This is a genomic window from Bacillus sp. Medicinal_06 (assembly GCF_056711665.1).
Window position 1 is genome coordinate 461374 of record NZ_JBWYHD010000001.1, and the last position, 57671, is coordinate 519044.

The following is a 57671-nucleotide window of genomic DNA, read 5'->3' on the forward strand; positions in this document are numbered from 1 at the left end:
CGGTCCTACATAAGGTACTACGTTTACAATCATCGCTAAAATAGCAAGTAAGACCGCATATTTAATCCCAATAATGAAATAACCGATTAATAACATAATCCCAATAAACAAACTAACAATAATTTGCCCTCTAATATATGAGCTAATGGCGTAATGCATATCATCTAATATAAGCTTAGCTGAAGGCCTTCTTTGTTCTGAAATAATCCTTAAAAAGTACTTCGGTAATTGCTCTCCGTCTTTTAAAAGATAGAATAATATAAAAGGTACCATTACAAATGTAAGCACGACTTCTGTAAGTGTACTTAAGAATCCAGTTACATTCCCAGTCACTGATGATAGCGAATTTGTAAAGTTCATTGTAGAATCTTTCACGATACTACCTACATCAATATTTAAGCTATCTTGAATCTTTCCAATTATATTACTTTCCCCAAATTTACGTGCTGCCCTTTCAATTTCATGACCGAAATATGGCAAGTTATCTATTAACGCATTTACTTGATCTTTAATAATCGGAATCACTGTTACAACAAGAAAAACAAACAACCCCATTACAAGTATGTATATAGAAGCAATGGAAATGATTCTAGAAACACCTTTTCTTTCTAAAAGCGAAACCAATGGATGTAAAATATAAAATAGTACCCCAGCTAACAACACTGGAAAAAAGATTGTTTTTAAAAAGACAATGAAGGGTGTAAATACAAACGAAATTTTTGTTAGTAATAATATATTCACAAACAGTAAGGCAAATCCAAGTAGCACTGCTAAATAATTTTGTTCTTTAAAAAACTTTTTCAGCTTATCTCTTTTTCGTAAATTGACTTTCTCCAAATATACCACCTCTCTAAGTATGAAAAGCCCTTGAAAAGGGCTTTATGAAACAATCAGTAATATATTTCTATTCATTTGCAGCTTTAACTACAAACGATACAACTACACCTTGTAATGCTAGTCACCCTTCTCTAAATAATGTACCGAATAAGCTAAAAATAATATTACCAAACTTGGAAAGAGAAATTTCTTATCTGTTATAGCACGATCCATCTCATTTTTAGGTCTTCTCTTCTATTAAGATGTAAATTTATGATTCAATAGAAAAGTTATACACACCCTTAGTTCATTACTGGCACTTTATAATTTCTCATTGAATGACAACCACTCATAACAGGAGAGTTACTATCATATCACGAAATTTATGTACATACATTGTATCCAAGGGAGCTAAAATTTGTCAAATTTCAAAGCGATTAATGTTATATAAATATATTTTTTATCTCACCTTAAATAACAATTATATCAATATTTAATACATATTTTTTCTTATTTTAAGATAAAATTTAACATACAAAAAGGAGATTAGATAATGATTCGTAAAATTCCACCTACTTCTATTAAAGTAGCATCAGCTATTTTAGCGATTCAAATCCCTGCTTATCAAGTTGAAGCAAAGTACATGAACAGCACAGCAATCCCACGTTTATATGATACGATAGAAGACATCCAAAATTGTAATGAAACCTTTTATGGCTACTTCTTTGAAAATAAACTAATAGGCTTTATTTCTTTTATAAATAAAGGGGCTATTATTGATATCCATCGCCTAGTTATATCTCCTGACTATTTTCATAGAGGAATTGCAACAAAGTTACTCCTTCATTTATTTAGCATATCCCCTGATACAAAGAAATATATTGTACAAACAGGGAAAGCAAACATCCCTGCACTGTCTCTATATAAAAAACACGGATTCATTGAAGTAACAGATATTATTTTACCTGACGGACTCGTTCTTACACAGTTGAAAAGGACAGAAAACGCAAAATAATTTGACTTTTCTAACAAGTTATGTTATCTTATTTTTTATAAAACCTTTTGCTGAATCCAATTTTTTGGAACGGGGGAACCATTTACGTAGCCTACGCTACTTGGGGCGAATCTTTTTTAAGTAGGGAAACTCTCACTTCCCGAGTCCGACAGCTAACCTCGTAAGCGTAATGGGAGAGGGAAGGTGCTTTTTACCTATGATACACAGTATCCCTCCTTAACTATAAAGTATGTGGAATCGTTGTCATTAGAAACCTATATTTATAGAAAAGGAGACTCGTACAATGTTACGTTTATCAGATCATGAAATGAAAATGATGGAGCAACGTATTCGATTGGAACAACAACGTACGTATCAAGCAAACAAAATTGTAGATAGTTTACATCACAAATACTTTTTTCAACATATTTTTCAGCCGAAAAGATGAAGTGAAATTCTTACCTATGTAAGATCATTTATACGTACAGTATGACGGAACATGAAAAAAGCTTTGCTATTACTGCAAAGCTTTTTTCTGTTACACTTTCTCTTTTGCACAAAAACTTATTTTCTTGATTTAACAATTAAAGTCGTTGGCGCTCTTCTTACTTTATCCAAAGAACAACAACTCACATAAAGTGAAACTTTAATCAGCCCTCACCAATCGGGCCGTTAGTGCGAGATAAAATCCCATCTGTTGTTCATTACAATCACTAGATGGCTCCCCCTTCTGCTCTTTCAATTATAAATCCCGCTTGAATAAGTTCATTTATGTATATGCTTAATTTTCTTTTATACAGCACCGCTTGTACATCTTCCAACTTCTTTCTTACTCATCAAGTTAAACAACATTCCCTCAATTCACATTTCCCTCTAAAGTTTACATCGTGTAACTCGATCTTCCTTTTCTCTTCTCCCGGTAATTTTTCACTTTCGCAATCGTACCACAAGCTCTTCCCTCTTTACTCCCTGCATACATCCCACACCAGCGCTTACTTCCGTTACGAGAATGATCATAAAAGACCCAGCGGCAATCTGGACATGCTTTCAACCGATTCCACCTCTTTTGTTCAATCGCAGTCAAAATAATTTGTAACATCATCGTATAGAAATTCCGTCCCCCAATTGGTTCATATGTAATAAACTCCATATTTTCCGTCACACATACGCCAAATGGATATTTTTCAAACCATTTCTGTAGTGTTCCTTTCTCCTCAATCACGAAACGAACGTCATCTCTAAATTGCTTCAGCTCATCCAACGTACCAAAAGAAAATTCCTCACTAAAATGGTTTCTCATAAATCGAAGTACATCATCTATTGTATTAAGCTCATCTACCTGCTTTCTTGTGTCATTTGGAATTCTCCATGTATTTAAAAACTCTCTTACGATTTCTAATTGTCCCGGCGCCCCTTGACTCTGACTCAAATCCATTCACCATCTTTCTAAAATTTACTTTTTTCTGACTTTATGTATAATAATAATATAAAAGAGTTAACCATTAAAAACTTTTACTGGTTACATTATAGAAAGGAGAATCTATGAAAAACTTTTCAATATCGATACGCGTTATACTCAGTTCGTCATTTTTCATGGCATTTGGATACTTTGCTGTATACGCTTTCCTCGCCATCTATTTATCGAGTTTTTTACACTTTTCCGCTGTGCAAGTAGGGACCATTTTAACCATTATGACGATTACATCACGAGTAATCCCTTTATTTTCTGGTATCATTGCCGATAAATTTGGATACATGATTATGATGATATCTGGTTTATTATTAAGAGGCATTGGCTTTATTTGTTTAGGAATATTTTCAGAGTTTCATACGATTTCAATTTCCGCTTCATTTATTGGATTTGGTACTGCGTTTTATGAACCAGCTGCTCGTGCTATCTTCGGTTCGCAGCCTGCTCACATCCGAAAAGATTTATTTACATACTTAAATCTTGCTTTTAACAGCGGTGCGATTATCGGCCCAATTGCTGGCAGCTTATTACTCATGTGGAATCCTTTGTATCCATTTATACTGACTGGACTTCTTATGCTATTCTTTGCAATTATTTTTTATCTTCTTAGATCCCACTTCCAAGTTTCTACTGAAAATGTACAGCTCTTATCTGGGTTAAAAGTCGTGTTTAAAAACAAACAATTTCTTTCATTTTCATTTATCATGATTTTCTTTTACATCATGTTTACTCAGCTCACTGTCGCTCTCCCCCTTCACATGACCAACATAAGTCATAGTGAAAAGGTAGGTGGTCTCGTTATTACAGTGAATGCAATTACAGGCGTTTTATTTATGATTGTATTTCGAAAAATATTTCATAAATACAACACACTTTCGATTGTAAAATGTGGTGTGCTATTCATGGGGCTTTCTTTTTTGATGATTCCTTTGTTCCCACACCCATATTGGCTGTTTGGTTGTGTCATTTTATTTACAATTGGTGAAACACTTGTATTACCTAATGCTGACATTGCAATTGCAAATTATAGTCATGAATCTTATACGGCCACATATTTTGGAGTTTATCAGCTTTCACTCGCTATTGGATTTACAATCGGTAACTACACTGGAACATGGTTTACATCACAGTTGCAAGAGACATATACACCTTGGTTAATTTTAGGCGCAATGGGTGTTACAGGATTTATTTTGCTTCATATGTTAAAAAATATGGAACAAAAACAAGAAAAAGAAATTATGAATACAGGATTATAAGCATATATAATACGATGAAAAGCACCGTCCAGTTTATAGGACGGTGCTTTTGATTCAATAATACAAATTTATACATTTACATAGTTTTTTAGTTTTAAACAGTAAACAAATTCTGGATGATGTCCCTCTTCAATCTCTCCTGTTGGCCTAAAACCCACTTTTTCATAGATCCGCTTTGCGCGTTCATTATCGTGAATAACCGATAAGAATATTTCTTCACATTTATATGTCTGAACCATACTATCTATTACTGCTTTTAAAATAGGAACCCCATACCCTAATCCTTGATATTGATGGCCAAGCATCATACTAATTAACTCATATTGCTTCGTTTCATTTCTAAACCCATACGTAGCAAAACCTATTAAAACGTCATTATCATATATAGCTTTCGGAGTAAACCCAAACGTTTGGCAAGCTGCAAGAAAGAAAGCATTGGAACCAACCCATCTTTCATATATTTGAATGTATTTCTCTTGGATTTCATCTGATTTTAAATTAATAATTTCAAAGAAATTTTCTTCCGTTACATCTACTAATTTTAAATTCATCTTTTCCCCTCTTTCTATTTTTTGCATTATCTACTCTAATTCTTCATCGTATTTTTTAATCCTCTATCTTCTTAACGGATAAAACTATTCAATTTTAAAAGCTAGATAAACGAAACAACACCATTTTAGTTATAGATGGTGTTTTTTTATGTTTCTCAAGCAATTATTTATTACAAAATGCAAATAATTATTTACATTTTGTAAACAATAATTTACAATATTAGTAATGAGGGAAGGGAAATTATAATGCTTGGAAACAGAGTTAGAGAATTACGGGCACGATTTAGGTGGACTCAGCAAGATTTAGCCGATGCCGTTGGCGTGACAAGACAGACAATTGGGTTAATTGAAAAAGGTGATTATTCCCCATCTGTTACGATGGCGTTAAAAATAGCTACTGCGTTTCAAGTTACTGTAGAAGATATTTTTTATTTAACAGGAAAGGAATGAATATTTTTGATGAAACATATTTTGAGGTCTCCACTTATAGGTACGAGCTTATTTGTATTGATCATTGCATTTTTACTATTTTCTCTTATGGATACACAAGTCGTTATAGCTAGATTGTGTTTTGGGATTTTGGTAATGTTTACTTTTTTGTGGTTCGTTCTTACAAAGCATTATAATCGGAAGAATCCTGATGATAAAATTAAATTATTTGGATTTATCCCATCCGAATTTCGTGAAATAGATGAAGGTCAACAATGGGTGACCTATAAGGCTTGTAGGAATGTGTATATTTACTATAGCTTTGCACTTCCAATAACAGCAGGAGTTTGCTTCCTCTTTTCTCATAATATTCTTATTCCTTTAATATGCATAGGATTACTAGGATTAGGTCAATACATTGTCTATTGGTTAACTACTATTCTGATTTTCCATCGTATTTAATCTGAACAAAACAGGGGGAACAATATGTTAGAATGGGCTCAAAATGCAGGTGAATTATGGCAATATGTGGTCTTATTTTTACTAGCCTTTGCTCCATGGATGGATGTATCAATCGTTGTACCACTCGGTATTGCATGGGGATTACAGCCATTTGCAGTAGGAGTGACAGCATTTGCAGGGAATCTTATCTTGGTTTTATTACTCGGCTTCTTCTTTAAGCAGTACACAAAATGGCAAGCAGCAAGAAAATTAAAAAAAGGTATAACAACACCTTCTAAAAAAGAAACTCGATCAAGGCGAATATGGGAACGATATGGTATTCCAGGGTTGGCTCTGTTAGCTCCAATTCTTGTAGGAACTGATATTGCAGCCGTATTAGCCTTAACATTTGGATCGAACCGGACACACGTCATAAGTTGGATGACGATCAGTCTAGCAGTATGGACAATCATTTTTACAGTTGCTGCGATGTATGGATTTAGCTTTTTAAATATTATTTAGAATCATATGAAGAGGCTGCCCCAAAAAATCGCTAAAAACGATCTTTTGGAGACAGCCTCTTTTGTATAGTTGATTTTCTTTTTTATTGAACTGTTTAATGGCCTTACATAGCTTTGTTTCTATACCCCAATAATTTAACTATAAGCCAGTTCTTTTTTACTTAAACCAAGCGTTTCCCCTGTTAAAGCATGAATTTCTTGGAAAAACTCTGGGTTTTCCGCTAGTGACACGCCATAAGAAGGGATCATTTCTTTTATTTTCAGTTCCCACTCTGTCATATGCTCTGGGAAGCATTTTTCTAATACTTCAAGCATAACATGAACGGCAGTAGAAGCCCCCGGAGAAGCACCAAGCAATGCAGCGATTGAGCCATCAGCAGCACTAACAACTTCCGTACCAAATTGAAGTGTTCCTTTACCGCCGGCATCAGTATCTTTAATTACTTGCACGCGTTGACCCGCTACCACTATATCCCAATCCTCGCTTTTAGCATTCGGAATAAATTCACGTAATTCTTCCATACGCTTTTCATTCGATAACATCACTTGCTGGATCAGATATTTTGTCAACGCCATCTCTTTTACGCCTGCCGCCAACATAGTGAGGACATTATTCGGTTTTACGGAACCTATCAAATCCAAATTTGAACCTGTTTTTAAGAACTTTGGTGAGAAGCCAGCAAACGGTCCAAACAACAATGTTTTTTTGTTGTTCATATATCTTGTATCAAGATGCGGAACAGACATTGGAGGAGCGCCAACTTTAGCTTTACCGTATACTTTTGCATGATGCCGCTCTGCAACTTCAGGATTATTACATACCATAAATAATCCGCTTACCGGGAACCCTCCAATATGTTTCGACTCAGGAATACCGGTTTTTTGTAGTAAAGGCAGACTTCCGCCCCCACCGCCGATAAAGACGAATTTTGCAGTATGGTATTCGATTTTACCACTATTGATATCATGCACTTTCACTTCCCAAGATCCGTCGCTAGTACGTTTAATATCCTGGACGCTATGCTTGTAGTTTATTTCGACGTTTTTACTCTGTAAGTGGTCAAACAACATGCGTGTTAAAGCTCCAAAGTTGACATCCGTTCCAGAGTCAATTTTTGTTGCCGCTATCGCCTCATTTGATGTACGGCCTTCCATGATAAGTGGAATCCACTCCTTCAGTTTTTCAGGGTCATCTGAAAATTCCATCCCCTGAAACAGCGGATTATTTGAAAGCGCTTCAAAACGTTTTTTCAAAAACGTAACATTTTTTTCCCCTTGTACCATACTCATATGAGGTATTGGCATAATAAAGTCCTGCGGATTACGAATCAGATTGCTGTTTACAAGATAAGACCAAAATTGTCTTGAAAGCTGGAACTGTTCATTAATTTTTATAGCTTTGCTAACATCTATAGATCCGTCAGATTTTTCAGATGTATAGTTAAGCTCACACAGTGCAGCATGACCTGTACCTGCATTATTCCATTCGTTTGAGCTTTCTTCTCCTGCATCTGCCAGTTTCTCAAACACCTTGATTTCCCATTCAGGTGCTAACTCTTTCAATAATGACCCCAAAGTCGCACTCATAACTCCGGCACCAATTAAGATAACGTCTGTTTTCTTCTGCATGTTGCTCATGATAATCTCTCCATCCCCTATATTGGCAAAAAAGACTAGGCACTTTTGGCTTCTATGCCACAAAAAGAACTGCGCCACCTAGGCCCCACCTAGGAATACATCTTTTCTGTCTCAATTATAACCCATCTCATAATCTATTATAATAATTAATAGACTAAAATATCTAGTATTATCTGATAATTTTAAACTATTTATGATAATAAAATAGTAAAAAACCCCTTTACAAAGCTCTAGGAACACACAATCATCAAGTCCTTAAGCTCAACTTTTAGCCGTTACTTATAATATGTTTCTCTGCACTTAACAGGGGAAAAACATTTTTCCAGAAATATTTAGTTCATTTACAATATATCATATGTCACATTTTCTCAGAGGCATCTATAAAGTTTGCCGTTTTAATCAAACAACAGAGTATACTTATAACATTACAAACGATGTAATCCATGATAAAATAAGGAAAATTTTCCAAAGGGGTGGATGTATGGATTTTTCAAATGTAATTGCTTTTGTCTTTGCGGCTATGCTCTTAACATTAATACCAGGGCCTGACATTTTATTTGTTCTTGCCCAAAGCATGAGCCAAGGTAAAAAAGCTGGTATTATGACCGCACTGGGACTATGCACTGGTATAACGGTACACACATTAGCTGCTGCTCTTGGGATTTCCGCAATTTTGTATCATTCTACAATTGCCTTTCAAATTTTAAAATATGCAGGAGCAATCTATTTACTATATCTTGCTTGGCAAGCATTTAAAGAACGTAATGAAGGAATTGGAGAACACGCTGCTGTTTCATTAAATTACGGCGCTCTCTATCGTAAAGGGATTTTGATGAATATATTAAATCCTAAAGTCTCTCTTTTCTTTTTAGCCTTCTTACCTCAATTCATAACCCCGAGTGCCGGGGAAGTACCAATGCAAATGATCACTCTAGGCATATTATTTATGCTACAAGCAATCATTGTATTTTCAATGATTTCATTCCTCTCTGGCACCATTGCAAATAAGTTCTTAAAGAATCCTAAAATCGCAAAAGGAGTGAACCTATCTAAAATAGGAATCTTTGCTATTTTAGGAATTCGACTCGCCTTAACGGAAAAATAAAGTGCTACACATTATATTTTGGTACATCATTTCTCTAGAGTGATGTACTTTTTTCTTTTATAAACACCTTTATTTAAAACATTTTTATCATACTATGAGAGAAAAGGCTTTTTCTAATTCTTCCAAAACCTCTGTGTAGTGTCGGCTTCCAGGATATTTTTGTGGAGATAGTGCTTTTGACGTTACCGGAAAATCATAAATGAAATTCAAGTCTTTATACTCCTTTAGATCCAATTGATTTAATGCATCTAAAACATCATTTTTGTTTTCACTCCATACTTGAAAGGTTTTAAAGTTTGTCACAAAAATCTCATTATAGGATGTACCATCTTCGACCGCGATTCCAAATTGAAGAAATCCATCATTTATCAGTTCAAATTTATATTCCTCAAAGAGATTCATGATTCGGTCAGATTTGGTAAAAGAACTGAAAGATGGCTCTTCACCTTTCATTCCTACAAATCCATAGGCTATCCCTTCTTTAAACATTATATTGACTAATGTCTCAAACAAGCGCCAAACTTTATCAGCATCAATATTGATTTCTGTAAAATACTGAAATTTTTCGCCTTCAATTGCTCTCATCTTGTAGCCTTCTACAATGTTCGCCTGCGCACGATTTTGTTGTATAGTGTCGTAATCATACCCCTTTGGGTAATCAATTTGACCTGGTATTTGTATGCCTAACGGTAATTTATACACGTTTTTCCTCCTCATATTCAAAATCTATCAATATGTGCAAATAAAGTAATTTACAGATTTCAGAAATATCCTCCCATTCATTTTTCATATTTATACACTTCTGTATATGCAATTCCCAGCTATTTCTGAAATAGTGTGAAACAACTATCATATTTATACCATTATATCAACAAATCACCTTTTCCTACTACACACTATTGCAGTTATAACGCACAAAAAAAGGATAGATCACTCAGATTCACTCTGCTTGCATCTATCCTTTTCTTTTTTATAAAATGTATAACATTATATAGATATGATTCTCAAAATGAGAATTCATTCGCTTCTTTCTTATGAAGCATGATCGTTCTTCTTCATTAATGCTCGTTTTTTCATCGCTTTTGTTAAATAGCCGCCTTTGAAAGAACGAATTTCATAAGAAGACATAAATGCTTTCGGTGCAATGCGATTAATAATTTCCAAAAGCTCTTTCTCACGAGAGCGCTTCGCAACGATATCTAAACGGTAACGAATCGAATTAATCCCTTCTCCCTCAAATACAGTTACACCAAACCCAGAGTGTCTTAATTCATCTACTAACTCATTACAACGATCTAGTAAACTAACTTGGTATGTAATATACCCAATTGCCAATTTATTTTCTATATAACCACCTAATAAAAGTCCGGCACTAAAGCCAATAACATAGGCTACAATATTCATCCAATTTGATAAATCTTGAAACACAATTCCTAAACTTACAATATAGATTGCACCCTCTAGTAATCCGACACCAGCAGCGGATCTTGTTTGGTTCTTTACAAGCAAAATCGTCCGGATTGTTAACACGGGAACATAAATAATTTGAAGTACAAAAATAAGTAGCGCTTGTAACATTTGCATCCACCTCTTTCAAAAAGTCTTTTGTCATAATAACATATATAACCTTGAGAAAGCGATGGGTTTTCTAATTTTTTTTATTTTTTCATGAAAAATAAAAAATAAGAAGATAAAAAAGAACCGTTTTCGGTTCCCTTTTATCTTCTTATTTTGAGTCCTGTGCACTCTTTTTCCTTTTTTCCTCTTCTTCTCTTGCTAACTGCATATTCGCATACGCTAAATTTGCAATCATTAAAAAGTGCCCACCTAAAATGCCTGTACCAAATGCCCACATTTCCATTTCATGTTCAATTTCATACATAATGATTGCACCCAATATCGCAGCTGCAAAACGATTTAAAATCCCAAGTCCTGGCGCACGTTGTTTTAATACAATACTTCTTCCGATCTTTTCAACTCGCCTTGCTAATAGCCAAAGGCAGTATGCACTGACTGCTAATCCGATTCCAAATCCAGTCACTTGCTTTGAAAAAGGCGTTATCGTCCATAAAAGTAGTAAACCACTAAAAATCATATATAACTGTAGTTTGTATACTCGTAACGCAACTTCAATCAAAATATCCGCTCCTTATTTCAAGTTTTCCTATAGCTAAAGAGAAAGCAGCAACTTACACAGTTGCTGCTTTTTCTTGTTGATGATCAATCTTCCGAATTTCAACGCGTTTAATTTGGTATGCATCTTTTTCAAGAACTTTAAATTCATATCCCTCGGCTTCCACACATTGTCCTTCTTCAATTTCATGGTTCTGCATCATAATCCATCCGCCAATTGTATCCACATCTTCTTCCTCGATGTGTAAACCAAATAAATCTTTTACTTCTGTAATCAACACTTTCCCATCAACAATTTTGTGATGTTCATTTACATGTTGGATTGGTGGATGTTCATCTTCATCGTATTCATCACGAATCTCGCCAACGATTTCTTCTAATATATCTTCAAGCGTTACAATTCCGGCTGTCCCTCCGTACTCATCATATAAAACAGCCATTGGAATTCGTTTTTTCTGCATTTGTAGAAGTAAATCATGGATTGGAGTTGTTTCCATCACTTCAATAATTGGACGCATATACGTGCGAATAGATGATAAATCTTTTGTATCGCCTTTCATATATCGAATAAAGAAGTCTTTTACGTTGACCATACCGATAATATCATCTTTATCTTCTCCAAAGATTGGATAACGTGTGTATCGTTCACTTTGGATAATTTTCATGTGTTCTTCTACTGAATCTTCGAGATAAAAACCAACGATTTCTGTTCGTGGTACCATAATCTCTTTCGCAATGCGGTTATCAAATTCAAAGATATTATTCACATACTTATATTCAGCTTGATTAATTTCTCCACTTTCATAGCTTTCTGAAAGAATAAGGCGTAATTCTTCTTCAGAGTGGGCCACTTCATGTTCAGAAGCTGGTTTCAAACCGAATAAGCCAGTTATGACACGCGCCGAACCATTTAGTATCCAAATAAACGGATACATCACTTTATAGAACATCATTAAAGGTCCAGCAAATAATAAAGTTACTCTTTCAGCCTTTTGAATTGCCATTGTTTTCGGTGCTAATTCTCCTACTACAACGTGCAAATACGTCATTGTCATAAATGCAAGGCCAAAAGTCAATACTTGTGAAATAGAAGGGTTTAAGTTCCATTTCTCAAATAATGGATGCAATAGCTTTTCTATTGTCGGTTCACCTAACCAACCAAGTCCCATTGCTGTAACTGTAATTCCTAACTGACAAGCAGATAAATATTCATCTAAATTTGTTGTTACCTTTTTTGCTGCTAACGCACCGCGTTTTCCTTCCGAAACAAGCTGATCTATGCGACTTGAACGTACCTTAACAATCGCAAACTCTGCTGCTACGAAAAATCCAGTAAATGCGATTAAAATCGCAACCATGACTAAATTAAATATTTCCAATGAATCCCCTTAGTTAAAAAACTAAGGTGTTCACCTCCTGTATACTTATAATGTTTTCTTATTCTCTGTTTCTCTAGAAAACATAGCGCTATACAGAAATTAAAAGAGTCGGATCCAACTTTAACTATAACAATAGTACTAGAGTTTGTATTAAAGCTGTCGTTTGACCAGATAAAGATTTCGATATTTTCTCACGTTGTGAATCTGTTAACCCATCTAACAGAGGTTTCAACTGTGTTAACTCTGCTTCTAATTGATGGATATGGTTTGTCACTTCATTCACTTGTTTCGAAACGTGTTCATTGATACCGAGCAGCTTCTTTCTCTCCTCGATCCTCTCTTTAATCTCACAAAGCGGCATATGCATTTCCTTGCATTTCTCAATAAATTGTAATGTTTCAAATGCTGTTTCGTCGTAATAGCGATAATTAGATTGAGATCGCTCCGCTTTTAAGATACCTAGATTCGTATAATAATCAATCGTTCGTTTCGATACGTGAGCCAAGTGAGCCAACTGTCCGATTCGATACACCTTCCCAACGATTTTTCCCTCCCCATTTATGTTAAGAACATCATACAATACATAAACTGTACAGTCAAACGTGATGGTTCGTTATTCACAATATATACAAAAAGATCTGCTATATGTGTTGCAGATCCCCTTACTTTTTATATTGATTTTCCTTTATTGTATGTAGATTCTACACATTCTGCTAAATGCTCAAGTTGTTCCGCATATACCGCACGTGACATCCAGCCTGTTAACTTATATAAAATGCGATAAAATAGATTACTAGGTGCATACTCCAAAATTAATGTAAGAAGTGTCCCTTCTTCCTCTTCTTCTAATACATATGTTGTCGTAGAATATCCTTGCTTCGTCTCACCACCGAGAGTAATGATATACGGAGGTTCATACTCTAGAAATTCCACTTCCGCTTCATATACTTTCTTTCCTAGTTTCTGTATAGAAATAAATGTATCTCCTACACGTGGATTTTCTTTCACTCGCTCGGACGGATAATGATTTTCGATTAAAAATGCATTCCATTCTTTTACTTTTTCATCATCTTTTACATAATCAAAAACAACTTCAATTGGTGCTTCAATCATTACTTCAATAGCAAAACTCATTCATTTTCTCCTTTTATATACCCTTACTTTTCTATCTATTTTGCGACAAAATGATTATGCCATATTTTATTTGGTGAAATACAAGTGTTATTTTACTATTATTTCTCTTATTTAGAGTTTCATGATGTTGAATTTAAAATTTCAACATCAGAGTAAAAAGAATTGATAGATACCCTTTAATAATCTGAAAATTAAGTTATAATTTTAATATAAAACTGATTCATGGGAAACAAATACACATATTGAGAGGAGAATTTCTAATGTACTACAACAACCTATTCGAAAACGATCAACCTGTAATCCGTCTATAATCTAAGGCGGGCATACGTATATTTTATCAAAAATATGCCTCGTCTTAGGATTTCTAATCACAATCCTACAAATAGACGGAGGTATTTCACAGTGAAACAAACCATTTTAGGGGCTATATGTTTATCACTTGCAGCAAGTATTTGGGGTGGTATGTACGTTGTCAGTAAATATGTATTAGATTTTGTTCCCCCACTTACACTTGTCTGGCTTCGCTTTATTATTGCCTTTGTAGTTTTGTACATGATTTTAAAAACGACAGAGCGAAAACAAAAAACAACGATACAAATAAACAAAAAAGATTGGCTACTCTTTGCTTGGATTGGTTTCATCGGCTACTTCGTTTCAATTACATGTCAATTCATTGGAACAAAACTATCTGATGCGCACACAGGCTCTTTAGTTACATCAGCTACGCCAGCATTTATGGTCGTATTCGCTACTTTGATTTTGAAAGAAAAATTAACGACTCGCAGAATACTCTCTACTCTCTTAGCCACAATAGGTGTCATAATTGTTATTGGTTGGGATATAGAAGTAGGATCTTATTTTATCGGCACAATCATTTTAGTTGGGGCCGCTATTACGTGGGCTTTACTATCTATTTATGTAAAAATTGCATCTAGTCGTTTTTCATCCTTAATCATTACAACGTACGCAATTTTCTTTTCATTATTTTTCATCACACCTTGCATGATTTGGGAGTTACAATCCAATCCAGTTGGAAACTTAAACGCCACTATCATTTTAGGCATTCTCTATTTAGGAATCATCTCTACTGCCGGTGCTTTTTTTCTTTGGAATAAAGGACTTGAGTTAATGGATGCTAGCATTGGCTCACTCTTTTTCTTTTTTCAACCTATTGTTGGTTCATTGCTAGGGTGGCTACTTTTAAATGAAACGTTAAATCGTAACTTTTTTATTGGGGGTGTTCTTATTATATTTAGTGTCGTGATAACTACACTTGAAAAGAAAAAATAATAAAAACACAGGCTATAAAAAATATAGCCTGTGTTTTTACATTATCTATTAAGATAAAATTTATATTTTTCTCACGCAGACCAATGCGCTGGACGAGAAAGTAAACTTGGTAATTTCGTGTTTACATCTCCTTTCGCTGCATTAACCTGAACTTGAGTCAGAAAAATACTCTCCGTAAGGTTCGCTCCCCTAAGATCAGCATCCCGTAAATCAGCACCAATAAAATCAGCCATTCTTAAATCAGCTTCTCGCAGATCAGCTGCAATGAGGTATGCTCCTCGTAAATTCGCCCCCTTAAAGTCTGCTCTTCTCAGCTTTGCCCCCATAAGGTTTGCTCCTCGGTGATTCATCCTTTTATTTTTTTTCGCACTCTTATACTTGTGACGTGATTCCGCCCATACTAGTTCGCTTGTTTTTAATAGAAGTTCATTTACATACGCTCTGTGTGATGAAACATTTACATCAATCAGCAAATCTGGGCTAAGATAAGAAAGTCGTTCCGTCTCTTCAATCGCAGTACGAATCTCTCTATGAATCGGTCGTGTTGCTTTTAACGCGAAAGCTTCATTCAAATACCAAAGCATCTCATGAAGCTGATGCATGATTGGAAAAACAGCGTACATTTTCTGCGCATGCTTAGAATCTTTACGCCAGTCAACTCCTTCGAAAGTAACCTGTGAAACCTTTTGTCCCGCACCGAAGCACTCAAATACAGTACACCCTTTAAAACCTTTCTGCCTAAGATTTTTATGAATGCTACAACGAAAGTCTGACTGTAAATTTGCGCAAGGCTTACCAGCATCTTTATTAACTGCAAAATCAGCTGAAGCTGCGAAAGGTAATGCAACGCAGCACAAACCGAAACAATTCTCACAATCAGCTCGTAAACTGTTAAAACTCATATCATTTTTCAAATTCAATTTTTGATAATTTTCCACTAAAACATATCCCCCTGTTACTGTATTACTTATTCAATTTTATATAAATAAGTATGAAAAAGAAATAATTTAGTATAAAAGAATAACTTCTAAACAATTACAAAGAAGTTCCTGTAAATACCTTAAAGAGTACTTTGCCAATCTTTTCATTTCTTGCAATCAAATATATGGTTCTTTGTTTTTGAAAATCCCGAATGGGTAAAGAGCGCAGCGGCAAATGTTCAATACGCTCTGAAATCGTTCGTGGAACAATTGTAATTCCAGCTCCTGCGGCAACCATGCCAAGAATAAAGTCTCGGAACGATACCTCAGAACAAATATCAGGGTCCGCATTCAATCTTTCAAACTCTTCTATAATCGCTCTTCGAATATCGCAACCGACTGGATACATAACTAATTTCTCTAATAATAGTTCTTTTATATTTACATTTTCTTTTTTACTAAACGGATGTGTCTTTTGAAAAACTACATCATACGGTTCTACAAATAACTTCCTATTCCAAAGATTTTTTGGTACCCACTTTTCATCTACTAAACCTGCCTCTAACTTTCCTGATAAAATATCTTCCATAATCTCTTTAGACATATCATATACCTTCGTTTCTAAATTCATATTCTCAATCTGGCTTCCAACAAGTTTTTCAGGAAGATAAAATGCCGCAAGACTAGGAAGTAATCCTAACGTTACGTGTATGGATTCTCCCATGTCTTTCATTTCTTGTCTAATACCATCCCATTCCTTAACAAATGGAAGGATTCTTTTTTGAAAATACATTCCTGCTTCTGTTAATTCTATACCTTGTGGAGATCTACTCACTAATTCCACTTCTAATTCAGCTTCTAATTTCTTTATTTGTTTACTTACTGCTGGTTGTGTCATATGAAGATGCTCTGCTACTTTTGAAAAGCTTTTGTATTGTGAGCAAAGTAAAAAGCACCGAAACCACTCTATCTCCATCCTCTTTATCTCCTTGTCCAAACTTTTCGTTATACCCTTCAAAAAAACTGGAAATTCTCAACATTTACAACAATTGATATCATTACCCTATAGAAAATATTTTTTGAAAAGGAGCATAACAAATGAATCACTTACCTAAAAATACTGCACTTATTTTAGTTGATATCCAAAAAGAATTCGATGATCCTCGCTGGGGAGAACGTAATAATATTGATGCTGAAACAAACATGAAACTCATACTACAAACATGGAGAAAAACAAATCGTCCTGTAATCCATGTGCAGCACATTTCCAATAAAGAAAATCATCCATTAAGAAAAGAAAATAGCGGAAGTAAATTTAAAGACTTTGCCATTCCGCTTCCAAACGAACCAGTATTTCAAAAAAGTGTAAATAGCGCTTTTATCGGAACAAATTTAGAATTTTATTTACGAGAACACAATTATAAAACTATCGTCATTATCGGCTTAACAACAGACTATTGTGTATCGACATCAGTACGCATGGCTGGTAATTTAGGATTTTCAACTTATGTCGTTTCAGATGCAACTGCTACATTTGGCCGCATTGCTTACGACGGAAATTACTATGCTGCAGAAGACATTCATAATATAGCATTAGTAAGCCTTCATAAAATGTTTGCTACAGTTTTAACAACTGAAAAACTACTAAATTTAATTTAAATCTAGCATCATGAATTGATTTAAAATTACTTTTTATAATAAAAATTTTATATTTCATTTCAAACGTTATATAAACTTCCAAATATACTTTCATTTGAAAAGGACATATTCTCCAACTTATATTATCATTAAATTACAAACATTCAAACACTCAGGAGGAAATCACATGTCATTGGAAATGAAAACAAACTGCCAAACTTGCAGCACTTCACTTCAAACGGATTCGGAAGCTTATATTTGTACGTACGAATGCACATTTTGTGCACCGTGCACAGAAAAAACGCATTATGTTTGTCCAAACTGTGGTGGTGAATTAGTACGTAGGCCGAAAAAGAAACTATAAAAGCAAAGCTACTCATAGCTTTGCTTTTCCTGTGCGACATCTATTTAAAGATCTCTTTTAATTTACTCCCCATCAACTCAGCTAAATATTCATAACCAACAACGCTAAAATGCAGTCCATCACGCTCTTCATTTTCTACAAACTTCTTATAATCTGATTCATGGGTCATATGAGAATGCAAATCAAGAAAGTGACTTCCTGTTTGTTTTGCCACTTCTTCCACTACTCTTGCATACTGTGATAAAACTTCATTTGTTCTTGCCTGCTGTCTTTCCTCATCCACTGGTGCCGGGCTAATTAACAGCACCTTTTCTGGTGAAATTTTTTTCACGATCTCAATTAGATTTTCTTCATATTCTTGTAGTGATACTTGCTTATGAAATGCTGCATCATTTGCGCCAAAAAAGACTGTTACAAATGTCGGATCATAAGATAACACATCTTCTTCTATTCTTCTTAAAGCATCGAACGTATCATCACCCGGAACACCTGCATTTTCTACTTTCCAATCTGGAAAATGCTCTTGTAAACGTGGTGTTAATCTCGGTGTTCCATTCCAAAATGTTTCATCAGCTGTAATACTATCACCAAAACATATTAATGTATTCATTTTTACTTCTCCTCTTTATGTATGAAACAATTTACCTTCTAACGCGGAAATATATCTCCGTGCAGACCGTCCTACAGCTTCATTCGCATTCTCTTTCACTACTCGGTGAAAAGCATTATACAAACGATTAAAAGATAGTGTTTTTACCCTTTTCGCCATCTCTTCTACTTTATTTGCTGGTAACGGAATTAAGTTTGGATAGCTATACATAAAGCTCACCCACTCTTGATCAGCTACAACTTGAATAATATCGCCTGTTAATAAAATACCTTTTCCATCATTCCCCTGTGACCAATGTAAAACAGAACCACCTTTAAAATGTCCACCTAGACGATGCACCGTAAGTCCATCAGCTAATTGCAATGATTCCCCTGACCAAAAAACAATATGTTTACTCGGACGCATTACCCACTGTTTATCATCTTCATGAATATAAATTGGCACATCGAATCTTTCTGCCCATTCGACTTGAGTAGAATAATAGTGCGGATGGGATAATGCAATTGCATCTAACCCTCCTAATTCTTTTACTCTCTCAATTGTAGTTTCGTCGAGATATGTAATACAATCCCATAGCAAATGATACGATTCTGTTTTTAACAAATAAGCAGTTTGACCAATCGCAAATTCCGGTTTTGTTGTAAAGCTATAAAGTCCTGTTTCTTCTTCAATCATTTCATTTTGATATTTGTTGCTCTCTTGTAAATCATCAAGCGTTATCCAAGATTGCCCCTTTGGATTCACATATTGTCGTTCTTCATTACAAATCATACAATTTGTTGGTTCTTCCACACTAGCTGCATATTGCACGCCACATGTTGTACAAACAAAATTTTTCATAACATTTCTCCTATCCCCATTTTATTTTCTATTTAACTTTCACTGTTCATGAATCAGATTCATCCAATAACGCCAAGCTTGTAAGTAAGCTTCTAAATTTTCTGGATGATGTCTCAAACAAGTGTCTAACCTGCAATATAAAACGATTACAACTTCTTCATATAAAGCTTCCCTCGCTCTATTATGAAATACACTCTTTTCTACTACCTCGTCTATTGTTTCCCTCGTTAACTCTTTCGGCGTCGAACAAAATGCATAAATTAAATCGTATATAGGATCTCCCAAAACTGGATAAGGGTCAATTACACCATATAATGTATGCTCATTAAATATAAAATTATGAAACCCACAATCTCCATGCAATAAAAATGGTTGATCACTATATGCCGTTCTATTTGGACTATGTACCAATTGAACAACGGTATGAAAATCTTCTTCTGTTATATAGGAAGTTACAGTTTCATTCGCCTCCCTCACCCTTTCTAAAAGAAAATCCTGCCAAGAGTCTACCGGATCTTCTTTCCATCCCCACTGATCCATTTTCACAGCTGGTTTATATGTATGAATGACTTTCTGAACAAGCGTACAAAGAATATCTTTTTTATTCCCAGCATCACAACTTACAGAACCAGGAATAAATGAATACACCATATATCTATATAATGGGTCAACATACAAAAGCTTAGGAAATATACTTTTATTCTCATAAAAGTTAAGAAAATATGCTTCTTCTTCAATAACCCTCGCTTCATTCAACTTTACAACACACTGTTCATTTCCTACTAAAAGATACAGTCTACTTGTCGTACCACCAGTTAACTTCTTGTAGCCTTTCGGATAATCAGCAATTCCTTCATTAACAACTAATTGTTCGATAATTTCTGAAATGTCCACCTTTTCCATTCCCATTCTTCAAGTATATTTAACCATAGAGAAAACAACTTTATTATTCGACAAACATAAGAAAAATCCTCTACTCCAAATGCTATCGTGGCAACCCGTCAATCTCATTTCACATTATCTTTTCTTTTATTAGTGCTAACTTTTAATTTTTATAAATATGGGCATGCTAGAAAACATATCTGTACATATTAGGAGGACATATATGAAACCCGATTTTTTACAAGCTGTAAATCAGGCTATCGGTAATATTGAACATATCCACATTGAAGAAAGCGGTGCAGATAGTCTGCTAATTCATCATGATGATGCCCAGCAATTGAAACAAGTTGCAGAAACGTTAGAACGTAGCAATTTCCATTCTGTAATGAGACAAAATGGAGATACTTCTTTTATTGAAGTATTAAATAGATAAAAAGTTCGGTCGTGTACCGAGCTTTTTTCAAATCGAAATTTGAAACTTATCTACATATACAGCCGTTCCCGAAATCTCGATTTGCAGTGAATGATCTTCCTGATTCTTTGTTACATAAACAGCCACACGACCGTCCTTATTCATTTCTTGTCCTTGTTCAACAATTAATTTCATTTCACTATCAAAATCTTGCTTCAAAAACGTAGCATAATATGCACCCATGACACCCGAAGCAGTTCCTGTCACCGGATCTTCAATTGTTCCGGAATAAGGTGATGAAAAATGACGACCATGCATATGTGCTGCTTCATCATACGTTTCTAAACAAAAAGGATGAATCGATGCCTTCGGTATTTCTTTTAAAATAGATGGAAACTCTTTATTATTTGGTTTCATTCTTTGACAAGCGTCTAACGTTTTAATTGGAACGAGTAAAGTCCAAATTCCAGTACTTCCATATACAATCGGCAATGTTTCATCTAAATCCGTTTCATGAAGTCCAATGCTGTGAGCCACATCTTCTCTCGAACCATTAAAGCTTTGAAACTGTGGTGCTGTTTGTCTCATCCTAATAAATGTTTCTCTCTTTTCATCTACATTTATACGTACTGGTAATACTCCCGCTTTCGTTTCTATTGCGAGGTTTTCCTTCCCCTTTAATAATCCTTTTTCATGAAGCGCATAAATCGTTCCCACTGTCGCATGTCCACAAAGATTCATTTCATGTCCTGGTGTAAAATAACGAATTCTCACATCCGCAACATTCGAAGGAAGTACAAATGACGTTTCGTTAAACCCTACCTTTTTTGCTATAAGCTGCATTTCATCACCTGTTAACCCTTGCGTATTTATTACAAGCCCAGCTGGATTTCCCATATTTGGCTTACTACTGAATGCATCATAATGGAAAACTTTTACTTCCTTCACTTTCTCATCCCCTAACTTTTATTTGAAAGTTTTGCAACATAGTTCCGTCTCTGCCCTTATAGAACAGCCGTTTTTCCAAAAAACCTTTTGCATCTTTTCATTTGTCAAATGGGTACTTCCTATATAATAGGTAGCTCCCATTTGTTTTAATAAATGTAAAGATTGGAGATGGATTTGAGCACTGATTCCTTTTCCACGTTCCTCTGGCAGTAATCCGAAATAAAACAATCGTCCTTCATCCTTTGTTCCAGGTTCAATATGAGGAATAGATATTCCAATCGGCTTATCCTTTTCATAAAAAACAATACACGATTTTTCCCAGCCCTGATCTAATTCTGCTTGTATAGCGTAAAAATGTTCATTAATATGAAGAGTTGATAATTGATTATCTGACCCTGACATACATCGCTCCCAAAGCGACTTAAATTCTTCTTCAGACAACATCCCTTCGTCTATAGAGCGAAATTTATACGGTTTTTCTGGAGCTTCCATATCCGCAAGCTTGCGAAACACTTCTATTTTCGCTGCGTAAAGTTGAAAGTTAAATTCACGTAACACTTTTGCACTGGGAGTATAGCTATTGAAACTTTTGTTTAGTAAAATATTCGCTCTTTTTACATTCCAATTTGCACAAACCTCTACAAATCTTTTTATCTTGTCTTTATAATTTTGAGGATCATACAGCAAATCTTCTTTAATTTCTTCAATTGTTATTGCATTCGGTAAACCATTTAATACTTTTTTGGAAGGTCCAAATATGTTTTGAACGATTGTAACATTGTACATTTTGTTCACCCTTCTATACAAAAATTAAAACTACCAGCCTAATTCTCCTAAAGATGGATCAATGAACTTACCTGAAACTTCATGATTTGTACTCATTACCCAATTGTACATGTTGTATGCCCCTTCACTTGAAGTCATATCCGCATCATACGCCCCCATCTCTGTTTTTAATTTTCCAGGATGAATTGCGGTCACCACGATGCCTGTTTCCTCAAATTCTTGTTGTAAACATAATGTCAGCATATTTTGTGCTGCCTTTGCAATGCGATATGAATAGGAAAACTGCCCTTGTGGAAATTCTTGAGCTGCCATTTTAGATAAAGAACCTAAACGCGAAGAGATATTAATGATTCTAGGATTTTTTGACTTGATTAAGCTACAATATGAACCTTTAACAGCTCGAATTACTCCCAAACAATGAATATTAAATACAGCCATTAATTCCTCCGAAGTAGTATGTAAAATCTCTGTTTCTTTTCCTGGTATTCCAGCATTATTGATAATAAGATCAACCACTTCTGTATACTGTTTAAGTTGCTCTTTTATCAGGTCAATGCTATCATCAGATGATAAATCTGCTAATATAGGAAAACATCGAGATGGAAATACACGATGTAACGTATCAATTTCTCCCTCTCTCCGAACTAGCGGAAAAACAACATGTCCATTTTCATGAAATACTTTGACTAGTTCGAATCCTAAGCCTCTGTTTCCACCTGTAATCAGTACTTTCATATGCAGTTCCTCCTAAAAGGATTTGTTTACATACTGTCGCAAAACTTCCCTAAGACTATTTTCTTTCTGCAACCAAATATAATGTTCAGCTTCTGCTATTTCAATAGCTTGGGCTCCGTTTATAATGGATGCAATTTGTAAAATAGGCCAAGATGGTCGTATATCTCTTTGGCCATGTATAAATAGAGACGGTATGTCAATTCGTGAAATCTCTTTTAATAAATTTGGTTGTTTAATAAAATTTCTCCAAGAATTTATTAAAGAGCGGTGTACATCCTTATTATAGGAATAAACCGAATTTGGACATATCTCTCCTCGTTCTTCCAATCCTTTTTTATATGCTGTTTTCCAATCCCAATCATTTTGAATTCCAGTTCCTGAAATTGAGACAAATCCTAACAGTGAATTAGGCTGTAATATTGCATACGCAAGAGCTAAATCAGCTCCCCACGAATGCCCCATAACGATCCACTTTTCAATTTTGTAATATTCTCGTATTCTTTCTATATCTTCTATACATTCTTTTACACCGTATCCTATACCATCGAACTCAGAACGCCCACATCCTCTAGGATCGAACCGAATTACTTCACATATATCGTCTATCAAACTAGCGACTGGTTCTAAATAATCGGCACAACCTGGTCCACCGCTTATGAGTAAGACCGGAATTCCTTGTCCTTGTTTTACTGTCCATAAGTGGCATTCACTTGTCTCTATAAACTGTTCTTCCAAATTTATCTCCCCATTCTATATGACTTTACAAATTCCTTTATCCACCCATCTGATTTTTATAATAAATAAGAAAATCAGTCCACTCATCATTTTCAAAAGAAAATGCTTTTCTCGTGCATTCAAAATCAAATCCTGCTCTTTCCGCCAGACGAATCGATGGCTCATTATCAATGTTTATGTGTAGTTCAATGCGGTGGAATTTAAGATGATCAAAGAATAGGTCCATAGCGGCCTGTACACTTTCTACCCCATAACCCATTTTCCAGTACTGATTATGAATCGAATATCCCATCATCGCCCATTGATAATCCATTCTTAAAATTGTAATCAATTCAATCTTACCAACATTTGCACCATCTTCTTTACGAAAAATTCCTAACACATACATTTCATCTCGTTCCGCTGCTTCCAGAAACCCTTGTATCCATTCGACAAACCATTCTTTTGTTGCATACGCCATATCTTGATAACCATCATCATACTTATACTGAGATGCCGACCGATTATGAAATCCTTCATACCAGCTTATATAATCCTCTTCTCGAAAAGGACGAAGGATAAGTCGTTCCGTCTCTACTTGTAACAATGACTTTCTTAATGTTTATCTCTTCTTTCATATTCAATTCTCTAAATTCTATTTCCGAAGAAATATTTTTTATCATTAGAATTTTCTTTATTATTTTAATAGAATTACAAAATTTAGTAAACCAATACGATATCGAAATAAACAAAAGTCCAGTTATGCACAAAACATAACTGGACTTTTTATTTTCAGCTTATTAAAACATCACTTTTCAACTCTCTCTTCAATACTTTACCTAACGCATTTTTCGGTAAACTTTTAACAAACACTACTTGCGGTATTTTGTAGCTTGCTAATTTTTGTTTACAGTACTGAATAACCTCTTCTGCTGTTAAAGATGTGTGAATATCTGTGACGATATAAGCTTTTGGAATTTCTCCCCAAAAGTCATCTGGAATTCCAACTACAGCAACTTCCAATACACCATTTATTTCATGGATTACTTCTTCTACTTGATCCGGATATACATTATCGCCGCCGTGTACAATAACATCTTTATATCGTCCCATTATATATAAGAAACCCTCTTCATCTATCATGCCGGCATCTCCCATATAAAACCAGCTATCTTTTAAAACTTTTTTGGTCGCCTTTTCATTATTCCAATAGCCTTTAAACATATATGGACTTCTTACAAGAATTTCCCCAACTTCTTTCTTTGGTAATTCTTCACCTGTATCAGGATGAATAATTTTCACTTCCACGTTTTTAATTGGCTTTCCTACTGAAGACATTTTCTCTTTCCCCATGTCTGGCCGCCAAGAGCTAACAACCCATCCTTCTGTACTTCCGTATCCTTGGACCATATAAATTCCTTTTTCCGCATAGCGCTGTATAATGCTCTCAGATACTTTTGTTCCACCACTTTGCGCTATCTTGAAAGAAGAGATATCACGTTCTTTTTTATTTAATTCATCCAGCATATAACTATATACAGCTGGGAATGCGAGCATCGTTGTAATATTCTCTTTCTCAATTGTATCCCAAATAAGTGCAGGATCTGAATCAGAAAGGAAAACCATCGTAACACCATGATAAATACAATTTAATACAGAAAGAACGCCACTCATATGAAAAAGCGGATGTACAGAAAGGAAACGCTGTCCTGCTGGAATTTCGCTTTGACCTGCTACTTCAGTAAAATAATTATATAAATTTCTGTGACCAATTACACATGCTTTCGCATTCCCTGTTGTTCCAGAAGTGAATAAGAAGATGGCATCATCATCTTCATGAACAGTTACAGCTGGTTCATTTTTGGATTGTTTTTGTAACAATCGTTCAAATGACGGTGCCACATCCATCTGGTGTCCAGTCTCTATTGTCATTAGAATCTCTTTTACTGCATCAATTTTAGATAATACTGCTTTAAACTCAGTATCATAGAATAACATTTTTAATTTTGCTTCTTGTATAATCGTTTCTAATTCATAAGAAGTAAGCTGATGATTAAATGGGATCAGTATCGCACCAATTTTCAAACTTGCCATCATAATTGTTGGAAATGGATGATTATTCTTACACAAAATTCCTATACGGTCTCCCTTTTGAATACCTAATTCTAATAAGAAGTGTGCCAATTGATTTACTCGTTCATTATACTCTTTAAATGAATACCTTTTTCCTCCTCCAACAAGCGCCTCTACATCGGCTGATTGTTTTGCTCTTTTTTGTAAAAGTTGTTGCATCGTACTCAAGAAAAACGCCCCTTTTTCATTTTTTAGATTTTTATTTTACTACATTAACTATTAATTTACTAAAGATTAAACTTGATAAATTTTATTTATAATGTAGCTTTGAAATACAGTCACGATTTTTTAGAACATTGACGTACATAAAAAATGACTCGTGAAAACTGAGGTCTTTTTTATGCCTATTGATAGAGATTTTTATTAGAAAGTTATTTGAAAATTTTTAAGAATTTATGCAAGTAAAGCCTGTATCCACTTATAAGAGGACTAGGAAATAATTCTAGCTCCAGTCCGATTATGGCTGGAAACACCTTAAATGGTCACTGCTCGTATTTATAAAAAAACAGGGATAGCCCGCCATGCCCATTAAGCTAAAATTTTGAAGTATCGCCAAAATGAAATTTTTATCTCTCTAAAGTTACTTATATAAATATAGCTCTTTATTTCCCTTCTAACAGGATTCAAAGACTTGATATGGTTGATTTGAATAGGCTACACTGAATTGGACAGTTATTAAATTCTAGTAGCTTAATAACAAATCTTTAGAGAACGTCATGGAAAAACGTGAGTTTGAGGCGATAGCCGCAGAATGGAGGATGTTATGATAAAAATCGGTATAGATGGTGAAGCCTACTGGAGTGAAACAGTTGATTTAGGCGTTTTAAGTAAGTTCGATAGCATTTTTATAGATCTAGATGAATGTGACATAACAGGGGCGACAGATGATATGTCTCAAGAAGAGAAGATAGAAAAAGCTACAAAATATTATGGTAATAGATTTAAGGAGCTAGAAGCAAATGTAGGTTTTATAAATGAGCAATTTCTGATGTGGATTATAACGCACTTATGTGACATAGAATATCCATTTTGGGAATTTGGTGATGAAGATGAAGGCAGTGAAGATTATCCAAATTATATAGTTAAAGAAGAAATAAAAAAATTCGAAGATGAAAATGGACAATTAAAACATGATCCGTATAGTCTAAGTCCAATTTACAAAGAAATTCAGGAATATAATGCAGATAATAATGCAGATAATTTATCAAGCTATGAAATGATAGCGAAATATTTACCAGTTCTTGATTTTAAAAAACTTGTAGATACAATTAGAGCTGATAGCATAGATACATATGAAGATAACATAAACTTTCAAGTAAGTAGCGAGATTTGTGATGGTATGTTACTTTGTGCTACTTACGGAACAATATATGCCAATAATGAGCTAGAAGTTACGCATAATTGTTAATACAAAAGTGACTAGTTGTAGCTTTGGAATAAAGTTTAATTAAATTAACTCTATAAACCTTGATAAAATAGTAAATAGAAAAAGCGTGTTTTGAAAAAAAGATTGATCAAAACACGCTTTACATATATTCAATTAAACCATTCGTTTATAAATAAGTTTGATCATTTCTTGATCCTTGTGCCATTAAAGCGCCCGATTGTGAAATTGACAAAGGCAGTCTAATTATCGAATAGCCCTCTTCCTCTCAGATTTGCGGAAACAGGCTCTTTTCCTATTTCACGTGCCCATATAGATAACTGGCCGATATGGTGGATTTCGTGGACAATGACATGACGTATGATCTCTCCGTGTGTACATTCAATGACTCGGCGCCTGATTGGTGCGTCTCTAGAGCTAATCGGTTCTTCATTGAAATCAGTTTCTGAAAGTTTCCGAGAATCCATTTCATTTGTCCAAGATGTCACAAAGGGCTTCACTTTCTCGTGGTATTGAGCTGAAAGATTTTTCACTTTTTGTAAGCTAGCATAATCTTCAAACAATGGCTCCTCAGGCACTGGTTCACCTCGCAAACCTAAGATCCACATATATTCCACATCTACAATGTGAAATAAGGTATGTAGGATACTACCAAACCCACCGACCCGTTTCTTTAATAGTTCATCATCCGGTATGTCTTCGCACAATGTAAACCAATCATCACGAACTTGCCAGTTATATTGAAACAGTTTCAACATCACAACAACCTCCATCTTTTAGATTAACATTTAATATTCACCAAAAGACTTCACAATCCTTATTTAAATAATACCTCTAAACAAAACTGTTAAAATCCTCTACAAACTGGTGTATAGAGAGAATAAAGGTGTTTAATTTTGAATAGAAAAATAAGAACTTTATTACAATTCACATGTAGCAAGACTCTTTAAGTTTCTTTAAATGTAAATCAATCTATTTAAGTTTCCCCTCAAAAATAGATAATAAAGATGTTTAATTATGAAATCTTTATGTAAAAACTTTTATTTTACAAGTGTTAACACATCATCTTTATATTCGAATGAATAATCACTTGCTTTTTCTAATAGAACCGGTAAATATTCCTTTACCATTTCAGCAATCCCTAAATTAGAGGGATTCAGTATCCAACCAATGTGCTTCCAATCGAGAATACCTTCTCTTGTTTTTTTCATAGATTCACTATCTAATACTGTATCTATTTCAAATAAATACACATATAATCCATCTTTTTTACGATCACTAGTATCCCATGTAATGATACCCTTTGAATAATACTGATTTACCTTGAATCCTGTTTCCTCAAACACTTCACGAATTGCACCCTCATCAGCAGTTTCACCTACTTCATTTTTACCACCAACACCGTTCCACACTCCCATAATCGGTGCCTTTTCACGATTCAACATCAAGACTTTATCCTTATTTTTTAAGAAACATACGTTATATTTAAACACTTAATCAGCCCCACACTTAAATTTATTCTTTATTTATAGAAGTATACGATACAAATACCCCAAGTACCATTTCTATACTTTATAACACCTTTATTTGTTTTTAAATAATTTTATTATTTTTTAAACAACTTTATTATCTCATTATAACTGGCCTTTTAATTGAACATTCCAACAGGAGATTATTATGCATGCGATTATGAAGAATATATATTTAAAACAGATAGGAGTATCTATTTTTTCAGTATGTGAGTACACGATTTAAAATATAATATACATTACATAAAAGCGAGGCTTCTACTTACGTTTTAAGCAAACTTTTTTATAAAGTGAAATGTTCATCCAGACAAACAAAATCCATTTTGCTCAAACTTTATTTCAAACTAATACATTACATAAAAAATATCCCAATACCTTAAAAGGAATCGGGATATTTTCAAATCATATATAAAGATTACTTTTATTCATAATATATTTAACATAATCAGCTGCACTTCTTTCGATATCTTCATCCTTTAGTTCGTACTCAGCTCCATACAACGTAAATGTTGGTATGAATTTCATCCCTGTATATAGACAAGTTGCCTGGAATGGTTTTGTTAGTTCTTTCATTGTAAACCCATCCTTATACTGCGTTTCTAATCCCCCTATAGAAATCGCCAATCCAAATTCTTTATTACGCACTTTATCTCCTGTAGAACCATACGCGAAACCGTATGTGAGTACATCATCAAACCATTTTTTTAATAATGGTGGTGAACTATACCAATAGAATGGAAACTGAAATATGTAGCGATCGTGTTCTAATAATAGCCTTTGTTCATGCTCAATATCGAATTCCCAATTAGGAGCCGTTTTATACAATTGATGAACCGTTATCTCATCAGAATATTTCTCCAGTTCTTTTATCCATCTTTTATTAATTCTTGATTTTTCAATATCTGGATGTGCTACAATTACAAGTGTTTTCATCAATTATTTTCCCCCTTATAAATAAATGAAATCCTTTAGTATTAGTATGTATTAGTTACATATAATTGAAAAGTACGTACTTTCAGGTGCTATAGGAACCTCAAAGTACCTATGGAGGTGTAATATGAAGATAAATCAGAATCAAAACTTCCCTATCGCTACTACCCTTGAAGTCATCGGAGGAAAATGGAAGAGTAGTATTTTATGCATTCTAATGAATGGAGAGAAGCGGACACACGAACTGAAACGTGCTATCCCAGAGATTACACAAAAAGTTCTGACGCAACAATTACGGCAACTTGAAGCTGATGGGATTATCCATCGAACTGTATATCAAGAAGTTCCACCAAGGGTCGAGTACACAATAAGTGAATACGGAAAATCTTTAATTCAAATTATGAATGAAATGTGTGAATGGGGAAAAGATCATCAAATCAAGAAAACAACTAATTGAGTTAGCACAGCAAATGTTATAAATCTAATTTAAATACAAGAAAGAACTTGGCATATCACCAAGTTCTTTTAACTTTTACTCTCCAAAAATAAATTGCTTGAAACTCCCTACACTCTCAATAATTTATGTTTTTCTAAAAATTAAATGGAAAACAAAGAATATTCCGTTTTTTTATTTATAAAACTTCAGAATATTTACAATACTACAAAAACGATATACATTTTAGTTGCAAGAAAAATCTAAGCAAAAAGGGGATGTTGGTATGTTTAAGAAGTTAGCAGTAGGAGTATTAGCAGCAAGTTTTGCATTAACTGGAGGGCTGGGAACAGTATCAGCAAATGCAGAAAAAGATTATACGATTAAATCGTTCGACTATGTAACTGTAGATGGAGAGAATGTAGATTCTCTAGCAACAGTGAATACCCCATCTAACGAAGACATAAAAATAACGATGGTTCTACCTAAACAAAATAAAAACGGAGATTGGTTAGCATATGGTTTTACAAGCAAAGAAACCTTGGATGCTTTCATTGAAAAAGATAAACAAAGACTAAAAAACAAAATACAGCCCCTAGGTAGTGGTGCTGGTAGTACTGATTTCTATGAACATAAAAATAAAGGTGGACAATATATTTATTGGAGTAGCGGGTTTAAAAACTTACCTTCTAGCTGGAATGACAGAATTTCCTCCGTAAGTACGGCGTCACCTTCTGCAAGCTATTCAACGACACTGTGGGAGCATACTTCAACTCAAGGATATGGCAAAGGCGTCTTATTTAGACACTCTGATTGGTATGGTAAAACTGCGAATCTAGCTGCGGATTGGAACGATAAGGCTTCAGCAATTGAAATCAAGAAGTAATGGTAGATTTCAATTGACTAGGTGAAGAAATTGAAAAATCACTATTCTCTCATCGATTTAGAAGAAATGAGAGAATAGTGATTTTTTTAGAATGTTTTTGCACTGAGAAACAGAGCGATTATCCCACTTTTTTAGCCCCATACCATCCACATTCTCTCCAAATACCTTTTAAGAAAAAACATGGATAAAGTAATAAATACAGATTAGGAATCCACCAGGAAATATCGAAATCTAAACGGATTGTCCAAAATGCTAGAGCTTGTAAACCTGAACAAAAAGTTAAAATTAATGATAAGAACGCAAAATGACTCCAAGTATGCTTTTGTTTAGCATACAAATATAAACTTAATAATCCCGTCAGCGAGATGAATAAATCCAATGGTAGAAATGACCAGTTCCATGCTACTAAAATAGGATTTTGATAATCTTTAAACAAATATTCTTGTGGAATCATATGAAAAATTGTTATGAACCAATATATAATAAATCCAATATCAGTAATAAGGAAAAAATATTTTAAACGATTCAACGTATACGTTCCTCCACTACTTCTTTTTTCTTCTCTTCATGTGCCGTACTACTAAAATTTAAGATCACGACTCCAATTAAAATAAAAAACATCGCTAGTATTTTAATCACATTGATACTTTCTCCAAAATAAAAGAAACCAATAATTGTAATCGTTACAATTCCCATACCTGACCAAATTGCATATGCAACTGATACCTCCAGTCCCTTTAATGCAAATGACAAAAATGAAAAGCTTACTACATAAAATACAAAAATAAGAATACTTGGGATAAGTTTCGTTAATCCATCAGATAGTTTCATCGCAGTTGTACCCGCTACTTCAAATAAAATTGCTAAGCATAAATAAATCCACTGCATTACTCTCCCACCTTCTATTTTGAATTAGAAATTCCGTATAGCAACATGTCCATAATAGATTCAAGCATACTCCCCAATGTATAATCACTCTTTTCCATAAACATAGGATCATATATGCGATTCAGTGCTCCTAAATATAATTCAATAAAAAATGGAATTTGAATTTGTCTAATACTCCCTTCTCTCATTCCCTCTTCTATTAACCGAATTACAGTAGACCAACCTTCACGTAAAAACTGATCTAATTTCCGCCATTGATTATAATGATATTTTTTTAGTTCTACTAATAACCGTGCATCCATGAGTTTAAATTGTTGTGGAATACAAATTAAAATGCGTCTTATTTTTTCAACTGTTTGTAACGTTTCATCATCTGCGATATCTTTTTCCTTTTCTTGAATACTTTCTATTACACTACGAATAACTTCATCTACGATTTCATCCTTTGAAGAGAAGTGCTCATAGATTGTCCTCTTACTCACAGCTAGCTGTTTTGCTAAGTCACTAATTGTAAATGTAAACCCCTTCGTTTGAATTTGATACATTGTTTCTGTTATGATTCTTTGTTTCATAATCCCCCTCCTAAACCTTTGGTACTTATCTGTTTTTATTAGTACCAATATCATCTTACAATATTTAACACATATGAACAACTATCATTTCACAAGCTCTTTTCCATCTAATGAATGAAAACGCTCAAGGCATAAGCCTTGAGCGTTTTTAACTTTTATATAAAAATTATTGCTTACCACTCTCGATCCATTTTCACGCCACAATTGTCACACGTATAGTTTTTTCTGACAACTTCAATTTTACTGAAGATTAAACTTGATAAAATTTATTTCCAAATAAAGTGAAACTTTAATCAGTGAGGGTTTTCTTCATTCCCCACTGATTATTAGCCCTCACCAATCGGGCCTTTACGGGCAGTAATACTCCCACCTAACTTCTTTAGAAAAGCGGAAGCGGCTCGCTCAGAATCGCAGGACGTTGGAACCCCCGACAGAGAGGCGCTTTTTGCCTCGTCCGAGGGAGTGAAACGACCGGAGATTCTAGCTGCTAGAGCTGGACTTTACTCCCGCCGAATTTTGAAGTGGGAGTATTACTGCCCTAAAGTAGCGGGATAAAAATATCCCGATTCCAATAAAAGAATTGAGATATTTTCAAATCATATATGTAACATACTCAGCTACACTTCTTTCGATATCTTTAGCCTTTCATTTATATTCTGCCCCGTATAACGTATTAGAATCTACTTCATACCATACTTTTCAAATTCTTCTACAGTACCACGAAACACATTTAAATCAATAAACTTTTCTTTTCCACTATATCCTTTTAGCCTACCTCTATTACTATATTGCCAAAACGTCCATGTTCTATCATCTGACAAGCTCGGCTTTGTCAAAACACTCCGTATCCATATATCACATTCAAGATAATTATCCTTTATATATAAATCATATGCCTCTGGCGTGGCATACAATATAACCCGTTTTTGATAATGCTTTTCTAATATTTGTATCATCATCGTTAGTTCTCTTGCAACATCTTCACGCTTAGGAGGATTTGCTTTTTTATTACCGTAAAATTCTACATCAATTACTGGTGGTAATGCTTGTTCAGTTTTTGGTACAGTTCGTATATAATGCTCAGCTTGCGAGCCACCTTTACTATCAAAACTAAAAAAGTGATACGCACCAATACGCATATTTGTCCTACTAGCATGATTCCAGTTTTCTGAAAAATATTGATCTACAAAAGAGCTTCCTTCTGTTGCCTTTATAAAAGCAAACTTGATTCCTTGTTCTTCTACTTCTCTCCAATCTACTTCCCCTTGATATGACGCTACATCTACACCTTTCACTGAAAATTTATTTGCATTGAAATAATTCGGTATCCATATTCCTTGAAGTATTAACATAGCAACTATAGCTACTACACCAATTATTGAACTGAAAACAATCAAAATTAACTTTCTTTTCGAACCTCTATATGAATCTTTTATATATAATCCCTCCCATACTTATTTGACTTTACACAAAATACCATCCACATTCTTTGTTAATCTTCCTTTAACCATACTCTCTCTCTATTGATTTCCATCTTTTCCTGAAACGCTTCCTCCAAATCAATTTCTAATTTATTCGCTAAATCACATACATTCCAAATGACATCGAACATTTCTAAACCTATTTCTCTTTTGGTATCCTTATCATCACTTCGCTTTATAATCGCCTCTGTTAGTTCCCCTAACTCCGCCATTAAATACATTGTACGTATTTCAATTGTTGTATTCTGAAATCCTTTTTCTTTACTGAAGCTTGATACATATTGCTGAAATTCGGAAAGATTCACTTTATATCCCCTCTTTTTTTATAAATTTCCTCTATCAATCTCTTATCTTTTTTATATTTACAACAATTCGGCTGCCCTTCTGCACGATGTATTTTCAAGCTATTTAACTCATATACAACTGAATATAATGTCCCAAAATTATATTTTTTCAGATTCAAACAGATATGCTCTTTACTATTCGACAAAATATCCTGTGCACTTTCTCGATTTAACTGCGAATTTTTTCTTAACTGTTCTTCCATAACCTTTTTTCAATTTTTCCCACCTAACTCATATTTTACTATAAAAATCATTTATTTTAGACAAATGAAAAAACGAGTTTACATACAACTCGTTTTCCACAAAAATGATTTTAAATGTTCGTACGCGGTTCCTCCAATCTCTCCTTATTCCTCCTCTTAAACAAACTTTCAGGCCTAGTTTGCTGCCCTGGTTTTACAAACCACATCGCTCCCATTGCTATAGCGGCCAATACTGCAGCTACAATAAACATAGAAGGATAGCCGTAGCTTACAACTAAGTATCCCGTTAAAGTCGGGGCTAAGATTGTCGCGATATTCGCGATGAAATGCATAATTCCGCTATACGTTCCGGCTTGAACAGGAGCTGTGTCAACAATGATTGCCCAAAATAATGAACTTGGCAAGAAAGCAAATGCATTTCCAAGTGACATGAGTGCTAATACTGCAACATAATTATTCATCATTGGAATGAAACTGAAGCAAACCGCTGTAAGGAACAAAGCAATAATCGGCAATCCTGTTCGAGCTAAACGGAGGTTTCCTGTTTTATGTAGAATACGATCAGATAACTTCGCACCTAGCGGTAAAGTAATACAAGCGCCAAGCCAAGGAACCATTCCAAGATACCAAAGAGAAGATAATTGAAAATGGAATACATCTTGTAGATATTTCGGTGTCCAAGTTAAGATTAAGAAATTAATATACTGGAAACAAAAATATGCTAATGTAACCAAAACAAATGTTGGCACTTTAAAAAAGGAATACCATGGCTCTTTTTTGATTCCTTTCTCTACTTTTACCGATTGAAGTACGCCTTCAGCACTTCGTATTTCAGCTAGTTCTTCTTTCGTTACTCGCGGGTGATCCTCAGGCATATTGGTAAAAGTAAAATACCAAATAATCGCCCATACAATTCCAATTACACCAAGGATAAAAAACATCATTTTCCAGCTTGTAAAAGAGAGTAACAGAACCGCCACAGGTGCAGTTAATACTGCGCCTAACGGAACACCAACAAAACCAAGGGATGTTAGAAAAGCTCTTTCTTTTGGCGCTGCCCAGTTTGCTGCTGTCTTATTCGAAACCGCGAAAGATGGCCCTTCTGTGAATCCAAATAAAACGCGGAACAGTGCAAATCCCGCTAAAGCAGATCCTCCAAAAATAGCCATTCCTATTTCTCCAGCAAAAGCGGTCGCAATTTCAAAAATAGACCAAGTCGTTGCTGCTACAATCCATACAAATTTTGGTCCTTTTTTATCCGAAAAAATCCCTCCTAATAAAGAACCAATCATGTAACCGTAACCAAAATACCCTAATATCGCTCCCCATTCTTTCGGATCAAACCCATATTCTTTTATAATGAAAGACTGTGCATAAGCGATAGCTCCGCGATCAATATAATTCACCATCGTAATTAACGTGAGCATCGCAAAAACATAATAGCGGAATTTGTTCTTCATCAAAATCCCCACTCCCCCTCGTATACTACTATTTTCTCTCTAATCTTTTAATAAAATGACATGAACCTTACCAGGGCCATGAACTCCAAAAGCTAATTCCATTTCAATATCACCCGTCCTACTTGGTCCAGTGATAAAGTTAATACAAGCAGGGAGTCCATTTGGAACATGTTCATGTACTGCAGCCACTCCTTCTGTTAAACGCCTATAAATTGTTTGTTCTGAAAGAATTGCCACATAAACTGGCGGCAAAACACTAACTAAACGGCCACGCCCACCGCCATTCCATAAAACAACCGTTCCAGTCTCAGCTAACCCCATTTCTGCATATGTAATTCCCATATCAGCCTGAGCTACATAGTCTCGTAGTTCCCGTTCATCTTCTTTACTCTGCCAAATTCGATGAGAAACGAAATTTCTCGTTAAATGCTCTACTATTTCAAGCTGATGTAATCTGTCATCATCCCAATACACCGCCGATTGAACATCAAATTTTCCCACAACATACTGAAGTGCCTTCTCTATTTCTGAACGGTATATGTGACTTACTTCTGTATGCAATGCATTCAAGTTTGTAATAAACTGCTCTACTAAACTTTCGTGATCTATCTCTTTAGGAAAGTGCCTAAGTGGATCTTTATTCCACTTGGGAGGAATTACCCCGGAGCGACGGTTTCGCCCTAGTTTACGTGCAATATTGTATAAAAAAGATTCTTGTACATTTGTCATGTTATGAATCCCTCTTTTCTTTTTTCCACCAATCCCGGAATGATTGCTTCGCAGGGGTTGGAAAATCTCTACTTTCTGTCCACCCTTTTAATGGACCTGGACCATTCGCGATATAACCATCTTTTGCAAATATCGATAATCCGGCGTGAGCCATTTTAACAGCTTTATTATAAACAAATGGATGACTCGCCATAAACGCGAAACTTTTAAAAGCCAGTTGCTCAGTTTTTGTTATAAATCCTTGTTCCACCTCATCTTTACGATGCTCAATGAGAAGGTCGTGTAATGGGATTTTCACCGGACAAACATCCGTACATGCCCCGCACAAACTCGATGCAAACGGCAATTCTTTTAATTCTTCATATCCTTCTAATAAAGGCGCTAATACTGCCCCAATTGGTCCGCTATACACACTTCCGTACGCATGTCCCCCGATATTGCGGTATACAGGACAAACATTTACACACGCTCCGCAGCGAATACACTTGAGTACTTCTTGGTAAGCGGTTCCTAAAATATCAGAACGGCCATTATCTAGAATAATTAAATGAAATTCTTCAGGGCCATCGATATCTTCATGTAAACGCGGTCCATTAATTCCAGTCACATACGATGTGATTTTTTGACCCGTTGCACTTCTTGTTAACATAGAAACGACAATATCAAGGTCTTTCCATGTCGGGACAAGACGCTCCATCCCCATAATTGCGATATGAACTTTTGGCAATGTAGTCGTAAGGCGAGCATTTCCTTCATTACTGACGAGAACAACAGATCCAGATTCCGCAACAGCAAAGTTACAACCAGAAATACCAATATCAGCTTCTAAAAACTCTTTACGCAACTTATTCCTAGCAAATTGTAGTAGTTGATCTGTATCAACTGGAATTTCCCTACCAGCTTCCTTAGAAAAAAGCTCCGCTACTTGTTCTTTCGTCTTATGAATAACTGGAGCAATTAAATGTGATGGAGCTTCTCCAGCTAATTGAATGATATATTCTCCAAGATCGGACTCTACCACTTTTAATCCTATCTTTTCTAAATTTTTATTGAGATGTATTTCTTCCGAAACCATGGACTTCGATTTAATCACCGATTTTGCCCCTCTTTTTCTTGCAATTTCAGAAACATACGATACTACATCTTCTGCTTTCAAAGCAAAATGAACATGTCCCCCATTTTTCCGAACATTCGTAGCTAACTGTTCTAAATAACTATCTAAATTTTCGATCGTATGCATCCGGATTTCAGATGCTGCTTCACGCCATTCGTCAATATTCCCTAATTCAGATGTAGCTTGTTCTCTCCCTACCCGAAGCCTGTCTTGTGTAAACGGAACTGCACTTCTCATTTGCGAATCGTGCAATGCTTTATCTACTCTTCCCAAAAATTCTAGCCCCTGCACTACATTCATTTCTCCAGCCCCTTCGCCAGTACTTCTGCTATATGTAACACTTGAATCTCTTTATTTTCCCTCCTAAGTCGCCCGCCAATATTCATAAGACACCCCATATCAGCTCCAATTAAGAGATCAGCTTCTGCCTCCTCAATATATTTTATTTTTTCATCAACCATCGTTTCGGAAATCGAACTCATTTTCACCGCAAAAGTTCCACCAAACCCGCAGCAATCTTGACAGTATCGTAATTCTTTTACATCTAGCCCTTTTACTTGTGAAAGCAGCTCTAGCGGTTCGTCTTTTATCCCAAGTCCGCGGCTCATATGACAAGATTGGTGGAAAACTGCTGTCCTATCTAGACTAGAATTCAAATCATTTTTTCCAAGTACGTTCATTAAGAAATCCGTTAATTCATACGTCCTATTTGCTAAATGCACTGCTTTTTCATACCATTCACGATCCTCCTTTAACAGCTCTTTATAATAATGATGAACCATGCTAGCACAAGATCCAGAAGGAGTGACAATATATTCACTATGCGCAAATGCTTGTATCATTTGCTTTGCTGCTAGCTTTGCTTCTTTTTGGTATCCACTATTATAAGCAGGTTGACCGCAGCAAGTCTGACCTTCAGGAAAATCTACTTCTACTCCACATTGCTCCATAATTTCCACAACACTCTTACCTACTTGAGGAAAAAAAATATCTGATAAACACGTAATAAATAACGAAACTTTCATAAACAATTTCCTCCTCGAAACGTGATCATATACTTTTCAGTTATGAATCTACCAAAAATCACTTTTATATTTTAAATTTTTAGAATTTTCTATATTTAAAACCTTTCATTTATGATATCATGTGACTTATTATATAAAAACTATTTATAAGGTTGTTTTTGTATACAAAAAAGGTATAGAAAGAGGATTAAAGATGGATATAAGACAACTTCGATATTTTATTGCAATTGCGGAAGAAAGGCAGCTTACGCGTGCCGCTCATCGACTGCATATGGCACAACCACCTTTAAGCAGACAACTATCATTACTAGAACAAGAATTATCAGTAAACCTATTTGAAAGAAGCGGCCGAAACATGCATTTAACGGAAGAAGGTAAAATCTTATATATAAAAGCGAAAAGTATTATCGGACAATTAGAGGAAACCATTACAGAGATTAAAGATACTGGTGAGGGGTTAAGGGGCAATCTATCTATTGGAGCATTTCATTCTTGCATTCCTTTTCTATCTGAAAAAATCCGTTATTTTCAAAAAAACTATCCGAATGTGAACTTAAAAATATGGGAAGGAGGCCCTTTATACTTAACAGAACATCTAACAAATCGGAATATCGAGTTCGCGGTCTTGCGTACCCCTTTTAATAAGGAGATTTTTTCAAGCATTCGCTTATCAAAAGAGCCGTTCGTATTAGTCGCGCCCGCTAAATGGGAACTACATCACTCACAACTTCCAATCTCCGTAGACAAACTTCATCATATCCCTCTTTTACTAGTACATAAAGATAAAGAAGATAGCTATCATCAACTCGTCATTGATGAATGCAATCGCCGTGGTATAAAATTAAATATAGCGTGTGAATGTCCTGATTCTGCATTCGTACTTATGCTTGTCATGGCGGGAATCGGAGCCTCGATTCTACCAAAAAGTGCCGTATCTTATATCCCGCAAGAATTTATCAGGATAGTAGATTTAATAGATTTTCCGTTTCAATCTGAATCATCGATAATTTGGTTGAAAGATCGGAAACTCTCTAACAGTGCTAGACGATTTATAGAATGTACCTAAGAATAATTTTGGAGGTGAAACCATGGCCCTCTTTGCTTCTCCATCATTATGTATCATTGCTATGATCTCTTTCGCATTATCTTACTTTATAGGCGTTAAACAGTATACATGGCTCTTATCTGGGTTTAACGAAAAGCGTGTACAAGATAAACATAAACTAGCAAACATAGTTGGACTTTACAATTTAAGTGCAGGCGTCGTTGCAACAATTGGTAGCGTCTTCACTACACCAAATACACAAATTATTGTTCCTATTATTATCGTTGGACATGTTGTATTGGCCGCTTACGTAAATACGAGAATGGTTCACTAATGCTTCTAAAAAGAAAAAAGATAAGCAAATTTGCATATGCTTATCTTTTTTCTGATTCCCATTCACTTAAGTATAATGGCATATTAAGTTATGACTCTGTTTATACGGTTATAAAGCATCCACATATTCCTTCGCTTCAAGCAATGAATAACCAAATGCTTCTCGCGCTTTCTTAATCGCTGCGATTGTTTTTCCATCTCTCACAAGCTGCCTTAGTTCATGGTTAATTTCAGGCTCTACCTCTCTAATTCCCATTTGTTTTACGATTAACTCTAATCTAGTTTCTATACGCTTTAGTCTAGCGTCTGTTCTTTTTTCCATACTTTTTATCTTTTCCCCAATATAAATGATACCAAAAACAACTATTGGGAGTATCATCAAAAAATCCATATGCTCATCTCCTTATCATCTATGTATTCCGTATCAATCCTCTCAATTCAAATTTTACCATAAAATGTATTTTTCATAATATCGTTATTATATTCATACGAAGGAGAGCATTTCCCTAAAACCTTTATGTCCTAATAGATATGTTACATACTCCTTGTCTATTTATCTCAATTTGTTTTTCATGATCAATCTCTATCATTAACGGATGCACTTCTGCATCTACATCCGAAAAAAACTACCGACGCCCCGATGGTCCTAATAATAAGTAGACTCCTTTTTCTCCCATAAACTGAAAACCATCACGTAACGCTTCTCCGTCTCTTACTGGAATCCCATATTCTATCAATTGGTTCCCTACTGCGAGAACTTGATCTGTCGTCATACTCATTTCACTTACATTCAATATAGAATGAACCGAAAAAGGCTCATTACTTTCTGGATATATAGTATGCCTAGAGATAAACTCTACAATATTCCCTGAAGGATCCATAAAATAGAACGAATGTGCATTCAATCGTGAAAAATATACTTCATCCTCTCCATCTTCTATATTTAAAACGACCTTCTTTTTTGCCCATTCTTTCGCTTCAGAAAACTGATTGGACGGAATATTGAAAGCAAAATGATAAAAAGGTTTGGTATTCGAATTACTTTTTCGAAATTCTAATTCACTCTCTCCTACTTGAATGCTAAAACTCACTTCACTACTATGTAATAACTGAAAACCCAATGTATGTAAATAGAATTCTTGCATTTCTTCTAATGCTTGAATGTTTAGAATCACTTTATTTATCAACATCATAAACTCCTCCTTCTATTCTAATTCTATATTCAAATCATATAATTAATAACTTAATTTTACAAATAATTGAATTAATAAGAAAATTAAATTATAATTAGAACCAAGTATTAAAACTTAGTAATAAAATAGGAGGTATTGATATGAAATCAAAAGCACGAATTACAGCTGTTGGGACTTATGTACCCGAGAAAGTTCTATCAAATGAAGATTTATCAAATTTTGTTGAAACGACAGATGAATGGATTGTACAGCGAACTGGTATGCATGAGCGTAGAATCACTTCCCCTGACGAATTCTCTACAACTTTATGTATCAGGGCTGTCCAAAACTTAATCGATCGATTTCATGTTTCTATTGATGATGTTGATTTAATTATTGTCGCAACTGCTACACCAGATTACATGTTTCCCAATACCGCTAGTCAAGTTCAGGCTCATTTTGAAATACCTCATACAGGCGCAATTGATCTAAGTGCAGCTTGCGCTGGATTTGTATATGGATTAATTGTTGCCAACGGTCTCATTACTTCAGGTACTAACAAAAAGATACTTGTGATTGGCGCTGAAACTCTTTCAAAAATCACAGATTATAGCGACCGCACTACTTGCATCCTATTCGGAGACGGCGCTGGTGCAGCTCTTGTAGAATACGATGAAAACAACCCTAGTTTTTTAGGAACTCATATGGGATCAAAAGGTTCTGGCGGAATCAACTTATACCAAACTGCCTTATCCAAAACCATGAATGGAACTCCATTACAAGACACCCCTTACCTTGTGCAAAACGGACAAGCGGTTTACAAATGGGCTGTAAACACAGTTCCGCAAGGCGTACAACAATTACTAGAAAAAAATCATTTAGATGTAACAGATGTTGATTGGTTTATTCCGCATAGCGTTAATTTAAGAATGATTAAATCCATTTGTGAACGAACTGGCATTTCTCTCGATAACACACTCATGAGTCTACAATATTGTGGAAACACTTCGGCTGCTTCCATTCCGTTAGCACTTGATATCGGATTAAAGGATGGAAAAATCAAGAATGGTGATACTTTACTTTTATACGGATTTGGCGGAGGACTTGTACATGCGGGACTCATTTTAAAATGGAATATATAACAGAAAGGCTGATGTCTTATTACATCAGCCTTTTCTATTCCTTATATTGTATAATGGACGTAATACTAAAAAGGAGAGTAATCATATGGCACTAGGAACATTACATATATATGAAAGAATGAAGGAATATTCTGTAACTGGACTAAGCTTAGCTATGATTCGTGACGGAAAATTAGAACACATTGAAAGCTTTGGCTCACTAGAATCGGGGACAGCTAGAGAAGTGAACATAAATTCTATTTTCAACGCTTGTTCCATAAGTAAATTCCTTACAGCGATGCTCGTATTGAAATTAACAGACCAAGGAATACTAGATTTAGATGATGATGTAAATAATAGGCTTACCTCATGGAAAGTTCCTGAAAATCAATTTACTTTTGATAAAAGAATTACATTACGAAATCTATTAAGTCATCAATCAGGAATTATAGATCCACCTGAAAGCTTTGATATATATCATTCTGCAAAAGGTAACCCTACCATTCTTCAAATTCTTCAAGGTCACACATCTTATTGCCCAGTCCCAATTGAAATTCAACATGAACCAGAAAGTATCTTTCACTATTCAGATGCTGGATTTTGTATTATAGAACAACTCATAGAAGACGTTACTGGAGAACCTTTTGATCTATTATTACAAAAATTCATATTTAAACCTTTACATATGAATAATAGTACACTAGACTTTCCTAAGCAAACGATCACTAATAATCGTTTCGCTTGTGGTCACGATAGAAACGGACATGTGGTAGATGGAAAGTATCCATCTTATCCATATTCAGCTGCTGCAGGAGTTTGGTCAACTCCAACTGATTTAGCCGCTTTAGTAATAGAAATCATCCAGTCTTTACAAGGCAATAGTAAACTCGGTCTTTCCTCAAAAATAACAGAAGAAATGATTTCTCCACAAGGTTGTTCAAGGTGGACTGGATTAGGTGTATTTCTGGACAACCCAAATGAAGAAATAGAAATTTCGTCACTTGGCTGGGGCGTTGGATTTCAATGCATGATGGTTGCATATCCTTATAGAGGTACTGGCGCTGTCATTATGACGAATTCAGATTTAGGTGTTCATCAAAATGAAGGAATGATTGGAGAGATTGTTAACTTATTAGGACTATAAAAAATTTGGTGAAAAGATTATAATAAAAAAGCTAGCAAAAGACTAGCTTTTTTCATTCTGACAAGTATAGCAAGATCTAATACTACACAGCGTGCAGAGCATTCAAAGCTGATTCTTCATCTGTTAAAAAGAATACTGCCTTTCCTTTATTGCATTCATATATAAAATCCGCTAGACTTTTACTATTATATACACTAAAGTCCCCAACAATAGCCAATTTCACTCCATAGTTCATATATTTTTGCAATATTTCACCCGCTAGACGAGTTCTTAAGTTGAAAAATTCCTCTGTAATATTTATTTTGTGAATCAATATTTTTTGGCAATCATGCTCATAATTGATGGATGCCATTAAGTCTAATGCCCCTTGTACATCCTCTATTACGATATCAGTACTTTCTATAATAGCAACTTTAGAATTTTCTTTTTCATGAACACGTATTTTCATTCATATCCCCACCTAACATTTTCTATCAAATTACCATTCCGATTTTTTCTTTATATAATATTTTTAGCTACGATTTTCAAGTGCTCAGGCGCAATAATCTCTTTTATACTTTCTTGAAAGTCCTCATAAAGCATTTCCTCAAGGTGCTCAAGTGATACTTCAAGAGGTGTACACTCTAAACTGTCAATGTTTAATAAAGAATAATGTTCTTTTTTCTTTATTACTAAATATTGATTTTCTTCTGTTATAAGTAAGGAACCTAATCGAACTCCCAGTAAACGCCGATCATCAAATTTCACATTGTATCCCTCGCTTTATTCATAGATATACTACAGAAACCTTTTTACATAATTAACCAAATATATATTTGCTATAAATCTATCACATATCACTCCAAAAGAATACATCTTATTCTCTAAAGTACTCTTAACTCTCCATATATTTCGGTATAAAAAACTTTCTCAACATATAGAGATCAATTTTTTGTTTTCGGAATTGTCAGAATACGATATAATAAATGTAATCAAGTTTGACCTCTCCTAATTGATGTACATATATTTTGATCGGTACAATTTGTTACCGATCCTTTTTTTTGTTTATGAAAGTTCCTCCCCTTCCCTTTCAATTATTGAAAATACAAATTCTGCATCTCGTCCCACCCCGCAAAGAAGCGCGGACCCTCTTTGATGCTGCCAAGGTAATCCAATATAGTATAACCCTTGCACCCCACTTATCCCCCTAGTATGAATCGGTAGTCCTGCTTGATTCAATGCTCCTTTCACTTCAATCCACTCATAATTTGGTATGAACCCTGTGGACCATACTATATTCTGAATATGGCATGTACTACTATCTGAAAAAACTACTTTATCCTGTAATGTACTTATGACTTTTGGTTTTACTGTTATCCCCCCATTACGGATGAGCTCCTTGCATTCAAAACCAAATATAGGATCTTTCCGATTCTGAAACCACCTTCCCCGCCTTGTATCAGTTCCAGCATATAATAGGCCTATTTTTTCAATCCAAGCAAAAATACTTTTCCCCATTATTTGTAGCGGAAAAAATGTAAGAGGATGGCTCACTGCAATTGTAACGTCACGAGACTGTGCAATTTCTACTGCGATTTGTGTACCAGAATTCCCCCCTCCTACTACAAGAACTGATCCCTCTGGAATTTGCTTTGGTGATTGATATTGTGAAGAATGAATTTGAAAGATATCATTTGAAAGGTTTTGAGAAACGGAGGGAATGAAAGGTCTCTGAAAAGCACCTGATGCAATAATAACTCGTTTAGATTGTAAAATTTCTTTAGGGGTATATACTTCAAACCCTTTCCCCTGCTTTCTTATTTTTGAAACATTCATATTTAACCTCACTGGTATGGAAAACTGTTTCGTATACGCTTCTAAATAATTGGCAATTTCATCTTTAGTTGGAAATCCATCTTGCTTTCCAGCTAATTTCATACCCGGCAGTGCACTATATGCCCTTGGTGTAAACAATTGTAAAGAATCGTATCGCTTTCTCCACGAATCGCCAGTTCTCTCTTCTCCATCTAATAAAACAAAGTTATAGTTTCCTTTTTGCAAATAATACCCCATAGCTAAACCTGCTTGACCAGCTCCTACTATAATTACATCTAACATTTTTTTATTCCCTCATTTCATCTTACATAACATATAAATATTTGCTCATATGTTCATATGTTTAATTTCATCATATACTTTTTACAAATCAAGGGAAATAACACCATTTATAATTGAATTATACACAAAAAAGAGACACCTAATAATTAAGAAATTTCTTCATCATCAAGTGTCTCTTTTTTATTTATAAACATCCGCCCCAAGCTCTTTTAAAAAATCTAAATTTATCACTTCAAAATACCCCTTATTCTTTCTTATTACACTTTTATCACAAAGGGTATTTAATGTTCGCAATAAATGCCTATAACTTGTTCCTAGCAATTCCGACGTCTCCGTTAAATTCCCATTAAATATAATTTTTTGTTCATTATGAGAAAAGCTTTCTCCAGTTGCAAGAATGTAACTTGCTAGTCTATTCTCCAGAGGATATAGTAAATTAATTGTGCTATTTTTAGAAAGTCTATTTAACTTATGAGATAAGGAACCACAAATATACCGTAAAAAAGTTGCATCCTGAAGTAACCTTTCTCTCACCTTTTCTAAAGGGATTCCAATGCAATAAGAATCCACCATCACTTGTACATTTGAAGCTGTTTTTTGGGAGTGAATTAACTCTACATCCCCCAATACTTGCAAGCTATCATAAAAACATAACAATACAGACTTCCCGTTACTTAATGTATTATAAGCCTTTGCTTTTCCTTCAACAAAGAAATACAGATAGTGAATATCTTCATTCTCCTTGCAAATATGTTCATTCTTTTTAAAGAGTAATAATTCCATATATGATTTCATGTCATTGCTAAAAAACGATTCAATATTATTCTGCTTCACAAACTCATCTAACTTATATGAATTACATATTTTCTTCATACATCCCCCACCCTTATAACTCATTTTCATTATAAAGAAAATTTCTTCCTTTCACTATGACATATGTCATAGTAGCTCACGATTTAATCATGATACATTACATATAAATTTATAAGGGGGAAACATCATTGTATAACTTACTTTCCATTATTATAGGTGCTCTTATTGCCATTATGATTCCTTTAAATGGGATCTTATCTGAAATAACAGGTAACTATATGTCTAGTGTACTAATTCATATTGTCGGGTTATTTGCCATTGTCATTGTTTTACTCGCTAGTAAATCTAAGCTTCGTATGCAAAAAGGGATACCACTTTATCTTTATAGCGCAGGAGCCATTGGTGTATTTACTGTACTGTTTAGTAATATAAGCTTCACAGCGCTTGGCGTCTCTATCACAATTGCATTAAGTTTACTCGGGCAATCCGTTTCTTCTATTATTATCGATCATTTCGGCTTATTAGGTATGAAAGTCGTGAAATTTGAAAAGAAAAAAATATTTGGATTACTACTGATTTCTTCAGGAATCGTTGTAATGACTATTTTTTAACGGAGGATAGAATTATGTTATATATTTGCATCGCCATACTCGCTGGAATCTCTATTGTAGTTGCAAGAATTATTAATGCTAACTTAGCAGCAAAGATTGGAATTTTCCAAGGAACATTTTTTAATTATATTACGGGATTGTTTTTTTCTTTTTTATTTTTACTCTTTAGCAATGAATCTCTTTACGTATCAACTGTAACATTACAATCTATACCGTTTGTAGTGTATTTAGGAGGTTTAGTAGGTGTTATTGTAATTGTGTTATCAAACTATATTACTCCTAAAATCTCATCTTTCTATTTAACGTTATTGATTTTTGTAGGGCAATTATTTATGGGAGTTATAATTGATTTTTTCGACTCAGGTGATGTGTCTATCGGCAAAATAATCGGGGGCTTTTTAGTGTTACTTGGCCTAACTTATAATTTGCTACTGGATAGGACGTATGAACCTATGAAAAATAGTAGGATGCAGCTCTAACAACAGATAGAGTGATGCTTTAATCATTGGGGCATAATTACCTGTTAGTGCAAGATAAAAAACAGAGAGAGATGAGTTTATCAAGACCTAAATTAAAAAAAGATAAATAAATTAAAGGGGATTACATATTTTATATGACTAATATGTAATCTTCTTTCTTATTCAACAATCGCGCCCGATTGTTGAATATGCTTATTGAAGAAAAGCACCCCTTTACTTTAAGTACAGGACTTCACAATCTTTTTTTACGGCTCATTAAACTCAATTCCTATTGTGTTGTACATGCAAAAAGACGCCTTCTTATTTAAGAAAAGCGCCCGACTGTTAAACAATGAAATATGCGAAAAATCTCTCTGCAAATACGTTCTAATTTATTTGACTATCACACCCGTTTAGCCATCCATAAAGCAGGAAAATCACCCGCTTCACCATATAGAGAATGTAAAGGAGTCTCACACCTTCAATACTGCTTCTACGACTGGGCGAGGAATGTCGCTGAATTATGGTGCTTTAGGACCAATCAACGCCGCCCCAAGAGGATTGCAACTTTCGCAACAGAACAATTTGGCCGAGATGATATGTATCGTGCATCATGATATTGCTGAGTAAACGCTCAATAGAGTACCTGTTAGCTGCATACGGAGCTTTTAACTTTTCATCGTCAAGGTCCGCAATGACCGTTTTTAATTTATTCATGACTTCATTGAGGCGCTGCACTGTCTGGGCCCACCCAATTTCGTCTTCTGGATCCCCCGGATTTCCAAAGGTTTCTTCATTGTCTTCTGCCTTATGCGGATTCTCTGTTACCTTGATTCGATGGATTACATCTTCATTCCAAAATATCAAGTGGTTGACAATCTGCCAAATCGAATTGCTGATTCCCGAACTTGTCCATGCTGCCTCAGCTGCGCTGACTCCATGAAGCGCCTGATCCATAGATGCAAACCAATCATTCTCATGACAATGCATGTCGAGTTGTTCTAAAAACATTTTGGTTACAACTTGCATACAACCAATCTCCTCACTGTTTAGTGTAATCTTTCAAAGTTAAAAGACAAGAAAAAATCCGACTATAGTATAATTAATCGGTCCTAAAATAGAAAGAATAATCCCATCTATATCCCCACAGAAACATCGATAAAAAGTTGTTTATACTATACTAACCCTCGGTATTACTGCAACAACGAATGCCATTAATAATGTCACTTAAAATGTACAGAATACGGGTTCAAATGAGTAGCATTCAATGCCAAAGAAGAGGGGTTAACCTAATGAGTCTTCTTTATCCTTCTCTACTTACCTGCCCCGTTAGTTTAAGTAAAATACTTCACAAACTATTCACTATACCAATTACGTTTTATTCCGTAATCTGGCCCGATTTCGGAATAATGATTTAACTTAGTTGCCACCATATTAATTCCTGAAAATCCACCGTTTATTGAATGATCAAAATCTCTTATTACGATATTAGATATTTTTCTTTGAAGATGGGACTTAATTCACTCCAAACATCAAATTTATTACCATCTAAATCATAAAAAACAAAGTTCTTTCCAGTGTGTCCTCTGTTCTCGATTTCTCCAACTTTTATTTCTTTTTTAATAAAATCACTATGAATTGATTCAAGTGCATTTAAACCATTAACTTCAAATGTTAAAGAGAAGCGCTCTTCATCACAAAAATCATAAAAATTTAAGCTTTGATTTGCTTGGGATTTAACAAGAAAAAAACTTTGGTTTGCAAAGTTAAGAATAGCTTTGTCTTCTTCTTTATGGCTTAACTCTGCACCTAATTTGTTTACATACCATTTTGAAGAGAGTTCTATATTGGTAACAGGAATATAAATAGTTCCAACCCTCAATAATTTATCTTTCATTCTACTCTCTCCTTTCAGTAATTCAAATAGCATTAATAAATATATTCTCTTTTTATGTACCTATTGCCTTTAAAAATCCCACAATTTTCTTTATGATGTTTCTTTAGTTCCACAAACTTGCTTCATTAACTTTTCTATCATGTCATTTTGTACTTCTTCATTTTGGTAGAGGTAGTCATAAAAGTTCGCTATAACGGTAATTGTATGATTAATTGTTTTTTCCGTTCGCTTTGCTTTCTTTTGTTGAAGAGGAGTGACATTTGAACTCTGATTGGGGCTTCTTAACCACCCCACAAATTCAACTAAATCTTCGAATCTAATAAACTTGTAATCTTTGTTTATTTCTTCTAAGTAGGTATAAAAATGTTTTAAGGAATAACAATATGTTTTTTTGAGTATTAGGTCTTTTTCTTGTCTTATCTAAATACTTTATATATTTCATAACAGGCATTACAGGGAATCCTTCTTGATCCAGTAATATGTATATTTTGTTGTTATTCTCTATGAGAACCTCTTGTATCCTCATCGCACTTCACCCCTAAAAAATATTAACGCTCGGTCTAAAGACCTCACTACGCCTCCCGCTATGGGCTACGTCCTCCGTTTGAAGTGCACATTATTTTATGAATATTCTATACATACCGAACTATATTTTCAATGTCTGTATAACTAATCTAATATGTATAAGAAAAGAGGATATATGCTCATATATTGAACATAATATCCTCTTCTTAGTTTAGTCTATTTAACTATGCCTCTCTCTGTTTTTTATCAAACTATATCCTTACTACTATAGATTAAAACACCACAAAAAAAGGTTGCTCTTTTTCATCTAAACTTTTTACGATTCTCTCTTTAAAATTTGACCACGTCACCATCTGTAAAGCCTCTTCAACCGTAAAGAATCCGACTTCTAAACTCTCATTACTTGTTTCCAACTTACCACCTATCGGTTTTGCTAGCCAACAAGTCGCACAAACACCTGAACTTAGATTTTGATATATACCACAAAATCTTGTCACATGAATATCAATTCCTGTTTCTTCTTTCACTTCCCTAATAGCAGCGTCTTGAATGGATTCTCCTTCTTCAACCTGCCCTCCTGGTTGCTCCCAACCCCTACGCGGGCCACGAATTAACAGGATCTTTCCCTCGTCGTTTACAACAACTACCCCCGCTGAAACATAATGCTTTGGATTACTCATACGAACACCTTCCCTTCATTCATTCGTACTTTCCAGATTATTAAATAGTAAATTTACTGTTGGGTTAGAGTGTGTGAAAAAAGATGAACCAAAACACTCTATTCTTCTGTTCAATACCTTTCATCAAAATAAATACCCTTTAACTATAATAATAGCTAAAGGGATATAACAGTACGACTTTATTCAAACGCCACAATCGTAAATAGAAGAACCATTAGCCTATCAATGCAACTGATTTGGCGATACAAGAAATAAATTGCTGAATAAATTCATCGATTTCAGCTTTTGTAATAATATAAGGGGGAAGTAAACGAATAACATTCCCTTGTGTAACATCGACTAACATTCCTTTATCCAATAATTCTAATTGTAGTTTTTTTACATTTTCATTCGTATCATGAATACTAATTCCAAACATCATCCCACAATGACGTACTTCTTTTATGAGATAAGAGTTTTCCTTCTGAATTTCTTGAAGTTTAGTATTTAAATATAGTGACATTTCATAAGACTTTTCCATTAAACCATCGTCAATTAATGTTTTTAATACAGCTAAACCTAAAGCTGTACCAATCGGTGAATGTGCAAATGTCGTTCCATGATCGCCTGGTGAGAATATATCATAAAGTCGTGAACCTACTATTATCCCTCCTAACGGTGTACCGCCACCTGCTCCTTTACCAAATTGAATAATATCAGGTATAATATCAAAATGCTGATAAGCGAACAATTTTCCCGTTCTCCCTATCCCACTTTGCACCTCGTCAACAATAAATAACAAATTATACTGTCTGCAAAGCTCTTCCACACCCTTTAAATATTCACCCGACAAAGGATATACCCCGCCACTTCCTAATACTGGCTCTAGCATAATAGCAATTGGATTTTCCTTGCGTATCGTTCTTTCTAATTCCTCTAAATTTTCTCGTTCCACTTCATATATAGGAATAGACGTGCGTGGAAAATTTTGATATATACTTTCTTGTCTCGTAAAGTGAAGAGCACCTAATGTACGTCCGTGAAAGCTTTCTTTAAGTACAATCACACCATCACGTTCTTGATTTGTTATCTGTCTGTACTTGTGGATTAATTTTAAGGTTGCCTCAGTAGCCTCTGCACCAGAGGTTGTATAATAGACTTTCCCGTTCTTTAAAGAATGTTCCACTAATTTTTGTGCGTACTCAATAGCTGCTGGGTTTAAGAAATGAAAGGGAAGATGTAAACATCTCGTACTTTGTTCAAAGGTAGCTTTTATAAGATTAGGATGATTGTAGCCTAATATATTCACTCCTACACCAGAAAATAAATCCAAATATTCTTTACCATTCACATCATAAAGCTTACAACCTTCTCCCTTTTCTATAGCAACAGGCATGCGGTGATACGCCGATATTACATATTCTTTATCTAATTGAGACCAATCGGTCATGCATAATTCCCCCTAGGTGTAATCATAGTATCTTTACATTTTCTAACACAAAAATTCGGTACAACTTCTGAATTGACTACACCGTCATCCGATTTACATGTTAGAAAAAATATATGAGCATAGAATTTTTGTTTATTATCCTTTTCAATAATCTTATATATTTAGCGAATGATAGAAAAAACGAGATACTTTTTTGTTCATACAACTATCAGAAACTTTTTGTATTCACATGGACCTACATAAACTGAGTAACTAAAAACAATGATTTTATCGTAATTTTCAGTTTATAAATCGCGTTTAAACAGTATTAACGCGATTAAAACCTTCGCACCGTCTAACCCGTAAGGATGTTTCAATAATGGTATCCAATAGCTTGCTATAAGAGATTCCCGCCGCATGGGCACTTTTAGGCAGCAAGCTATTTTTTGTCATCCCCGGCAATGTATTCACTTCCATCACATACGGGATTCCGTCTTGTATCATCATATCTACTCTCGCATAAACACTACATTTTAGTGTTCGATAGCACGCCATTGCAGCTTCAGCGACACGTTCATATGTTGCAGGTGGAAGTTCTACAACCTCTTCAATCGTAGCGACATCATCGTATTTCGCATGATAATCAAAAAATTCAGCCGCATGTTGAATCGAAATAATCGGTAAAAGCTCTCCATCCAAAATAGAACATGTAATTTCTTCACCTTTTATATATTTTTCAATCACGATTTCAGCATCCCACTTGAATACCTCATCAAGGGAAGCAAGTAACGACTCCTTATCATATACAAGCTTTACTCCTACGCTAGAACCACCTGCGTTTGGTTTGACTACTAATGGGTATCCCATCTTGTCGATTTCATCAAGCTGAAGCTCTTCCCTATTTGAAAGATGAATCCAATCTGGTGTTTGAATCCCGTCATAACGAATTATCTTTTTCGAAAGATTTTTATCCATACAAATACCGCTTGCTAGCATGCCGCTTCCGGTATATAGAACACCTAGCGTTTCTAGTGTACCTTGAATCGTGCCGTCCTCCCCATATTCTCCATGAAGTGCTAACAATGCAATATCAAGATTACTTCCCTTTTCAACAAGCTCGTTTTTATTATTTAATGTAATAGGCACTATTTCATACTTACTCTTATCCAAATGCGCAATCATTTCTTCCCCCGTCATGAGAGACACTTGTTTTTCAGAGGACACGCCTCCCATAATAACGCCAACTTTCATTTTTCCAACTCCTCATATTCATTTTTCAACGTATCACCGATTATCTTAATTCCATTAAGAATATCTTCCTCTTTTAACCTGGAGAACCCTAACCGAAATGTATTGCTTCCCTTTCCATCTGTGTAAAAAACATCTCCAGGAGAAAAAACAACTCCTTTTTCATAACATTTTTTCAAAAGTGTACGTGCTTGTATTCCTTCTTCTAACTCTATAAAAAGATGAAGTCCTCCATCTCCAGTCATTCTTTTAAATGGAATGTACTGATTACAAGAACGAAGTGCTAGTTCATATTTTTTCTTATAAATGGCCTTAGCTTTTTTCAAATATTTTTCAAAATAACCATCTTGTAAATATTGATACAATACAGCCTGATCCAATGTGGATGTATGAATATTACGTGCCCTTTTCATACTTTCCAAGTAGTGGATTAATTTCTTATCTGCTAAAATCCAACCGACACGTAAGCCCGGGAAAAGAACTTTTGAAAAACTGCTAATATAAATAACATTGTTCCCGGGTCCAGAAAAGGTCAATAACGGCGCTAAATGTGAACCTGAATAACGCAACTCCTCATTAAAGCCATCTTCTACAATTGGAATTTTATATTTTGAAAAAAGCTTCATCATTTCAGATCTTTTTTCGGAGGAGGTGACAATCCCAGTAGGATTATGGTAGGAGGGAATTAGATAGGCAAAATCAAAATCTGTTTCAGATAAACTTTTCTCAACTTTCCCAATATCAATCCCATCATCCTTCATCTCTATCCCATGGATTTCATATCCATGTAATCGAAACAGCTTTAATGCTGTATGATGGGTAGGATTTTCACAAATAATACGCCCTGATTTTTTAACTAAGGAAGACAATAAAATATCAAGCCCCTCAGTGAAGCCGTTCGTAATGAGAATATCTTTATTGGAAATGTCTACTCCTTTCATTTCCATATAATGAAGAAGATAATGAATTAAAGGTCTATAACCTTTGGCATACCCGTAGTTCAAAATGATATCTCCTTCATTGGATAACCTCGTCAAAAAAGCTCGTTTAAAATTTTCGACATCGAAAAGCTTTTCATCTGGGGCAATGCTATTAAACGAAATCATACCTTTTTCCCAGCGAATACCGTGCTTCATTAAATCCAATTCATCAGCTTGAAAAGTTACTTCATTAAGCTTTTCTTCCCAATTTAGCTCGATAGACGGCGTTTTGGATGCATCGACTTTCCCTACAAAATTTCCTTTTCCCTTTATCGCATAAATTAGGCCTTCTTGCTCTAAATCTGCGTACGTGGTAAGGATGGTCGTTCTGCTAACCGATAATAATTTGCTTAATTCTCGGGTAGATGGGAGCTTCTGATGCTCCAATAGTTGGCCTTTCATAATCATTTTTTTCAAATGATCCTTTAATTGAATATAAACTGGGCGGTTGTCTCCAAACTCAAAATCATTAAACACTTCCTTGCCCTCCTTACCATCATTTTCACATAATTATATCTATCTCAAAAGGTCCACTACATATGTATTTTCTTTCACTAGTGGTATGGTTAAAAACACCATTTAGACAACTTTTTTTACAAACATCATGAGTTTATTTTACATCTAATTTATAATAGGAAACCCTATATCTCATTTTAAGAGCCGTTGAACATCCTAAGCAAGCCTTAGTTGAAGCGATTCGAGTAATGAAACAAATAGGGTTTCCCGAGAAACATTTTTGGGCGTACAAAGAAATATACGAGTTCATACAGAAATAAGGACAATTCTTAGAAAATACACTTACTACAATAAATATGTATTTATACTTACATAAAACCTGACACGAATACGATATAGAAGTCGTTTAAGATAGGTTTTTGAATGAGTAATCACGAACTATTAATAGTAAAAAGTTTATCTTAAGGAGGATTCATAAATGAAAAATGTAATGACAAGTGATGGTGTTACTTTACATATAAGTAAAAGTGGACAAGGAATACCTTGCATTTTCTTACATGGAGGACCTGGTTATTGGAGTTATCCTTTTGAACAAACAGGTGGTTCTCTTTTAGAAAACTTTATGGAAATGCATTATCTTGATCAGCGAGGTTGTGGTCACTCTTCACTTGCTCCAGAGGGAGACTACTCATTAAAAAGGCTACTTTTAGATTTAGAGGAAATAAGACAAGAATTAAATATAGACAAATGGATTGTAATGGGGCACTCATTTGGCGGTATTTTAGCTAGTAACTACACGAAGCAATACCCTAACAGTGTCTTAAGTTTAATCTTGATAAACTGTACACTAAACAAGCGAGAATCAAACCTGCACCAAATGAACATAGGACGAAAATGGTTAGGGAAAGAAACTGTATTGGATACTTATGAGTCTATCGAGTCTTTCTATCAAGATTTCTTTGCGATTGTTGAAAAGTTACTAGAAATGAGAAAATATTACGATTTGCAGTTCATGGATAGAAAAAATCATAAAATCATTGAAGACTTAGATAAAGAACTGAAACATCGCCCTGATTTTCGTAACTATGTACACGCATCTCCTGAATTCTTTAAAGATTATACTCAAATCACGAGTGAAATTTCTGTACCCACTCTTGTAATGAACGGAAAATATGATGATGCTATCGGACCAGATCATTATAAGAAATTTAAGTTCCCTCATATGTCCATCGCTACCTTAGAAACTAAACACCATCCTTACTTAGAAAATCAAGAAGAATTTAAGAATGTAATTCGCGATTTCGTATTGAATATGCCTCTACTAAAAACAATGGAAAGTTAGTAAAAAGTGCTTTCATATACAGAAAGCACTTTGAGTCTACAACTATTTTTTAATAGTTTATTTTTCTATTTATATACAATAAATAATCATGTTAATGATTTTAATTATGTGATTCACCTTCGCCTTTTTGAATTGCTACTTTTTTAGGCATGAAACATGCAAAAATTAATGCCACAAAAGATAAGAATAACATAAATACATAGGCATCACTTGAACTAAAGATAGAAGACAGTTTCGCTAGTTGCATAGCTGAAATATTTCCATTTTCCATAGATAACTCCGAAGCATGAGAAGTTGCTTGAATTGTATACACCGTGATGACAACTGCGGTTCCGACAGCACCTGCTAATTGGCGAATGGTATTATTTACTGCTGAACCATGCGAACCCAATTCTCTTGGTAAAGCATTCAAACCTGCTGTATTTAAAGGCATCGAAATGAAACTTAATCCAATTCGTAACATAATGGTACGAACCATTATATACATATAAGTTGTCGATTCAGTCAAATCAATTACACCCCACATCGAAATAATGATAAATAATTCCTTCGACAACTGTTAATCCCCCAACTCCGGAGTCTAATACACCTATTACGGAATTTTTATTAGCCAAATTCATATATTTTATCCTTTTTAACCTTTTCTCTTTTGTTGATACAGTTATTGTAAAATTTTAAAAACCTTATAATATAATAACCTTATTGGGGATATTTTATCTGAACTCCCTATTAAATTCACAATAATTATAATGACTTGATTATTATTTTTTTTATTTTTTTATAAATGTCTGTACATTGGTGGATACAAGCTATAAATGGATTACATAATTTAAATTAGCAATGTAAACTGAAGGGCGGTAAAAATTTAATGAAAGTCATAATTTTGTGTGGTGGAAAGGGATTAAGGATGCAGGGAATTCTCAAAGATATTCCAAAGCCATTAGTTCAAGTTCAAGGAAAACCTCTTATTTGGCATATAATGGATTGGTATAGTAAGTTTGGACATCATGAATTCGTCCTACCATTGGGATATGGAGGTGAAAAAATTAAAGAATATTTCATGGACTATACATGGAAAGAACATGATTTTAATTTAGATTTAAAAAATAATCGGTACCAGTTGCTTGAAGAACCAAAACAGTGGAATATAAAATTTATAGATACAGGGATTGAAGCCATGACCGGAACCAGATTAAAAAAGCTTGAAAAGCATATACAGGATG

The 57671-nt window shown here is 34.6% G+C and carries 66 protein-coding genes, 4 pseudogenes and 1 riboswitch (2 of these 71 only partly in view); of the genes and pseudogenes, 22 read left to right on the forward strand and 48 right to left on the reverse strand.

Features of this window, described 5'->3' with window-relative positions; translation table 11 throughout:
* Positions 1-837 carry the 5' portion of an AI-2E family transporter gene (locus AC1M36_RS02430; protein ID WP_431613180.1) on the reverse strand. 285 nt of this gene lie to the left of the window's left edge, so 837 of the gene's 1122 nt are visible here — the first part of the coding sequence; it begins with the start codon at positions 835-837; the stop codon falls past the left edge of the window.
* A 532-nt stretch (positions 838-1369) separates the two neighbouring features.
* On the opposite strand from AC1M36_RS02430, the gene AC1M36_RS02435 reads away from it, so the two are divergent.
* Together AC1M36_RS02435 and AC1M36_RS02440 are read left to right on the forward strand one after the other, a co-directional pair.
* On the forward strand, positions 1370-1831 hold the full coding sequence (locus AC1M36_RS02435; protein ID WP_336452358.1) for a GNAT family N-acetyltransferase: 462 nt from the start codon (positions 1370-1372) through the stop codon (positions 1829-1831).
* 38 nt (positions 1832-1869) lie between these two features.
* Positions 1870-2014, forward strand: a riboswitch (cyclic di-AMP (ydaO/yuaA leader).
* Positions 2015-2114: 100 nt separating this feature from the next.
* A complete protein-coding gene (locus AC1M36_RS02440; RefSeq protein ID WP_017151706.1) occupies positions 2115-2258 on the forward strand; it encodes a hypothetical protein in 144 nt (47 codons plus the stop codon).
* Positions 2259-2538: 280 nt separating this feature from the next.
* Here the strand turns inward: AC1M36_RS02440 and AC1M36_RS02445 are convergent.
* Together AC1M36_RS02445 and AC1M36_RS02450 are read right to left on the reverse strand one after the other, a co-directional pair.
* Positions 2539-2634, reverse strand: a pseudogene (locus AC1M36_RS02445) (SAM-dependent methyltransferase); the annotation flags it as partial.
* Positions 2635-2690: 56 nt separating this feature from the next.
* Complete coding sequence (locus tag AC1M36_RS02450; protein WP_336452359.1) at positions 2691-3245, reverse strand: CGNR zinc finger domain-containing protein; 555 nt, start codon at positions 3243-3245, stop codon at positions 2691-2693.
* A 107-nt stretch (positions 3246-3352) separates the two neighbouring features.
* Here AC1M36_RS02450 and AC1M36_RS02455 point away from each other — a divergent pair, with 107 nt between their 5' ends.
* A complete protein-coding gene (locus AC1M36_RS02455; protein WP_336452360.1) occupies positions 3353-4537 on the forward strand; it encodes an MDR family MFS transporter in 1185 nt (394 codons plus the stop codon).
* Between the two features lie 68 nt (positions 4538-4605).
* Here the strand turns inward: AC1M36_RS02455 and AC1M36_RS02460 are convergent, their stop codons facing one another.
* Positions 4606-5088: a GNAT family N-acetyltransferase gene (locus tag AC1M36_RS02460; protein ID WP_336452361.1), complete on the reverse strand. Its 483-nt coding sequence runs from the start codon at positions 5086-5088 to the stop codon at positions 4606-4608.
* A gap of 243 nt (positions 5089-5331) precedes the next feature.
* Between AC1M36_RS02460 and AC1M36_RS02465 the strand changes: the two genes are divergently transcribed.
* The 3 genes from AC1M36_RS02465 to AC1M36_RS02475 are packed head-to-tail and all read left to right on the forward strand — an operon-like array spanning position 5332 to position 6480.
* Positions 5332-5538: a helix-turn-helix transcriptional regulator gene (locus AC1M36_RS02465; RefSeq protein ID WP_336452362.1), complete on the forward strand. Its 207-nt coding sequence runs from the start codon at positions 5332-5334 to the stop codon at positions 5536-5538.
* A gap of 6 nt (positions 5539-5544) precedes the next feature.
* Positions 5545-5979 carry a hypothetical protein gene (locus AC1M36_RS02470; RefSeq protein ID WP_241816588.1) on the forward strand — a complete coding sequence of 145 codons (435 nt, stop codon included), beginning with the start codon at positions 5545-5547 and terminating at the stop codon, positions 5977-5979.
* A 24-nt stretch (positions 5980-6003) separates the two neighbouring features.
* Positions 6004-6480: a small multi-drug export protein gene (locus tag AC1M36_RS02475; protein WP_336452363.1), complete on the forward strand. Its 477-nt coding sequence runs from the start codon at positions 6004-6006 to the stop codon at positions 6478-6480.
* Positions 6481-6614: 134 nt separating this feature from the next.
* Here the strand turns inward: AC1M36_RS02475 and AC1M36_RS02480 are convergent, their stop codons facing one another.
* The gene (locus AC1M36_RS02480; protein WP_336452364.1) at positions 6615-8117 is read right to left on the reverse strand and encodes a malate:quinone oxidoreductase; all 1503 of its coding nucleotides are present in this window, start codon (positions 8115-8117) and stop codon (positions 6615-6617) included.
* A gap of 481 nt (positions 8118-8598) precedes the next feature.
* On the opposite strand from AC1M36_RS02480, the gene AC1M36_RS02485 reads away from it, so the two are divergent.
* Positions 8599-9222, forward strand: coding sequence for a LysE family translocator (locus tag AC1M36_RS02485; protein WP_336452365.1), 624 nt, complete (start codon positions 8599-8601; stop codon positions 9220-9222).
* A gap of 87 nt (positions 9223-9309) precedes the next feature.
* Here the strand turns inward: AC1M36_RS02485 and AC1M36_RS02490 are convergent, their stop codons facing one another.
* The 6 genes from AC1M36_RS02490 to AC1M36_RS02515 form a co-directional block, all read right to left on the reverse strand.
* Positions 9310-9924 (reverse strand): hypothetical protein, encoded by a 615-nt coding sequence (locus tag AC1M36_RS02490; RefSeq protein WP_431613179.1) that lies wholly within the window; start codon positions 9922-9924, stop codon positions 9310-9312.
* 330 nt (positions 9925-10254) lie between these two features.
* Positions 10255-10800 (reverse strand): DUF2179 domain-containing protein, encoded by a 546-nt coding sequence (locus AC1M36_RS02495; protein WP_017151696.1) that lies wholly within the window; start codon positions 10798-10800, stop codon positions 10255-10257.
* Positions 10801-10948: 148 nt separating this feature from the next.
* Positions 10949-11359: an ATP synthase subunit I gene (locus tag AC1M36_RS02500; RefSeq protein WP_336452367.1), complete on the reverse strand. Its 411-nt coding sequence runs from the start codon at positions 11357-11359 to the stop codon at positions 10949-10951.
* 52 nt (positions 11360-11411) lie between these two features.
* Positions 11412-12734, reverse strand: coding sequence for a hemolysin family protein (locus AC1M36_RS02505; RefSeq protein ID WP_336452368.1), 1323 nt, complete (start codon positions 12732-12734; stop codon positions 11412-11414).
* Between the two features lie 124 nt (positions 12735-12858).
* Positions 12859-13266 (reverse strand): MerR family transcriptional regulator, encoded by a 408-nt coding sequence (locus AC1M36_RS02510; protein ID WP_336452369.1) that lies wholly within the window; start codon positions 13264-13266, stop codon positions 12859-12861.
* Positions 13267-13403: 137 nt separating this feature from the next.
* A complete protein-coding gene (locus AC1M36_RS02515; protein ID WP_336452370.1) occupies positions 13404-13868 on the reverse strand; it encodes an SRPBCC domain-containing protein in 465 nt (154 codons plus the stop codon).
* A gap of 402 nt (positions 13869-14270) precedes the next feature.
* Between AC1M36_RS02515 and AC1M36_RS02520 the strand changes: the two genes are divergently transcribed.
* Positions 14271-15158, forward strand: coding sequence for a DMT family transporter (locus tag AC1M36_RS02520; protein ID WP_336452371.1), 888 nt, complete (start codon positions 14271-14273; stop codon positions 15156-15158).
* 71 nt (positions 15159-15229) lie between these two features.
* On the opposite strand, the gene AC1M36_RS02525 is transcribed toward AC1M36_RS02520, so the two are convergent.
* Both AC1M36_RS02525 and AC1M36_RS02530 read right to left on the reverse strand, forming a co-directional pair.
* Positions 15230-16060, reverse strand: a complete 831-nt coding sequence (locus AC1M36_RS02525) for a pentapeptide repeat-containing protein (RefSeq protein ID WP_431613197.1) — start codon at positions 16058-16060, stop codon at positions 15230-15232.
* 133 nt (positions 16061-16193) lie between these two features.
* Entirely contained in the window at positions 16194-17054 is an 861-nt protein-coding gene (locus AC1M36_RS02530; protein ID WP_336452372.1) for a LysR family transcriptional regulator, read from the reverse strand.
* A 122-nt stretch (positions 17055-17176) separates the two neighbouring features.
* Between AC1M36_RS02530 and AC1M36_RS02535 the strand changes: the two genes are divergently transcribed.
* Positions 17177-17737 (forward strand): cysteine hydrolase family protein, encoded by a 561-nt coding sequence (locus AC1M36_RS02535; protein WP_431613178.1) that lies wholly within the window; start codon positions 17177-17179, stop codon positions 17735-17737.
* Positions 17738-17903: 166 nt separating this feature from the next.
* Entirely contained in the window at positions 17904-18080 is a 177-nt protein-coding gene (locus tag AC1M36_RS02540) for a DUF1272 domain-containing protein (RefSeq protein WP_336452374.1), read from the forward strand.
* Between the two features lie 40 nt (positions 18081-18120).
* Here AC1M36_RS02540 and AC1M36_RS02545 read toward each other — a convergent pair whose 3' ends face one another.
* Genes AC1M36_RS02545 through AC1M36_RS02555 form a run of 3 tightly spaced genes read right to left on the reverse strand, consistent with a single transcriptional unit; the run spans position 18121 to position 20433 of the window.
* On the reverse strand, positions 18121-18690 hold the full coding sequence (locus AC1M36_RS02545; protein WP_336452375.1) for an SGNH/GDSL hydrolase family protein: 570 nt from the start codon (positions 18688-18690) through the stop codon (positions 18121-18123).
* Positions 18691-18705: 15 nt separating this feature from the next.
* On the reverse strand, positions 18706-19530 hold the full coding sequence (locus AC1M36_RS02550) for an MBL fold metallo-hydrolase (RefSeq protein ID WP_336452376.1): 825 nt from the start codon (positions 19528-19530) through the stop codon (positions 18706-18708).
* A 39-nt stretch (positions 19531-19569) separates the two neighbouring features.
* The gene (locus tag AC1M36_RS02555; protein ID WP_420792353.1) at positions 19570-20433 is read right to left on the reverse strand and encodes an aminoglycoside phosphotransferase family protein; all 864 of its coding nucleotides are present in this window, start codon (positions 20431-20433) and stop codon (positions 19570-19572) included.
* A 202-nt stretch (positions 20434-20635) separates the two neighbouring features.
* Here AC1M36_RS02555 and AC1M36_RS02560 point away from each other — a divergent pair, with 202 nt between their 5' ends.
* Positions 20636-20845, forward strand: a complete 210-nt coding sequence (locus AC1M36_RS02560) for a hypothetical protein (protein WP_336452377.1) — start codon at positions 20636-20638, stop codon at positions 20843-20845.
* Positions 20846-20872: 27 nt separating this feature from the next.
* Here the strand turns inward: AC1M36_RS02560 and AC1M36_RS02565 are convergent, their stop codons facing one another.
* From AC1M36_RS02565 to AC1M36_RS02590, 6 genes are all read right to left on the reverse strand, one after another.
* Positions 20873-21772 carry a PhzF family phenazine biosynthesis isomerase gene (locus AC1M36_RS02565; protein ID WP_336452378.1) on the reverse strand — a complete coding sequence of 300 codons (900 nt, stop codon included), beginning with the start codon at positions 21770-21772 and terminating at the stop codon, positions 20873-20875.
* Between the two features lie 18 nt (positions 21773-21790).
* A complete protein-coding gene (locus AC1M36_RS02570; RefSeq protein WP_431613177.1) occupies positions 21791-22558 on the reverse strand; it encodes a GNAT family N-acetyltransferase in 768 nt (255 codons plus the stop codon).
* A gap of 30 nt (positions 22559-22588) precedes the next feature.
* Positions 22589-23293 carry an SDR family NAD(P)-dependent oxidoreductase gene (locus AC1M36_RS02575; RefSeq protein ID WP_336452380.1) on the reverse strand — a complete coding sequence of 235 codons (705 nt, stop codon included), beginning with the start codon at positions 23291-23293 and terminating at the stop codon, positions 22589-22591.
* A 12-nt stretch (positions 23294-23305) separates the two neighbouring features.
* Complete coding sequence (locus tag AC1M36_RS02580; RefSeq protein ID WP_336452381.1) at positions 23306-24028, reverse strand: alpha/beta fold hydrolase; 723 nt, start codon at positions 24026-24028, stop codon at positions 23306-23308.
* Positions 24029-24065: 37 nt separating this feature from the next.
* Positions 24066-24614: a GNAT family N-acetyltransferase gene (locus tag AC1M36_RS02585; RefSeq protein ID WP_431613176.1), complete on the reverse strand. Its 549-nt coding sequence runs from the start codon at positions 24612-24614 to the stop codon at positions 24066-24068.
* A gap of 185 nt (positions 24615-24799) precedes the next feature.
* Positions 24800-26308, reverse strand: coding sequence for a class I adenylate-forming enzyme family protein (locus AC1M36_RS02590; protein ID WP_336452383.1), 1509 nt, complete (start codon positions 26306-26308; stop codon positions 24800-24802).
* A 595-nt stretch (positions 26309-26903) separates the two neighbouring features.
* Between AC1M36_RS02590 and AC1M36_RS02595 the strand changes: the two genes are divergently transcribed.
* Positions 26904-27548 carry a hypothetical protein gene (locus AC1M36_RS02595; protein WP_431613175.1) on the forward strand — a complete coding sequence of 215 codons (645 nt, stop codon included), beginning with the start codon at positions 26904-26906 and terminating at the stop codon, positions 27546-27548.
* 218 nt (positions 27549-27766) lie between these two features.
* Here the strand turns inward: AC1M36_RS02595 and AC1M36_RS02600 are convergent, their stop codons facing one another.
* The 3 genes from AC1M36_RS02600 to AC1M36_RS02610 form a co-directional block, all read right to left on the reverse strand.
* The gene (locus tag AC1M36_RS02600) at positions 27767-28282 is read right to left on the reverse strand and encodes a DinB family protein (RefSeq protein WP_336452385.1); all 516 of its coding nucleotides are present in this window, start codon (positions 28280-28282) and stop codon (positions 27767-27769) included.
* Between the two features lie 282 nt (positions 28283-28564).
* On the reverse strand, positions 28565-29017 hold the full coding sequence (locus AC1M36_RS02605) for an NUDIX hydrolase (protein WP_336452386.1): 453 nt from the start codon (positions 29015-29017) through the stop codon (positions 28565-28567).
* Between the two features lie 438 nt (positions 29018-29455).
* Positions 29456-29986 carry an NAD(P)H-dependent oxidoreductase gene (locus AC1M36_RS02610; RefSeq protein ID WP_336452387.1) on the reverse strand — a complete coding sequence of 177 codons (531 nt, stop codon included), beginning with the start codon at positions 29984-29986 and terminating at the stop codon, positions 29456-29458.
* A 130-nt stretch (positions 29987-30116) separates the two neighbouring features.
* Here AC1M36_RS02610 and AC1M36_RS02615 point away from each other — a divergent pair, with 130 nt between their 5' ends.
* Together AC1M36_RS02615 and AC1M36_RS02620 are read left to right on the forward strand one after the other, a co-directional pair.
* The gene (locus AC1M36_RS02615) at positions 30117-30440 is read left to right on the forward strand and encodes a winged helix-turn-helix transcriptional regulator (RefSeq protein WP_336452457.1); all 324 of its coding nucleotides are present in this window, start codon (positions 30117-30119) and stop codon (positions 30438-30440) included.
* Between the two features lie 262 nt (positions 30441-30702).
* Entirely contained in the window at positions 30703-31302 is a 600-nt protein-coding gene (locus tag AC1M36_RS02620; RefSeq protein WP_431613174.1) for a hypothetical protein, read from the forward strand.
* Between the two features lie 118 nt (positions 31303-31420).
* On the opposite strand, the gene AC1M36_RS02625 is transcribed toward AC1M36_RS02620, so the two are convergent.
* From AC1M36_RS02625 to AC1M36_RS02665, 9 genes are all read right to left on the reverse strand, one after another.
* Positions 31421-31831, reverse strand: a complete 411-nt coding sequence (locus AC1M36_RS02625) for a DUF5360 family protein (RefSeq protein ID WP_336452389.1) — start codon at positions 31829-31831, stop codon at positions 31421-31423.
* Positions 31828-32190, reverse strand: coding sequence for a DMT family transporter (locus AC1M36_RS02630; protein ID WP_336452390.1), 363 nt, complete (start codon positions 32188-32190; stop codon positions 31828-31830). Before AC1M36_RS02630 ends, AC1M36_RS02625 begins: the two co-directional genes overlap by 4 nt.
* 14 nt (positions 32191-32204) lie before the next feature.
* Complete coding sequence (locus AC1M36_RS02635) at positions 32205-32762, reverse strand: TetR/AcrR family transcriptional regulator (RefSeq protein ID WP_336452391.1); 558 nt, start codon at positions 32760-32762, stop codon at positions 32205-32207.
* A 680-nt stretch (positions 32763-33442) separates the two neighbouring features.
* Positions 33443-34114, reverse strand: coding sequence for a glycoside hydrolase family 25 protein (locus AC1M36_RS02640; protein WP_431613173.1), 672 nt, complete (start codon positions 34112-34114; stop codon positions 33443-33445).
* Between the two features lie 140 nt (positions 34115-34254).
* Positions 34255-34548, reverse strand: coding sequence for a MazG nucleotide pyrophosphohydrolase domain-containing protein (locus AC1M36_RS02645; protein ID WP_431613172.1), 294 nt, complete (start codon positions 34546-34548; stop codon positions 34255-34257).
* A 352-nt stretch (positions 34549-34900) separates the two neighbouring features.
* Positions 34901-36250 carry an MFS transporter gene (locus tag AC1M36_RS02650; protein WP_336452459.1) on the reverse strand — a complete coding sequence of 450 codons (1350 nt, stop codon included), beginning with the start codon at positions 36248-36250 and terminating at the stop codon, positions 34901-34903.
* 39 nt (positions 36251-36289) lie between these two features.
* The gene (locus AC1M36_RS02655) at positions 36290-36979 is read right to left on the reverse strand and encodes a LutC/YkgG family protein (RefSeq protein ID WP_336452393.1); all 690 of its coding nucleotides are present in this window, start codon (positions 36977-36979) and stop codon (positions 36290-36292) included.
* Position 36980: 1 nt separating this feature from the next.
* Complete coding sequence (locus AC1M36_RS02660; protein WP_479845566.1) at positions 36981-38393, reverse strand: LutB/LldF family L-lactate oxidation iron-sulfur protein; 1413 nt, start codon at positions 38391-38393, stop codon at positions 36981-36983.
* Positions 38390-39118, reverse strand: a complete 729-nt coding sequence (locus AC1M36_RS02665; protein WP_336452395.1) for a (Fe-S)-binding protein — start codon at positions 39116-39118, stop codon at positions 38390-38392. The genes AC1M36_RS02660 and AC1M36_RS02665 overlap by 4 nt, the downstream gene beginning before the upstream one ends.
* Positions 39119-39311: 193 nt before the next feature.
* Between AC1M36_RS02665 and AC1M36_RS02670 the strand changes: the two genes are divergently transcribed.
* Positions 39312-40184 (forward strand): LysR family transcriptional regulator, encoded by an 873-nt coding sequence (locus AC1M36_RS02670; protein ID WP_336452396.1) that lies wholly within the window; start codon positions 39312-39314, stop codon positions 40182-40184.
* Positions 40185-40206: 22 nt separating this feature from the next.
* Positions 40207-40497: a DUF3784 domain-containing protein gene (locus AC1M36_RS02675; protein WP_336452397.1), complete on the forward strand. Its 291-nt coding sequence runs from the start codon at positions 40207-40209 to the stop codon at positions 40495-40497.
* 108 nt (positions 40498-40605) lie between these two features.
* Here the strand turns inward: AC1M36_RS02675 and AC1M36_RS02680 are convergent, their stop codons facing one another.
* Positions 40606-40887 (reverse strand): hypothetical protein, encoded by a 282-nt coding sequence (locus AC1M36_RS02680; protein WP_336452398.1) that lies wholly within the window; start codon positions 40885-40887, stop codon positions 40606-40608.
* A 124-nt stretch (positions 40888-41011) separates the two neighbouring features.
* Positions 41012-41686, reverse strand: a pseudogene (locus AC1M36_RS02685) (VOC family protein).
* A gap of 143 nt (positions 41687-41829) precedes the next feature.
* Here AC1M36_RS02685 and AC1M36_RS02690 point away from each other — a divergent pair.
* Together AC1M36_RS02690 and AC1M36_RS02695 are read left to right on the forward strand one after the other, a co-directional pair.
* Positions 41830-42810, forward strand: coding sequence for a beta-ketoacyl-ACP synthase 3 (locus AC1M36_RS02690; protein ID WP_479845567.1), 981 nt, complete (start codon positions 41830-41832; stop codon positions 42808-42810).
* Between the two features lie 85 nt (positions 42811-42895).
* Entirely contained in the window at positions 42896-43933 is a 1038-nt protein-coding gene (locus AC1M36_RS02695) for a serine hydrolase domain-containing protein (RefSeq protein WP_336452400.1), read from the forward strand.
* An 82-nt stretch (positions 43934-44015) separates the two neighbouring features.
* On the opposite strand, the gene AC1M36_RS02700 is transcribed toward AC1M36_RS02695, so the two are convergent.
* The 4 genes from AC1M36_RS02700 to AC1M36_RS02715 all read right to left on the reverse strand — a co-directional run bounded on the left by AC1M36_RS02700 (position 44016) and on the right by AC1M36_RS02715 (position 46903).
* Entirely contained in the window at positions 44016-44381 is a 366-nt protein-coding gene (locus AC1M36_RS02700) for a DUF4180 domain-containing protein (RefSeq protein WP_336452401.1), read from the reverse strand.
* A 50-nt stretch (positions 44382-44431) separates the two neighbouring features.
* Positions 44432-44680 (reverse strand): hypothetical protein, encoded by a 249-nt coding sequence (locus tag AC1M36_RS02705; protein WP_000666954.1) that lies wholly within the window; start codon positions 44678-44680, stop codon positions 44432-44434.
* Between the two features lie 297 nt (positions 44681-44977).
* Positions 44978-46030: a flavin-containing monooxygenase gene (locus AC1M36_RS02710; protein WP_336452402.1), complete on the reverse strand. Its 1053-nt coding sequence runs from the start codon at positions 46028-46030 to the stop codon at positions 44978-44980.
* 180 nt (positions 46031-46210) lie between these two features.
* Complete coding sequence (locus AC1M36_RS02715; RefSeq protein ID WP_479845568.1) at positions 46211-46903, reverse strand: cyclic nucleotide-binding domain-containing protein; 693 nt, start codon at positions 46901-46903, stop codon at positions 46211-46213.
* A gap of 128 nt (positions 46904-47031) precedes the next feature.
* Between AC1M36_RS02715 and AC1M36_RS02720 the strand changes: the two genes are divergently transcribed.
* Positions 47032-47454, forward strand: coding sequence for a DMT family transporter (locus tag AC1M36_RS02720; RefSeq protein WP_479845569.1), 423 nt, complete (start codon positions 47032-47034; stop codon positions 47452-47454).
* A 14-nt stretch (positions 47455-47468) separates the two neighbouring features.
* Complete coding sequence (locus tag AC1M36_RS02725) at positions 47469-47933, forward strand: DMT family transporter (RefSeq protein WP_479845570.1); 465 nt, start codon at positions 47469-47471, stop codon at positions 47931-47933.
* Between the two features lie 510 nt (positions 47934-48443).
* Here the strand turns inward: AC1M36_RS02725 and AC1M36_RS02730 are convergent.
* The 7 genes and pseudogenes from AC1M36_RS02730 to pdxR all read right to left on the reverse strand — a co-directional run bounded on the left by AC1M36_RS02730 (position 48444) and on the right by pdxR (position 55127).
* Positions 48444-48941 carry a DinB family protein gene (locus AC1M36_RS02730; protein ID WP_034642114.1) on the reverse strand — a complete coding sequence of 166 codons (498 nt, stop codon included), beginning with the start codon at positions 48939-48941 and terminating at the stop codon, positions 48444-48446.
* Positions 48942-49392: 451 nt separating this feature from the next.
* Positions 49393-49809: a VOC family protein gene (locus AC1M36_RS02735; RefSeq protein WP_336452406.1), complete on the reverse strand. Its 417-nt coding sequence runs from the start codon at positions 49807-49809 to the stop codon at positions 49393-49395.
* A gap of 114 nt (positions 49810-49923) precedes the next feature.
* Positions 49924-50335: pseudogene (locus AC1M36_RS02740) on the reverse strand (site-specific integrase); the annotation flags it as partial.
* A gap of 271 nt (positions 50336-50606) precedes the next feature.
* Positions 50607-51014, reverse strand: coding sequence for an NUDIX hydrolase (locus AC1M36_RS02745; RefSeq protein WP_431613171.1), 408 nt, complete (start codon positions 51012-51014; stop codon positions 50607-50609).
* Between the two features lie 214 nt (positions 51015-51228).
* Positions 51229-52443, reverse strand: a complete 1215-nt coding sequence (locus AC1M36_RS02750) for an aspartate aminotransferase family protein (RefSeq protein WP_336452408.1) — start codon at positions 52441-52443, stop codon at positions 51229-51231.
* 297 nt (positions 52444-52740) lie between these two features.
* Positions 52741-53673: a D-alanine--D-alanine ligase gene (locus AC1M36_RS02755; protein WP_336452409.1), complete on the reverse strand. Its 933-nt coding sequence runs from the start codon at positions 53671-53673 to the stop codon at positions 52741-52743.
* The gene (gene pdxR, locus AC1M36_RS02760; protein ID WP_479845571.1) at positions 53670-55127 is read right to left on the reverse strand and encodes a MocR-like pyridoxine biosynthesis transcription factor PdxR; all 1458 of its coding nucleotides are present in this window, start codon (positions 55125-55127) and stop codon (positions 53670-53672) included. Before pdxR ends, AC1M36_RS02755 begins: the two co-directional genes overlap by 4 nt.
* A gap of 457 nt (positions 55128-55584) precedes the next feature.
* On the opposite strand from pdxR, the gene AC1M36_RS02765 reads away from it, so the two are divergent.
* Positions 55585-56448: an alpha/beta fold hydrolase gene (locus AC1M36_RS02765; RefSeq protein WP_479845572.1), complete on the forward strand. Its 864-nt coding sequence runs from the start codon at positions 55585-55587 to the stop codon at positions 56446-56448.
* A 100-nt stretch (positions 56449-56548) separates the two neighbouring features.
* Here the strand turns inward: AC1M36_RS02765 and AC1M36_RS02770 are convergent.
* Positions 56549-56986, reverse strand: a pseudogene (locus AC1M36_RS02770) (MFS transporter); the annotation flags it as partial.
* A 330-nt stretch (positions 56987-57316) separates the two neighbouring features.
* On the opposite strand from AC1M36_RS02770, the gene AC1M36_RS02775 reads away from it, so the two are divergent.
* Positions 57317-57671 carry the 5' end (the start) of a sugar phosphate nucleotidyltransferase gene (locus AC1M36_RS02775; protein WP_479845573.1) on the forward strand. It continues 395 nt past the right edge of the window, so 355 of the gene's 750 nt are visible here — the first part of the coding sequence; its start codon is at positions 57317-57319; the stop codon falls past the right edge of the window.

Excerpts from the sequence above, each read along its gene's own strand:
- AC1M36_RS02435 (WP_336452358.1), top strand. The coding sequence starts at position 1,370 with ATGATTCGTAAAATTCCACCTACTTCTATTAAAGTAGCATCAGCTATT.
- AC1M36_RS02440 (WP_017151706.1), top strand. The coding sequence starts at position 2,115 with ATGTTACGTTTATCAGATCATGAAATGAAAATGATGGAGCAACGTATT.
- AC1M36_RS02450 (WP_336452359.1), bottom strand. The coding sequence starts at position 3,245 with ATGGATTTGAGTCAGAGTCAAGGGGCGCCGGGACAATTAGAAATCGTA.
- AC1M36_RS02455 (WP_336452360.1), top strand. The coding sequence starts at position 3,353 with ATGAAAAACTTTTCAATATCGATACGCGTTATACTCAGTTCGTCATTT.
- AC1M36_RS02460 (WP_336452361.1), bottom strand. The coding sequence starts at position 5,088 with ATGAATTTAAAATTAGTAGATGTAACGGAAGAAAATTTCTTTGAAATT.
- AC1M36_RS02475 (WP_336452363.1), top strand. The coding sequence starts at position 6,004 with ATGTTAGAATGGGCTCAAAATGCAGGTGAATTATGGCAATATGTGGTC.
- AC1M36_RS02480 (WP_336452364.1), bottom strand. The coding sequence starts at position 8,117 with ATGAGCAACATGCAGAAGAAAACAGACGTTATCTTAATTGGTGCCGGA.
- AC1M36_RS02485 (WP_336452365.1), top strand. The coding sequence starts at position 8,599 with ATGGATTTTTCAAATGTAATTGCTTTTGTCTTTGCGGCTATGCTCTTA.
- AC1M36_RS02495 (WP_017151696.1), bottom strand. The coding sequence starts at position 10,800 with ATGTTACAAGCGCTACTTATTTTTGTACTTCAAATTATTTATGTTCCC.
- AC1M36_RS02515 (WP_336452370.1), bottom strand. The coding sequence starts at position 13,868 with ATGAGTTTTGCTATTGAAGTAATGATTGAAGCACCAATTGAAGTTGTT.
- AC1M36_RS02525 (WP_431613197.1), bottom strand. The coding sequence starts at position 16,060 with ATGAGTTTTAACAGTTTACGAGCTGATTGTGAGAATTGTTTCGGTTTG.
- AC1M36_RS02530 (WP_336452372.1), bottom strand. The coding sequence starts at position 17,054 with ATGGAGATAGAGTGGTTTCGGTGCTTTTTACTTTGCTCACAATACAAA.
- AC1M36_RS02535 (WP_431613178.1), top strand. The coding sequence starts at position 17,177 with ATGAATCACTTACCTAAAAATACTGCACTTATTTTAGTTGATATCCAA.
- AC1M36_RS02540 (WP_336452374.1), top strand. The coding sequence starts at position 17,904 with ATGTCATTGGAAATGAAAACAAACTGCCAAACTTGCAGCACTTCACTT.
- AC1M36_RS02545 (WP_336452375.1), bottom strand. The coding sequence starts at position 18,690 with ATGAATACATTAATATGTTTTGGTGATAGTATTACAGCTGATGAAACA.
- AC1M36_RS02550 (WP_336452376.1), bottom strand. The coding sequence starts at position 19,530 with ATGAAAAATTTTGTTTGTACAACATGTGGCGTGCAATATGCAGCTAGT.
- AC1M36_RS02555 (WP_420792353.1), bottom strand. The coding sequence starts at position 20,433 with ATGGAAAAGGTGGACATTTCAGAAATTATCGAACAATTAGTTGTTAAT.
- AC1M36_RS02560 (WP_336452377.1), top strand. The coding sequence starts at position 20,636 with ATGAAACCCGATTTTTTACAAGCTGTAAATCAGGCTATCGGTAATATT.
- AC1M36_RS02570 (WP_431613177.1), bottom strand. The coding sequence starts at position 22,558 with ATGTACAATGTTACAATCGTTCAAAACATATTTGGACCTTCCAAAAAA.
- AC1M36_RS02575 (WP_336452380.1), bottom strand. The coding sequence starts at position 23,293 with ATGAAAGTACTGATTACAGGTGGAAACAGAGGCTTAGGATTCGAACTA.
- AC1M36_RS02595 (WP_431613175.1), top strand. The coding sequence starts at position 26,904 with ATGATAAAAATCGGTATAGATGGTGAAGCCTACTGGAGTGAAACAGTT.
- AC1M36_RS02600 (WP_336452385.1), bottom strand. The coding sequence starts at position 28,282 with ATGTTGAAACTGTTTCAATATAACTGGCAAGTTCGTGATGATTGGTTT.
- AC1M36_RS02610 (WP_336452387.1), bottom strand. The coding sequence starts at position 29,986 with ATGAAAACACTTGTAATTGTAGCACATCCAGATATTGAAAAATCAAGA.
- AC1M36_RS02620 (WP_431613174.1), top strand. The coding sequence starts at position 30,703 with ATGTTTAAGAAGTTAGCAGTAGGAGTATTAGCAGCAAGTTTTGCATTA.
- AC1M36_RS02630 (WP_336452390.1), bottom strand. The coding sequence starts at position 32,190 with ATGCAGTGGATTTATTTATGCTTAGCAATTTTATTTGAAGTAGCGGGT.
- AC1M36_RS02635 (WP_336452391.1), bottom strand. The coding sequence starts at position 32,762 with ATGAAACAAAGAATCATAACAGAAACAATGTATCAAATTCAAACGAAG.
- AC1M36_RS02640 (WP_431613173.1), bottom strand. The coding sequence starts at position 34,114 with ATGTTAATACTTCAAGGAATATGGATACCGAATTATTTCAATGCAAAT.
- AC1M36_RS02650 (WP_336452459.1), bottom strand. The coding sequence starts at position 36,250 with ATGAAGAACAAATTCCGCTATTATGTTTTTGCGATGCTCACGTTAATT.
- AC1M36_RS02655 (WP_336452393.1), bottom strand. The coding sequence starts at position 36,979 with ATGACAAATGTACAAGAATCTTTTTTATACAATATTGCACGTAAACTA.
- AC1M36_RS02660 (WP_479845566.1), bottom strand. The coding sequence starts at position 38,393 with ATGAATGTAGTGCAGGGGCTAGAATTTTTGGGAAGAGTAGATAAAGCA.
- AC1M36_RS02665 (WP_336452395.1), bottom strand. The coding sequence starts at position 39,118 with ATGAAAGTTTCGTTATTTATTACGTGTTTATCAGATATTTTTTTTCCT.
- AC1M36_RS02670 (WP_336452396.1), top strand. The coding sequence starts at position 39,312 with ATGGATATAAGACAACTTCGATATTTTATTGCAATTGCGGAAGAAAGG.
- AC1M36_RS02675 (WP_336452397.1), top strand. The coding sequence starts at position 40,207 with ATGGCCCTCTTTGCTTCTCCATCATTATGTATCATTGCTATGATCTCT.
- AC1M36_RS02680 (WP_336452398.1), bottom strand. The coding sequence starts at position 40,887 with ATGGATTTTTTGATGATACTCCCAATAGTTGTTTTTGGTATCATTTAT.
- AC1M36_RS02690 (WP_479845567.1), top strand. The coding sequence starts at position 41,830 with ATGAAATCAAAAGCACGAATTACAGCTGTTGGGACTTATGTACCCGAG.
- AC1M36_RS02695 (WP_336452400.1), top strand. The coding sequence starts at position 42,896 with ATGGCACTAGGAACATTACATATATATGAAAGAATGAAGGAATATTCT.
- AC1M36_RS02700 (WP_336452401.1), bottom strand. The coding sequence starts at position 44,381 with ATGAAAATACGTGTTCATGAAAAAGAAAATTCTAAAGTTGCTATTATA.
- AC1M36_RS02710 (WP_336452402.1), bottom strand. The coding sequence starts at position 46,030 with ATGTTAGATGTAATTATAGTAGGAGCTGGTCAAGCAGGTTTAGCTATG.
- AC1M36_RS02715 (WP_479845568.1), bottom strand. The coding sequence starts at position 46,903 with ATGAAGAAAATATGTAATTCATATAAGTTAGATGAGTTTGTGAAGCAG.
- AC1M36_RS02725 (WP_479845570.1), top strand. The coding sequence starts at position 47,469 with ATGTTATATATTTGCATCGCCATACTCGCTGGAATCTCTATTGTAGTT.
- AC1M36_RS02730 (WP_034642114.1), bottom strand. The coding sequence starts at position 48,941 with ATGCAAGTTGTAACCAAAATGTTTTTAGAACAACTCGACATGCATTGT.
- AC1M36_RS02735 (WP_336452406.1), bottom strand. The coding sequence starts at position 49,809 with ATGAAAGATAAATTATTGAGGGTTGGAACTATTTATATTCCTGTTACC.
- AC1M36_RS02745 (WP_431613171.1), bottom strand. The coding sequence starts at position 51,014 with ATGAGTAATCCAAAGCATTATGTTTCAGCGGGGGTAGTTGTTGTAAAC.
- AC1M36_RS02750 (WP_336452408.1), bottom strand. The coding sequence starts at position 52,443 with ATGACCGATTGGTCTCAATTAGATAAAGAATATGTAATATCGGCGTAT.
- AC1M36_RS02755 (WP_336452409.1), bottom strand. The coding sequence starts at position 53,673 with ATGAAAGTTGGCGTTATTATGGGAGGCGTGTCCTCTGAAAAACAAGTG.
- AC1M36_RS02765 (WP_479845572.1), top strand. The coding sequence starts at position 55,585 with ATGAAAAATGTAATGACAAGTGATGGTGTTACTTTACATATAAGTAAA.